This window comes from Carboxylicivirga sp. M1479, assembly GCF_007097485.1.
Lineage (GTDB): Bacteria > Bacteroidota > Bacteroidia > Bacteroidales > Marinilabiliaceae > Carboxylicivirga.
This window is the reverse complement of sequence record NZ_VKDE01000038.1, coordinates 57,672-111,761: the sequence shown is the minus strand read 5'-3', so window position 1 is coordinate 111,761 and position 54,090 is coordinate 57,672. Positions and strand designations below refer to the sequence as shown.

The 54,090-nt window shown below is 38.9% G+C and carries 30 protein-coding genes (1 of these 30 cut by a window edge); 19 read left to right on the top strand and 11 right to left on the bottom strand.

The window, feature by feature from the left end:
* The 4 genes from FNN09_RS18925 to FNN09_RS18910 all read left to right on the top strand — a co-directional run.
* A partial coding sequence (locus tag FNN09_RS18925; RefSeq protein WP_221932540.1) for a T9SS type A sorting domain-containing protein occupies positions 1–2,228 on the top strand: 2,228 nt, incomplete at its 5' end.
* 340 nt (positions 2,229–2,568) lie between these two features.
* The gene (locus tag FNN09_RS18920; RefSeq protein ID WP_143304056.1) at positions 2,569–5,640 is read left to right on the top strand and encodes a TonB-dependent receptor; all 3,072 of its coding nucleotides are present in this window, start codon (positions 2,569–2,571) and stop codon (positions 5,638–5,640) included.
* Positions 5,641–5,661: 21 nt separating this feature from the next.
* Complete coding sequence (locus tag FNN09_RS18915; RefSeq protein ID WP_143304055.1) at positions 5,662–7,044, top strand: RagB/SusD family nutrient uptake outer membrane protein; 1,383 nt, start codon at positions 5,662–5,664, stop codon at positions 7,042–7,044.
* Positions 7,045–7,056: 12 nt separating this feature from the next.
* Positions 7,057–7,959 (top strand): hypothetical protein, encoded by a 903-nt coding sequence (locus FNN09_RS18910; protein WP_143304054.1) that lies wholly within the window; start codon positions 7,057–7,059, stop codon positions 7,957–7,959.
* Positions 7,960–8,121: 162 nt separating this feature from the next.
* Here FNN09_RS18910 and FNN09_RS18905 read toward each other — a convergent pair whose 3' ends face one another.
* A complete protein-coding gene (locus tag FNN09_RS18905) occupies positions 8,122–10,710 on the bottom strand; it encodes a LuxR C-terminal-related transcriptional regulator (protein ID WP_143304053.1) in 2,589 nt (862 codons plus the stop codon).
* Positions 10,711–10,871: 161 nt separating this feature from the next.
* Positions 10,872–11,684, bottom strand: a complete 813-nt coding sequence (locus FNN09_RS18900) for a hypothetical protein (protein ID WP_143304052.1) — start codon at positions 11,682–11,684, stop codon at positions 10,872–10,874.
* Positions 11,685–11,969: 285 nt separating this feature from the next.
* On the opposite strand from FNN09_RS18900, the gene FNN09_RS18895 reads away from it, so the two are divergent.
* Positions 11,970–12,545 carry a DUF4136 domain-containing protein gene (locus FNN09_RS18895; protein ID WP_143304051.1) on the top strand — a complete coding sequence of 192 codons (576 nt, stop codon included), beginning with the start codon at positions 11,970–11,972 and terminating at the stop codon, positions 12,543–12,545.
* Positions 12,546–12,608: 63 nt separating this feature from the next.
* On the opposite strand, the gene FNN09_RS18890 is transcribed toward FNN09_RS18895, so the two are convergent.
* The 5 genes from FNN09_RS18890 to FNN09_RS18870 all read right to left on the bottom strand — a co-directional run bounded on the left by FNN09_RS18890 (position 12,609) and on the right by FNN09_RS18870 (position 20,249).
* Positions 12,609–13,601, bottom strand: coding sequence for a metallophosphoesterase (locus tag FNN09_RS18890; RefSeq protein WP_143304050.1), 993 nt, complete (start codon positions 13,599–13,601; stop codon positions 12,609–12,611).
* A gap of 89 nt (positions 13,602–13,690) precedes the next feature.
* Positions 13,691–16,891 carry a hypothetical protein gene (locus FNN09_RS18885; RefSeq protein WP_143304049.1) on the bottom strand — a complete coding sequence of 1,067 codons (3,201 nt, stop codon included), beginning with the start codon at positions 16,889–16,891 and terminating at the stop codon, positions 13,691–13,693.
* A gap of 41 nt (positions 16,892–16,932) precedes the next feature.
* Complete coding sequence (locus FNN09_RS18880; RefSeq protein WP_143304048.1) at positions 16,933–17,640, bottom strand: hypothetical protein; 708 nt, start codon at positions 17,638–17,640, stop codon at positions 16,933–16,935.
* Between the two features lie 134 nt (positions 17,641–17,774).
* Entirely contained in the window at positions 17,775–19,067 is a 1,293-nt protein-coding gene (locus FNN09_RS18875; protein ID WP_143304047.1) for a carbohydrate porin, read from the bottom strand.
* An 84-nt stretch (positions 19,068–19,151) separates the two neighbouring features.
* Positions 19,152–20,249 (bottom strand): BamA/TamA family outer membrane protein, encoded by a 1,098-nt coding sequence (locus FNN09_RS18870; protein WP_143304046.1) that lies wholly within the window; start codon positions 20,247–20,249, stop codon positions 19,152–19,154.
* 1,314 nt (positions 20,250–21,563) lie between these two features.
* On the opposite strand from FNN09_RS18870, the gene FNN09_RS18865 reads away from it, so the two are divergent.
* The 9 genes from FNN09_RS18865 (at position 21,564) to FNN09_RS18825 (ending at position 34,964) form a co-directional block, all read left to right on the top strand.
* Positions 21,564–22,127, top strand: coding sequence for an RNA polymerase sigma factor (locus FNN09_RS18865; protein WP_143304045.1), 564 nt, complete (start codon positions 21,564–21,566; stop codon positions 22,125–22,127).
* Positions 22,128–22,294: 167 nt separating this feature from the next.
* Complete coding sequence (locus FNN09_RS18860; RefSeq protein WP_143304044.1) at positions 22,295–23,509, top strand: FecR family protein; 1,215 nt, start codon at positions 22,295–22,297, stop codon at positions 23,507–23,509.
* A gap of 130 nt (positions 23,510–23,639) precedes the next feature.
* Positions 23,640–26,882: a SusC/RagA family TonB-linked outer membrane protein gene (locus FNN09_RS18855; protein WP_185969067.1), complete on the top strand. Its 3,243-nt coding sequence runs from the start codon at positions 23,640–23,642 to the stop codon at positions 26,880–26,882.
* Positions 26,883–26,893: 11 nt separating this feature from the next.
* On the top strand, positions 26,894–28,285 hold the full coding sequence (locus FNN09_RS18850; protein ID WP_185969066.1) for a RagB/SusD family nutrient uptake outer membrane protein: 1,392 nt from the start codon (positions 26,894–26,896) through the stop codon (positions 28,283–28,285).
* 44 nt (positions 28,286–28,329) lie between these two features.
* Positions 28,330–29,121 (top strand): DUF4843 domain-containing protein, encoded by a 792-nt coding sequence (locus FNN09_RS18845; protein ID WP_143304041.1) that lies wholly within the window; start codon positions 28,330–28,332, stop codon positions 29,119–29,121.
* 44 nt (positions 29,122–29,165) lie between these two features.
* Positions 29,166–30,683, top strand: coding sequence for a PKD-like family lipoprotein (locus FNN09_RS18840; protein WP_143304040.1), 1,518 nt, complete (start codon positions 29,166–29,168; stop codon positions 30,681–30,683).
* 25 nt (positions 30,684–30,708) lie between these two features.
* Positions 30,709–32,046, top strand: coding sequence for a TlpA disulfide reductase family protein (locus FNN09_RS18835; RefSeq protein WP_143304039.1), 1,338 nt, complete (start codon positions 30,709–30,711; stop codon positions 32,044–32,046).
* A gap of 4 nt (positions 32,047–32,050) precedes the next feature.
* Positions 32,051–33,397 carry a TlpA disulfide reductase family protein gene (locus FNN09_RS18830; protein WP_143304038.1) on the top strand — a complete coding sequence of 449 codons (1,347 nt, stop codon included), beginning with the start codon at positions 32,051–32,053 and terminating at the stop codon, positions 33,395–33,397.
* Between the two features lie 229 nt (positions 33,398–33,626).
* Positions 33,627–34,964 carry a TlpA disulfide reductase family protein gene (locus tag FNN09_RS18825; protein ID WP_143304037.1) on the top strand — a complete coding sequence of 446 codons (1,338 nt, stop codon included), beginning with the start codon at positions 33,627–33,629 and terminating at the stop codon, positions 34,962–34,964.
* Between the two features lie 598 nt (positions 34,965–35,562).
* On the opposite strand, the gene tnpA (FNN09_RS18820) is transcribed toward FNN09_RS18825, so the two are convergent.
* Positions 35,563–36,018 (bottom strand): IS200/IS605 family transposase, encoded by a 456-nt coding sequence (gene tnpA, locus FNN09_RS18820; RefSeq protein ID WP_143304036.1) that lies wholly within the window; start codon positions 36,016–36,018, stop codon positions 35,563–35,565.
* A gap of 951 nt (positions 36,019–36,969) precedes the next feature.
* On the opposite strand from tnpA (FNN09_RS18820), the gene FNN09_RS18815 reads away from it, so the two are divergent.
* Together FNN09_RS18815 and FNN09_RS18810 are read left to right on the top strand one after the other, a co-directional pair.
* Positions 36,970–39,534, top strand: coding sequence for a zinc-dependent metalloprotease (locus FNN09_RS18815; RefSeq protein WP_143304035.1), 2,565 nt, complete (start codon positions 36,970–36,972; stop codon positions 39,532–39,534).
* Positions 39,535–39,595: 61 nt separating this feature from the next.
* A complete protein-coding gene (locus FNN09_RS18810) occupies positions 39,596–42,391 on the top strand; it encodes a T9SS type A sorting domain-containing protein (RefSeq protein ID WP_143304034.1) in 2,796 nt (931 codons plus the stop codon).
* Between the two features lie 1,847 nt (positions 42,392–44,238).
* On the opposite strand, the gene FNN09_RS18805 is transcribed toward FNN09_RS18810, so the two are convergent.
* Together FNN09_RS18805 and FNN09_RS18800 are read right to left on the bottom strand one after the other, a co-directional pair.
* Positions 44,239–44,931: a response regulator transcription factor gene (locus tag FNN09_RS18805; RefSeq protein WP_143304033.1), complete on the bottom strand. Its 693-nt coding sequence runs from the start codon at positions 44,929–44,931 to the stop codon at positions 44,239–44,241.
* 504 nt (positions 44,932–45,435) lie between these two features.
* The gene (locus FNN09_RS18800) at positions 45,436–46,923 is read right to left on the bottom strand and encodes a sensor histidine kinase KdpD (RefSeq protein ID WP_143304032.1); all 1,488 of its coding nucleotides are present in this window, start codon (positions 46,921–46,923) and stop codon (positions 45,436–45,438) included.
* A 210-nt stretch (positions 46,924–47,133) separates the two neighbouring features.
* Between FNN09_RS18800 and FNN09_RS18795 the strand changes: the two genes are divergently transcribed.
* Entirely contained in the window at positions 47,134–49,803 is a 2,670-nt protein-coding gene (locus FNN09_RS18795; RefSeq protein ID WP_143304031.1) for a TonB-dependent receptor, read from the top strand.
* Between the two features lie 1,044 nt (positions 49,804–50,847).
* Here FNN09_RS18795 and tnpA (FNN09_RS18790) read toward each other — a convergent pair.
* The gene (gene tnpA / locus FNN09_RS18790; RefSeq protein WP_143304030.1) at positions 50,848–51,294 is read right to left on the bottom strand and encodes an IS200/IS605 family transposase; all 447 of its coding nucleotides are present in this window, start codon (positions 51,292–51,294) and stop codon (positions 50,848–50,850) included.
* Positions 51,295–52,158: 864 nt separating this feature from the next.
* Between tnpA (FNN09_RS18790) and FNN09_RS18785 the strand changes: the two genes are divergently transcribed.
* Positions 52,159–53,682: a hypothetical protein gene (locus tag FNN09_RS18785; protein ID WP_143304029.1), complete on the top strand. Its 1,524-nt coding sequence runs from the start codon at positions 52,159–52,161 to the stop codon at positions 53,680–53,682.
* 24 nt (positions 53,683–53,706) lie between these two features.
* Positions 53,707–54,090, top strand: partial view of a DUF5723 family protein gene (locus tag FNN09_RS18780; protein ID WP_143304028.1) — the start only. Its footprint extends 996 nt past the window's final position; the window shows 384 of its 1,380 coding nt (coding positions 1–384); the start codon lies at positions 53,707–53,709; the stop codon falls past the right edge of the window.

The following is a 54,090-nucleotide window of genomic DNA, read 5'->3' as shown; positions in this document are numbered from 1 at the left end:
GCGATAATGTTTACTTCTTTATGAAAGGAGAAACAAATTATAATATCGCTCACGTATCGGAAAGTTCAATGACCGATATGTTCTTTACAGGACAGCCAGCATATGAAAAAGGGTTTGTTGCTCATGGTAATAATTCTTATATCGTTGTTGATAATGCTGGGGTTGATAAAATCTACATGTTAGATGGATCGACAGGAACTAAAGCCATTGATATTAATGGCGACGGAGTTGCTGACGGAATTGAAGAATTAACAGTTTCAGGTGATAACTTATATTTCTTTGCAACTGATGCAACTGATGGTCGTGGTTTATATGTACTTGATTTAACAACTGGTTTATTGACTCGTATAGCTGATTCAGTTGATGGTACTAACTTGACAGCAATTAGCAAAATAGCATCAGGAATTGCTTTCGAAGCTATGTTCTCACAAAATTCTGATGCAGATTTATTTGCGGTTGGTTTTCACGCTGTAAACAATACAGTAGGAACATATTTGGTAGGTATGGATGCCACATTTACCGGTAATTCAAATACAGTTTCAGCAATTTATGCAGGAACTAATACGGTTGTTTTCCACTCTAACGGAATATCTTCTGATGTTAGTGTGATGACAGGGTGGCCTACTGTTGCTACTGTGACGGTTACTCCAACAGCTCCACCTGCACATACGATGAGCTTAACCAATGGGGGTAATACCGATGGTGAAGCACAGGTAGTTGTGCCTTATATGGGTAACTTCGTGTATTTGTCTGATGATGGAACAAATGAGGTTTTGAAGTACGCAAAACCAGTACCAATGAGTACTGATTTTACATTAGAAGTGGTTGACGCATCTAATCCTTCATACACAAGCGGAAGTGTTATGGATTTAACAGGTTCAAGTACATCGTGGAATGCTCATTATGTAGTTGGTTCTGACATTATGGAGTTAGCAAGTGGAACAGTATCTACCGTAGCTACATCGCCTGTTGCTATTCGTAATGAAGTATACCGCATGGGAAATGGCACTTATGTTTGGATAGGAGAAGATGATGTTTGGAAAGATAATGACTATGTAAATTGTGGATATATCTACCACAGTAGTGATTTAGGTCCAGTAAAGACAAATTACTTAGCTTCTCGTACTTCTGATTTCGCAGTCGTTGGAAATAAGCTATTTATTAATGGATATTTAGAAACTTTTAATGGGGGGCAATTTCAGGTATCAATGATTGATTTCAGTGCTGCTACGCCTGAATTTACCCAGATAACAAGCTATAATGGTTTTGCATTTATACCATGGGGAAGTAATGCCAATGCATTTGAAGTGGCTGGCGATAATGTTTACTTCTTTATGAAAGGAGAAACAAATTATAATATCGCTCACGTATCGGAAAGTTCAATGACCGATATGTTCTTTACAGGACAGCCAGCATATGAAAAAGGGTTTGTTGCTCATGGTAATAATTCTTATGTCGTTGTTGATAATGCTGGGGTTGATAAAATCTACATGCTAGATGGAGCTACAGGAACTAAAGCTATTGATATTAATGGAGACGCAGTTGCTGACGGAATTGAAGAACTAATCGTTTCAGGTGATAACTTGTACTTCTTTGCAACTGATGCAACTACAGGACGTGGCCTATATGTTTATAACCTAAACAATGGTGCATTGACTCGAATTGTAGATACAACAGATGGTACTATGTTAACTGCTATCAATCGTACGGTTGGAGGTGTTGAATTCAGTGCTATTTTCTCAGAGGACTTGGGAACAACAGTTGCCCTTGTAGGTTACAATGACTCTGAAAACTTAATTGGAATCTATGACTTGAGAATGGATGCTTCTTTCACAGGTAACCATATTGTTTCGGATTTCTATGACGGTACGCATACAGCTATTTTCCATTCTGATATGACTGCTTCGGAAGTTAGCATTATCACGGAGTGGCCAACAGAGGCTGCAGTTGCAGTGCCTCCTTCTGTTCCTACTTCACTTGATGAGGAATTGGGAGATTCAACAGTTGAGTTAACAGTCGGTCCAAACCCGGTATCAGACATCCTACGTATTTCTGGCGAAACAGTAACAAAGGTTGATGTATACAACTTAGCTGGTGCTGTTGTCTTAACCGAAACAGGTAGCAACATTACCTCTGTTAACATGAGTAGTTTAAACAGTGGCTTATACATTGTCAACGTTGTAACAGTTGATGGCACCACTAAAACAGTTAAAATTCAAAAACGCTAACGAGCGATATATAGACTTAGTTGAATGAGTTGAAACAATTCATTAAGTCGGAAACACTTGAAAGGATTACCGGCCAATTGGCCGGTAATCCTTTACAAAAGGAAAGAATCCTTAATTCAATACCCAATACATAGGTTTGCTTATACCCTTTACCGTTAGTAGGTAGTTAAATAAGTACAACAGTCAACAAGTACTGTTAACCTAAATCGAAAGAACAATGCTTCCGCAAGGAAGAATACTATATAACAAACTAAATAGAGTGTGATAAAGTGCAGACCACTTGGTGCTGAAAAGCATGCTGTTTGCCCTTGTCAGTTCAGTTAAAACTAATATTTAATCAATGAAACGATTTCTAAGTTTATTAATGTTTTTGGCGTTTGTTCCTGGCCTTATGCTGATGGCACAAAGCAAAAGCATTAGTGGGGTAGTTACAGAGGCGGCCAATGGTTTAACCATGCCGGGTGTTACTGTAATGGTAAAAGGTACCACAAACGGTACCGTTACCAATATTGATGGGCAGTTTAGCCTGCAGGTTGACGAAGCGGACGAGACCTTGGTGTTTTCATTTGTGGGTATGGCCACTCAGGAAATTCCTATGGTTGGTAAAACCGTATTTAATGTAGCCATGGCCGACGATGCCGTTGCTGTGGAAGAAGTGGTTGTTACCGCTTATGGTAGTAAAGGTAAAGTGGGCTTGAAAGGGGCGATTACTACTGTTTCGGCCAAAGAATTAGAGCAGGTGCCAGTGGCAACCTTTGATCAAATGTTACAAGGTAAAACCACTGGTTTGGCTATCTCATCAGGTTCGGGTCAGCCAGGTGCTTCTGCTAAAGTGCGTATTCGTGGTACCTCGTCTATTACGGGTGGTAGTGCTCCACTATACATTATGGATGGTACACCTATTTCAGCCGGTGATTTTGCCAACCTTAATGCCAACGATTTTGAAAATGTAGTGGTATTAAAAGATGCGGCTGCCACTTCTATTTACGGTTCGCGTGCATCCAATGGTGTCATTTTAATTACCACCAAGCGTGGTCAGGCTGGTGATACACGCATTAACTACCGTTATCAGGCCGGTGTGTCGGTCAAAACACAAGATAACTTTGAGTTGATGAATTCATCGGAGAAGTTATGGTTCGAAGAATATGCTAAAAAAGGAGTAGGTTGGGATTTAAGTCCCTTAAACCCTGTTAATGCTGGTTTAAGTTCAGCACTACTTGGTCAGCACGAAACAGAATTAAACCGCTTACGTGGTATCAATACCAACTGGCAAGATGCTTTTGTACGTAATGGACAAACACAAAGCCACGAAATTAATCTGTCGGGCGGTAATGAGAAGACAAAATTTTACATGGCCTACCAAAATTACACACAGGAAGGTTTAGCTCAGCGCTCTGATTTAATGCGCCACACAGGCCGTTTAAATTTAGATCATGAAGTATCGAAGAAGATACGTGTGGGTGTTTCTACTACTTTTAGTTATGCATCCAACAGCACCATTGAATCGGAAGGCGGTATTGCATTAGCCAACCCATTTGCTGCCATGTATCTGGCTAATACCTATGAGGAGTTATACAAACCAGATGGTTCGTACAACCGTGGGTTTTATAAGTTCCCATCCAATGATGAAAGAAATTTTGCTAATGAAAACGATTACCAGTCATTTGCTCTAACAGGGCCCAATGCTTATGATCGAATTTTAAACATGTCAAGTACTGGCGAAAATACCAAATTTGTAGGTGTGTTTAACGCCGAGTGGGATATACTACCCGGTTTAACTGCTAAAACACAATATGGTATAGATTACCGTCAGGGGCAGGGAGAACGTTATGTTAGTCCTGATGCTTTTGAGTCGGAAAATGCCAGTGATGAGGCTTCTAATCGCGAAGGTTATATTTCAGAAAGCACCAGCCGACGCATTGAAACCACTTTTACCAATACCTTGGATTATAAAAAGTTAATAGCTGATAAGCATATTCTAGGTGTGTTGGTCGGATCGGAATATACCGATCGTTACAACCAGTCATTTGGTTTCACAGGTTATGGCTTAAACTCCAAACTACCTGAATCGATGGCTAGTATCACTCCAGGAACCAGTACCAATAATTTTATTCCAGGTGTTGGGGGAGGAGAGAGTCAACGTCGTTTATTCTCTTTATTCGCCATTTTAAACTATACCCTTAACGATAAATACAGTTTTAGTGGAAGTATTCGTCGTGATGGTTCATCGGCCTTTGGTGAAAACAATCAATTTGCCATGTTGTATTCTGGTGGTTTTATTTGGGACATTAGCCGCGAAGGTTTTATGGAAGGTGTACATTGGGTTAATAACCTGAAGTTACGCGCCAGTTACGGTACAACCGGTAACCAGGGAGTAGGCGATTTTGAATCCTTAACCGTTTGGGGAACGCCGTCATATAATGGTACGCCAGGTATTGGCTTAGCCGGGTCGGGCGATCCTGATATTAAATGGGAAATTGGTCATAAGGCCAACCTTGGTATTGATTACAACCTGTTTAATAATCGTTTAAATGGTTCTGTTGATGTGTATAACAACATTACATCCGACCTATTCTTAGTTCAGAGCCTGTCGTCAACAGCTGGAGTTCCTGGCGATGCCAAGCGTGTGAATGCTGGTGAAATGCGAAATCGTGGTGTTGAATTGTTGGTCAACTATGACATCATCCGCAACAGAAATTTCACATGGAGTGTGAATGGTAATATTTCTTACAACGACAATGAGATATTGGATCTAGGCCAGGTGGATGAGTTTGAAAGTGGTACCTCCATTGTACGCGAAGGACTGCCTTTAAATTCTCATTATATACCTGAGTGGGCAGGAGTTAACCCAGCTACTGGAGACCCAATGTATTATGCCGAGGATGGCAGTGTTACGAGTGATTTTAACAAGGCCGCCTGGGTGGCTAAGTTTGGTACCTCTGAAGCGCCTATCAACGGTGGTTTTGGCAGTGCTTTAAAATATAAAGGCTTTGACCTGAGTGCCAGCTTCACCTATGCTTACGGTTACTCTCGTTTGAACAACGAATCGTTCTTTCAAGAGAACCATAATTTCGCTCAGTACAACATGTCGCGTAAGATGTTGGATATATGGCAAAAGCCAGGTGATATTACCGAGATACAGCGTTTAGGAACGGAGCGACAAATTACCTCCAAAGATATTGAGGATTCATCATTCTTACGTTTGCGTAATGTACAATTGGCGTATCGTGTGCCTACTGAACTTTTAAAGCATTCTGGTTTTATTCAATCAATAAGAGTATATGGTCAGGCTCAAAACCTTTTGACCTGGACTAGCTGGTCGGGATTCGATCCAGAGGATAGCAATAACATTGCTACATACGAATATCCTGCTGCTCGTACCTATTCTATTGGTGTCGATGTTGCATTTTAATCATTGGTAAAAAAAAAAATAATGAAACGAATTTTTAAATATACATGGTTAGTGCTAGTTGTAGCCAGCTTTATGGCTTGCGATAGCAAACTAAACCTTAACCCAAAGGATTCCATCATTGATGAAGATGCCTTTCAGTCAATTGAAGATGTGCAAGATGGAATGATTGGTGTTTACGCTTCCTTAAATGCGCACACGGTGGTGGCTATATCGTCTCGTGCCAGTGATGATTTACGTTTATCGGCACAAAACAGAGGACAAGGTATTGCCATTCATAACTGGGAGTTTACCGCAAGTGTTGGAGAATTTTACAGCATGTGGCGCGATATGTATCATACCATCGATAGAGCCAACCGTATGTTGGAGGTAGCCGCAAAGTTTGATGTGGAAGATCAGAGAATTAAGCAAGTAATGGGAGAGTGTTACTTTATACGTGCCTACTGCCATTTTGAGTTAATGCGTGCTTACACCATGAATTTTGATGCTGCTGATGCAATGGGAGTTCCTTTTATGGCTAATTCAGTGATTTCAAATCCTGTTAGAGATTCTCAGACTGAAGTTTATACAAATGTTAAAGCTGATTTACAAGAGGCTATTGCTTTAATGAACGATGAGTTTACGAGTAATATAGCTACAGAGATAGCTGCCAATGCTTTAATGGCTCGCGTAGCCTTATACGAGCGTAATTATGACGATGCAATTGCTTATGCATCTACAGTTATTGATCAATCGGGCATGCGCCTGGCCAATATTGATGAGGTTGAAAAAATATGGGATGATGCCTTTGCCTTGAACGAGAAGGCAGAAGTGATATTTAAGCTTTCACGCGTAGAAGGTTCACCTGCATTGGGTAATATCTTTTCCGATGCTTCCAATGGTGAGTTATATTTTTCGCCTAGTAACGATTTGCAAAATCAATACACAGCTGATGACGTAAGGGCTGATGTGTATTTTGGTGTTAACAGCCAAAGTAACGAAACAGTAAATAAGCACGATGGTAAAGGAGTAGGGCCAAATATTGTGGATTTAAAAGCATTACGCTTATCGGAGGTGTTCCTTATCAGAGCCGAAGCATATATTATGAAGAATATGCTGACTGAAGGTGCTGAAGATTTAAATAATTTACGCAGTACACGTATTTCAATGCCTACTGCTGCTCCAGATAGCGATCAGGCCACTGCTTTGGCTTTCTTGCAGGAAGAACGTCGTCGTGAGTTGGCCTACGAAGGGCATCGCTACATCGACCTTAAGCGTTGGGGATTGGGCATTAAGCGCTTGCCTGAAGATACAGAACTAGCCTCTGGCATTGAGTTGGAAGCAGGCGATTTTCGTTTTGTATTCCCAATACCACAAAACGAGATGTTTGCCAACGATAACATGGAGCAGAATAAGGGATATAATTAATAGAAGATAGTGATGAAACAAATAATATATAGTTCAATCGCATTCATGCTGTTATTAATGGCAGGTGCATGCTCCGAAGAGGAGAGTCATTTATTTGATGATAAGGATACCTTTTTTGCCTTTAACATCGATAAAGACAAAATTCTGGAAAGTGAAACAGAACCATTAATGGTACCTGTGTACGTGGCTAGTTCAAGCCCATCTGGTCAGGTTAATTTTGTAGTAGATATTGAAGGGATTAATAACCCTGCCATCGAAGGAGTTGATTTTGAGATAGTGAATACCACACAAAGTTTAAATTTCACCGATGAGCTAACAGAGTACATTAGCATACTACCCCTTGATAATGATGTGATGGATGGGTCTAAAACGTTTAGATTAAAGTTAATAAGCGAAGGGGCTAGTTATAACGTTGGTATGACCGATGGAGCTGGTACAGTAGCTGAAATTACCATTGGTGATGACGAACATCCATTGATCGACTTTTTTGGAACATTTGACTTGTACGAAACCACCATTGAACCATTAGTGTATGAGTATACGGTTGAACTCTCTGGTCACGAAGATGCGGATAAAGCTGTTTTAACAGGACTATGGGCAGATGGACAGGATTTAGTATTGCAGTTTAATTACGATGAGGGCACTGTTAAAATCATGCGTGATCAGCAATTGTTCAATGTCTATATTGGCGCATCACCTTATAACCTGGCTGTTTTAGGTTGGGAATGGGCCGATCAATCCGCAGGTATTGTCAACTTGTATCCCGAGGTATTTGGAACTTTCGATCTGGAAACAGGTGTTATTGAGTTTCCTAATGGCTACGCTTTACAAGTAACAGCACCTGCTGAAAGTGCTGGAGCGCTTTGGGCTGGTGGTTTACAAGATTATTGTAAAATGACCAAACAAGCAGAGTAATAATTATACCATAATAAGTTAGTTTCCAAAGTAGACTAAAGGGGGAGTTGCCAAGGGGTAGCTCCCTTTTGTTATTCTAAACGATTCCTTGGTTGCTGAATCGGATATCATTGCTAGGAGCGTTTAAATCTATATTGAATATGCTGTTTTTAAAACTTATCCTTACTTTTTTGCAAAATACAAACGTGCCAGGCTAATTGCCTCGGAACGATTACTAGCACCTAGCTTTTTATAAATATTGGCAATGTGGCGTTTTACCGTTTTGTCAGATATAAAGAGCTTTTCTCCAATTTCTTTGTTGCTAACCTTCGTAAGCAATTGTTCCATTACTTCAATTTCCCGCTTCGTATAGTCTATTTTTTTATTAGGTGGCTCATTCTCACTAAACTGGTGAATAAAAGCATTAGAAATGGCATCCTGATCAAAGGATGCAAACAAACTCTGGAGTTCATCCTTATACTTGACAAAAGGTAAATGTAGTTTTTTCCCTTGCGCAATTTTAACGGCTTTGTTCAATATTAGTAATGCCGATTTATAGTGTTCTAGTTTATATTGGCCTAAGGCTTCGAGCACAAAGGCCTCAACTCGATGGTAGGTATTGTGTTTGAAGTTCGAAAGTGTATTAATGTTCTGTAAGAGGTGAATGCCTTTTTTAATAAGTTGGGGGTAATTTGAACTTATTAATATAGATGCCTGCGTATGTGGTACAGATATGGTATAAATACTTGGGAAATCAAGCCGTGCTTCATTATTTTCGGCCCAGTTCAAGGAGCTTAATTCATTTTTGTGTCGCCAAAGTGCCAAGTGAGTGACGGCCTCTGAATAGTCCTTGTATATTTGATTATCACGATGGTACGCCAGTTCATGGATGTTAAGTAATTGCTGTGTTACGCTGTCATCGTCAGTGTCTTCAAACCCAATAAATAAAAGAGATGTTAAGGCATAAAACTGATAAAATGAGCTTTCACTTGTTTCGATTTCCAAGAGCTCATAAAATACTTCTTTTGCTTTGTCCTGACGATTACTGTATAGAAAAACAATGCCTAAAAAGTGTTTGGCTATTACGAGGGACTGACTGTTCTTATTTTCGTTTGAAAGTTTAAGTAGCGTACGTGCTGCAACAGATAATTCAATTAAATTAGCCTCTAGCCAGTGTACATAGCACAAAGCAATAAACAAATTTATCTGAGCTTCTGATTTTACTTCATTATTAATTTTTAGAGTAAGTAATTCGCAAGCCTTTGAAGCTTTTCCGTTATACTGTAGTGCAATAGCATAATAAAGCCAGTTCATACCAGCAACAAAGGTATTGCTATGTGATATTAAAGTGCTGGCTTCTTGCGAAGAGCGGATGCTTTCCTCAGTATTTAGTTTAAAGTAATAACTTCTAATGGCTTTTAAGGTGTTTAGTTCCCCTCGTAGGTTATTTAAATCCAAACTATTACTGCTTAATAGAGGAATGCACTTTTCCAGTTTTAGTACATTTTTATCAAAGGCATGTATTTGGCCAAAATGATAATTAATCCATGTCTGAGTTAGTAATTGAAGGCAACCGTTTTGATTGGCACGTTTATCAAGTAAGGATAAGACCTTAATCAAGTATCTGAAATTTCCTTGATTGAGAGCTTCTATCCTAAGCCTGTCGAATAAATCATCTTGCTGTTGACCTGCATAAATGTAATACTCAAAAGCTCGTTTATTTTCTCCCGTACTAATGAGAATTGAAGCCACTTTTGAGGTGAAATGATTATTATGAAGCATTTTTAGCTCTTTGCTTCGTACATAATTAATCAGTGGTTGATGTAATTGAATTGTATTGGTGTCATCAATTCGCTCAACCAATCCGCAGTTTATTATTTCATTTGTAAACGTTAAATAGTCAATTTTAACTAGTGCCTCACAATAAGGTAGTAATTGATCAAAGGCATCGTTATTAACCCAGCCTAAGTGCGAGAAAAGCTGGATTAATGCCTTGGTACTGGGTGAACATTGTTTTAAACAAAAGTTAAGGTAGCGATCATAGTATAAATCAATGCTCTTCCAAACATTGCTGTCTTCATTAGTTTCGTTGTTAAGTATATTAATAATTGCGTTTGGCCAACCATAGGTAATAGAACACAGTTCCCTTACATGGTTTTTCAGAGCTGGCTTTTGCTCTTTTAGTAATTGTCTTATTTCCTGATTATTGAACTTAAGTAGTTTGACATCAAATGTATAAACAAGGTTTTTAAGAGCAAGGTTTTCAAACTTATCGCTTATGGGTTTATCAGAGAGCAGTATTAGTTGTAAAGTTTTTGCAGCACCTTTATGTAGATGAAGAATGAAATCAATAAGGACTGTATTCAATATCAAATGAAAATCATCAATAACTAAAGTAAGTGGCAATGGTAAAGCATATAATTCATTGGTAACATCAATGACGATTGATGTATTGGACTCTTTTTGATGAAATTGTATGTTATTACAAAAGCTAGGTACTTGCTTTCTGATAGCGGCGATCATATACCGGATAAACGCATGCAAATTGGCATCAGTTTCCTCGGCATTTAACCAGCAAACAGTTGATGAATTTTCAGCCGCCCACTCAGCAAGGAGTGATGTTTTGGCATAGCCAGATGGGGCTTCGAAAATGAGAAGTTTATGCGGATCAATACCACTTATCTTTTTTAAAAGTTCAGGTCGACTGAGGTAAAAAGAAGGTAGCGAGGGTATTTGTGCTTTGCTTATGTCGAGCTTGTTTGTTTCTTGCATGAATTCAATTCTAATGGATTACTTACAAAACTCTTAGAGTGCGAAATAAATGTACAAGATTTATCAAATCGCTTATGAGCAATTTAAATTAAACTGTAGCATTAGTCATTGAATTATAATGAGTAAGTACGCCATGTTTGCATCGCCACGTTTGACTGGAATTAATCTTTATATTGAAATTGAACACGCGAATAACTGGCTATTTTCCATACTCCATTTTCCTTTCGCCCGGTTACAGTAACTCCTATGTCACTTCTTGATTCATAAATGTCCTGATTAAAGACCTTTATTTTTGAGGCATACATGACATTGAAGAATTTATTGTCCTTAATTTTCAACTCTAAAAATTCAGTATCGTAAAAATCAATGGTATACCCTTTGTGTTTATCTATGTCTTTTAGGTGTAATGCATAATCTTCATGGGTGTAACCTTCAATATGCCCTTTGTTCTCGTGGTCAATTAAAACTTGATTTACCGAAAAGCGAGGTAGAAATAATTTCATCACATCATCTGGTTTTCCTTTTTTAGGTAGGTCTTCTATTTCACGATGAAGGGCCAGTATTATTTCTTTAATTTCATTGTCTTCTTTTGAATTAAAACGTTTTCTCTCTTCTTTTAATTTAGTATTCTGAAGTTTAAGTTGTTCAATAATAATGATTAAGCTATCAGAGTATGTTTCAACATCTTGTATAACAAAAGCACTTGAAGGCGTTAAGCCTTTGCTTGCCGAAATTTTATCACCAATCAAATCGATCTGTTCATTCTGATGCTTTAATGAATCCTCAAGAACTTTATTCTTTTCTGTGAGGGTGTCGAGTTGAGCAATAAGCTCTGAATTAATAGTGTTTAGCTGTTTTAACTGCTCCTTGTGCTTACTATTATCGTTACTCTCATGTTTTGGTGATGCAGTGCATGACAATAGAGAAATAAATGCAAGCATACACATTAAAGGTAAATATCGTTTTACACTCATCTTTCAGTTGGATTTTTCTGGTTATTGTTACGGAGAAACAATCTCTGAAATAATAACAAATAAATGCTAACAGTGTTTATTAAGTTGGAGGCTTCCTACTAAACTATTTTGCAGGTATCTGGTTAGTTGTTTGATAATGTTTAACTTAATGAAGGGCTGAGCTGATATCGCAATCTTGCCTGATTTAGTTTCATCTACTGAAATAGAGAACATTCAATTAGTTAGTGTGTTGTATAATTAGAATCTTATTAAAGAATAGTCCAAATTAACTCTAAAATAACGATTATGAATAGATTATTGACTTTAGTTTTTATTGCCTTCCTAGGCTTTTCATGTAGCTCTATAAAGTATACAAGTGATCAAATGGGAGGTGTTGATTTTGAGCAATACAAAACCTATAAAGTAGTTCAGTTTGTTAATGAAGAAGACTTAGCAAACGAGAAGTACAATGTAAATCAGATGAATGAGCAACGTTTGTTGAGTGCTATTGATAAACAAGCTTCATTACGCGGAATGTCAAAAATTGAAGAACCAGAAATGCTGATTATTTGGGCAGTAGGGATTGATATTCAAAAAAGTTACGAAACGCATACCGATTACATGGGTGGGCCATACATGGGGTATCGAGGTCGTTATCGCTATGGTGGTTATGGAATGGCTAGCAGTTATAGTACTACACAAGAGTATGAAACGGAAATTGGTCAATTAAAAATTGCAGTGGTTGATCCTAAAACGAAAGAGATGTTATGGATGGGATCGGCAGAAGGAGAACGTGGTGGAAAAGTTAAAGATGCCGATAAAAAGATTAATGAAATAGTGAGCAAAATATTTGAAATGTATCCGCTACCGATAACAGAATAATTCGAGATATTGATTATAAAAAAGGCAGGTTTGTAGCATGCAAATCTGCCTTTTTTATGTGCCTTATTTGTTCTCAAATACCAAGGTGTCGCCACCCAAAGGGATGTGAGCCGTTTTATCTAAAATTCCTTCCATTTTAAGATTGGCCAAAGTCACACCATCGTTATCTACAGTAACCCACATAAAATGATCAAAGGAGTGCCCCTGTTCCGGAAATTGATGACCTCCTGTAGTTGCAAGATTAATGTAATCGCGACCGTGGCGTTGTTGATGATTGTATAGATGTGTATGCCCATTAAAAACAGTGTAAGGCATAGCGGATAAAGCCTCTTCTATTTTAGAAAAATTTTGTTCGTTTTCTTTTTCCCAGGCGGGTTTATGAATGAGAACAAAGGTCCATCTGGCATCAGCATTGTCAGCAATTACTTTCAAGAAGTAGTTTGTTTGCTCACTTCCAACCGTTCCGGCTGTGCGTTCTGGAATATTGGCATAATCAGATTTGTTAAAGCCATCCCAGCCATCTGTTTTTAAGTTTGCGATGGCTTCAGTGCGCATGTGCTCTATTTCTTTCATGCGCTCAGGCGTGTTGTCTTCGGTGTCAAAAATTAAGAATAATACATCTTTATACCTAAAGTGATAATATCGAGAACCTAAGCGTTTACTCCAGACGGATCGTGCCATTTCACCTGTTAAGTCGTGGTTGCCACCGGCATAAAAAATAGGAGCAATGGCCTTTGATGCGCGTTGATCGAAATCATCCCATTGTTGGTGCCATTCACTAGGATCTTCATTGGCTCCTTCAATTAGATCTCCCACATTAACAATGAATTCGGGTCTTAATAAATTTAATTGCTCAACAGCCACTTTAAATATTTCAGGACGTTCACCACCTGTTAAGTCAGAAAAAACGGCAAAAGAGAACTTATCAGGGGCATCGTCAAAATTGAGGTGTCTCCAGGGTTTAATTTCTCTGCTCTCTTCGTGCTTGAATATTGGCTCTTGGCAGCTTATTGTTAACAGTGAAATAATTGTTAGGCATAGAATTATTTTCTTCATTGTATTTTTAATGTTCGTTATCAAGACAACTTACATAATGGGGATTTAATAACAAAAGGGACGTCAATGACATCCCTTTTGTTGATTCACTAATTTATGTATTTGTTAAACTTTTTCAACGCTGGATCCATATCAGCTTGATACTTGGCATCGGCAGCCTTCACTTCCTCTAGTAACACTTTGAACTCGTTTTGCATACTTCCAGAAATAGGTCCTTCAGAATGATCTATAATTCCACTCATAAACGACATTTTGAAGAGAATAGTCGCTGGTAAGTTAATCACTTCGGCAAGTGTTCGCCCAGTTGAAACAAATGCTTTTTCGTAATCGCCTGCAATTTTAGCTATTTCATCAGCCTGCTTTTGAGCGCGCTTAATTTTGCTCGCTTTTGCTCCCGATTTTTTATAGGTATCCAATTGCTTTAGTGCCTCATCTCTTGTGTTTAATGCAGCAATAACATTTTCTGTTGATTTAGCTGCTGCATTATACATACCCATCCAAAATTCGAATTTAGCATCGGCTTGTGCCTGAGTGTAATTCTCTTTGGGGCTCATCTTAATCTTAAACGATTGTGTTTCAACAGTGCCATCAACAGTTAGTTTAACCTGGTATTCGCCTGGTGGTACAATTGGTATAATGGCTGTTGGAGGACGCATTGGTACTCGTGGTAACATGTTGATGCGCATGTCCCATACGAATTTATTCATGCCGGTGTTAAAGTCGCCATTTTTACCCGTATTAAGCATCATTTGTTCTTTGCCGTAATTGCGTAATACCTTACCATCCTTGCTTAATATTTCAATGGCAATGTCCTTTGGTTCTTTTTCCAATTTGAAATAGAACGTTGGCCCCAATGGTTTAGGATCACCAGCATCAATAAACTGGCGCTTGCGTTCTCCATTTACTTGCTTAAACGATAACTCATAATAGGTTAATCCTGGGCGCATGTTCTGAACAAAGTAGTTCTTTTTCATGCCAGGATCGCCGCCTGGGACATAATCTAACCACCAATTATAACCGAAACGCGTATGCTCAGGAATAGGGTATAAATGAACTTGTTTAGCATCCACCTTAGCAGATTTTTCACGTAATGGAGTAATATCATCCATAATCCAGAAACCACGTCCATTGGTAGCTATAACTAAATCAACATCTTTTACTTTAATGTCAACAACAGGAACTGCTGGTAGGTTCGCATTTAATTTATCCCATGTTTGTCCGTCGTTTAAAGAGTAGTAGATACCTGTTTCGGTACCTGCAAATAATAAGCCTTTACGCATCTTATCTTCTCTAATGGTTCTTGTAATTTCCGACTGAGGGAACTGTGCTGATAAGTTGATCCACGTTTGTCCGTAATCATTTGTTTTGAAGATGTAGGGCTTGTAATCGTTGTAGGTATTGTAATTAGAGAATACCACATAAGCAGTTGCAGCATCGTGCGGCGATGGCTCTATTTCATAAACCTGTGAGTATTTTGGTAAGGTCTTATCTTTTATGCTGATGTCTTCCCAATCGCCACCTCCATTTTTTGTGATGTAGATTTTGCCATCATCAGAACCTGTCCAAATAACACCTTGCTTAACAGGCGATTCATCCAGGCGTTTGATGGTACTATAAATTTCCTGTCCAAAATATTCCGATAACCACGGTGTACCAGTTATTTTCTGACGGTCTTTTAAGTCATTTGTTAAGTCAGGACTAATCGCTTCCCAGTTTAAACCTTCATCGGTAGATTTAAATACCACATTGCCACCCAAATAAAGGGTTTTAGAATCGTGTGGAGATAAGAAATAGGCTAGATCCCAATTGAAACGGTACTTTAGGTCAGAACCATTCAATCCGAACAAAGGTACAGGCCAAACCGAACGAACTTCATTTTGCCCGGTTGCAATATTGTTCACCGTAAAAGGAGCACCACTGCCCGCAGGTGCACCACCAGAAATATTATAAACGATGTTTAAATCATCAGGGTTAGGGATTACACTGCTGGTTTCGCCATTGCCAATAATGGTGGTTTCGTAGCCTGAAATACCACCCCAGCGAGAGGCACTTGGTACTTTATAGGCCAAAATGTCCTGACCACTTCCATAAACATTATATGGGAAATCATTATCAACATTAACTCTGTAAAACTGCGAATTTTTTTGTGTGTGTTGACTACTCCATGTTTTACCACCTGTCATACTCACCTGGCAGCCACCGTCATTAGTTCCAATCATACGATTTGGATCTTTAGAGCAAATCCAAATATCGTGGAAATCATCTTTAGTACCTGGATCCAATATCCACGTAAGACCACCATCTTTGCTCATAAACATACGGTTGTTAGGGCTCCAAAGTTCATTGGCATCATGTGGACTGGCATAGATGTGGCTGTAATAAAATGGGCGGCCTATAACTTGGAAGTAGTCAGAAACAAACTCCCAGTTTTCACCCAAATCGTTGGAAACATATAGGCCTGGCTTGGTTTCTGAATCAATTAAGGCATATACTTTTTTGGCATCAGCAGCCGACATGGTCATACCAGTACGTCCGCGATCCTTTTTAGGTAAACCATTGTTGTATGTTATTTCTGTCCATGTGTCACCACCATCCGTTGATTTGTACATACCCGATTCTGGTCCTCCGGTTTTGGGTCCCCAGGCCTTACGTTCAAACTCCCACATTACGGCAAATAGCTCATTGGGGTTAGAAGGGTTCATCACCAGGTCAATCACTCCGGCTTGCTCGCTTTTATAAAGTACTTTATCCCACGTTTTCCCACCATCTTTAGTTCGGAAAACACCACGTTCTGCATTAGGACCAAAGGCATCGCCAAAGCCACCAACAAAAACAATGTCAGGATTGGTGGGGTGAACGCGCACCTGCGAAATGTGCTTCACTTCTTTTAGACCAACATGCGTCCAATTTTCTCCACCATCCGTTGTTTTATATATACCATCACCCCAACTTACATTGTTACGCATTTGTGGTTCGCCTAAACCAACGTAGGCAATTTGTGGGTTTGATTCTGAGAATTCCATGGCGCCTATGCTGCCATAGTTAAAATCTTTGTCGCCAACGGGTTCCCAGTAAGTGCCCGCATCTTCTGTTTTCCAAAGCCCATTACTTGCTCCATGATAAAAAGTATTGGGTTCTGTTGGATGACCAATGACCACCGAACCACGATTACCGACAATGGGGCCAATAAAACGCCAGGTCATGGCATCGTAATGATCAGGCCTTTCCTGTGCTGTATTGCTGAGAATTGCCAGACAAAGTAGAGTAAGAAGTACTGAAATCCTTTTCATGTTATTTAATTTATGTTAGAATTAGTTGATTTGTTATGTTGTTAAAAATTAATGTATTTCGCAGGTAAATATTTATAGTTATTATTAAGCCTAATAATAATGGAAAGCATGGGTGTAAATGAATAACTCCAACCATCAGGAGCAATATTGCCAGCTCCAAATAGGGGTGCGAAAGCAAAGGTGTTGTAATCATTAAAAACGTATGTTATAGCAGGTCCTCCTCGTACAAATTCAACACCTGTAAATTGCTCACTCCACCTGTAGAAGGGACCAAAAAGGCCACTTACAATTAATTTTTCGTTGACAATGTAATTATAGGTTAATACTAAACGTAAACCATGTCGGGTGGTACCTGAACCATCCACATCAATTTGATATTTAAGTTGGTTGACGAATTGCCTTTTAAGTTTTTCATTTTGAATGACATTGAATTTTCTGATCGCTCCCAAACCAATCCGGTAATCCATTTTGTCGGGTTTAACAGAAGCTCTGAAGTCGGGGACTAATTCCCAATTCTGGTTGGGAGAAAAGGTGAAAACACCTTCGTAAAACCATTCTTTTAGCGATTGCATATTATTGTTAACCCTCATTTGGAGTTCATGAGAATGTTTAAAACTACTCCTACCTCCTAACACTACTTTATTTCCAACTAATAACCAGTTGTCCCATCGGTCAATTTCGTTCTCCTGTGAATAGCCTAATTGATGTAATCCGCTTAAGAACAATAATAATATGGTGTATTTTGTCATTTTAGTTAGTGTATTTGAGTATAATTGGATGCCAATAATATCTTTTAATAAAAACGATCCTGCTATTGTGTTTCAAATTTTCTCAAATGATGATTACAGATTAGTTTCTTCAGCAATTCAGAATGACTTTGAGCTTAAAGTTTAATTCGTCCTCTAAAACCGATGTAGCTCAATCCATTTTCACTTGGGTTTAATGTAGGATTGATGATGTATTGGTAATCGGCTGTTACTTCGATATGAGCTGTGACATTATATCGGTAAAACAGCTCGATGGTCATTTGATCTTTAGTATCAGGTATGTTAGTTTCGGCCCAACTGAATGAGGTTCCTAACATATCGTAGTGTCTAAAGCGCAAGCCATGACCAAGTTGAACATCGCGTTTGTAAAACGTGTTTTCGCCTCCGCCATCAGAAAAACCAAATTTAATATAGGGAGCATAGCGTTGTGCAATAAACCAGTGCGATGAGAAAGCAATACCCTCGGCAGCTGCAATTTCATTACCACCATATGAGGTGTAATTTGGCGATTTCCAGGCCATTAAAGAAACCCGCTTAAAGAATCGCTCATCATAGCTTGGTACATAACCAATTTCTCCCATGTACATAAAGTCACCATTTTCCCAATTGCGCCCTAAGTCAAAGAAGTCACCGCTCTCAAATAAATCTCCGTAAACATCATTGGCACCAAGCATGGCATATAATTGTTCAGTGGGCCGCCCCATAACTATGGCCCCTAAACCTGGGTTACCCCAGTTACCTGTACCCGTTACCATGGCCCCATAACCCATAAAATGCATCGACGGATTGCTAATGCCATGGAAGTTAAAGTAGTTGGCTAAGTCTATTTTTCCAGCCACAAATCCTAAGCGTTGGTTAGCAAAAAACTGTTGATAATTGAATTCCAGAATTCGCATACTATAATCACTATAGCCGGTGGCTGTTAAACCATAATAGCCCGACTCTTCCAATCCATGAAACATGGGTGATGTTAGGCCACTATAAGCATGCCTGTCACTAAATTTAATAAATAAAGTACCTTTGTTTTTGCCTTTCTTACGATTTATCAAGTTCCATCCAAGTTGAATATTTAAAATGCCACTGGCTGTGTTTTGATTATTTACATCACTTATGACTTTTGAAGAGCGCATGTACACGGATGTATAATCGATACCAAACTGAATGCCTCTTTTGGTAAGTAAACTGTCCTTTAATGCATACCAGTCATTCATTGGTCTTAAGGAGAAGCGATATTGAAAGGTATAAGATTTTTTGTCCAATTCAATTTGTCTACCGATGGAATTACCTCCAATGATCTCATCTTTTTCAATGGTTGCAGAATCCTGCGAACTTACTTGCTGAGCCTTCAGCGTGAAAGACACAAGAAAAATGAAACTAAGTGTTGCAAATACTTGTACTTTATATTTCATATGGGTTTGTTTTTTTTGGATAAACTTATTTCAGGTTATGTGTTTTACTAAATCATAAGAATTAAACAATTTAAGGAATATGGATTAGAAAAGCCATGCATGCCCAACGGTTATGTAGAATGCAAATTCGTCGGGGCTAAAGGCAAAGTCCATACCCATTTTCATACCAAACTTACGAGCTATCAGGTATCGAAATCCTCCTCCGCCCGATAAAACGGTATTACCCGCACTTATCTCGCTATAATCTTGAAAAGCATTGCCATAGCCAGCAAAGCCGATTAAGTGCCAGCGTTTATATAGATTATAGTCTGCCTCAGCTTCCAACGACATAACATTATTGCCTTGGTATTTAAGAAATGGCACACCACGCATTTGTACAAACGGTTTGATATAAAAGGGGATGTCGCCCAGTTTACTATTGGAAACAAATTTGGCTCCTACACTTAGTTTTTTATTAATGGGGTGAAGCCCCATGATACTGGCATTTATCTTTCCGTAGAGTTGATCTCCTCCTAGCCACTTGTCACTATAAGAAGGTGCTATTTGGGCAAGTATTCCAGCTGTAGGAGATAACACATTGTTTCGTGAATCATAAATGAATAGGGCCGTTATCTCGCTAATATTGGTGTTGTATTCGATACCATTAAATTCGGGTATGTCAATAGGAAGCTTAAATGTGTTCTGTGCCGGCGTGTAGTTGTATTGTAAGCCTGTGAAAAAATTACTTTCGCTAATTCGGAATTGTATTTTTTGCATGATAATCCAGCTGCTCATATTCATTTCAACAGGCTTGGGAAGCGGGCCATAGTAATCGATGTTGATATTAACTTTACCAACAAAACCAACATAACGTATTCTATCCTCGCGCCAATAGCCAGCATGTAAGGCTCCTGCCATCCAGGTGCCATTTTGTGTGTAACCACCAAAAGCACCTGAAATGCTAGGTGGGCGTTTTTTATTTTCGTACGAATCATGAAAATACAACAAACCCATAGCACCACCGTAACCCACCGAAGGTTCTGTAATGAGCATTGGAACAGGTAGTAAACCTTTTTTAGTAATTAAAAAATCACTGACATCAAATGACTGATCAAGGCTATCGGTGAAAATGCTCATCTTCTTTTGAGCCGATAGGTGAGGTAAGACGATAAGAAATAGGCAGGCAATGAAAATATTTCTCATGAATACAGAATTAGTGTTCTTTAATTAACTATTATAATGTAAGATTGTTTCAGAAAAATACGGACACATCCTACCGCATAATCTGCCAGTCCTTTGCCTGAAGGGCAATCACCTATAAGCACAGGTTGTTGAGCCATGCGAAACGGCCTGTGTTAGCATATAACATACATCCTAGGGCTGAAAGCCCGACACATGCATATAGTTGACGTATTATTTTATGATTAAACGTGTCGCACTTACAGCGCTAGTCGATACTGTTCTCCCATGCGATAGGCCTTCGACCTATCTNAAAGCCTATTGGCTTATAAAGGTGATGTATCCCAGTCCTTTGCCTGAAGGGCAATCACCTATAAGCACAGGTTGTTGAGCCATGCGAAACGGCCTGTGTTAGCATATAACATACATCCTAGGGCTGAAAGCCCGACACATGCATATAGTTGACGTATTATTTTATGATTAAACGTGTCGCACTTACAGCGCTAGTCGATACTGTTCTCCCATGCGATAGGCCTTCGACCTATCTTATTACGTATCGCTCCTTTGGAGCTGTTTTTAAGAAATAAAGCCTATTGGCTTATAAAGGTGATGTATCCCAGTCCTTTGCCTGAAGGGCAATAGCATATAAGCACAGGTTGTTGAGCCATGCGAAACGGCCTGTGTTAGCATATAACATACATCCTAGGGCTGAAAGCCCGACACATGAATATAGGTGAAGTATTGTTTTATGATTCAACGTGTCGCACTTACAGCGCTAGTCGATACTGCCCTTCCATATGATAGGCCTTCGACCTATCTTATTAAGTATCGCTCCCTTGGAGCTGTTTTTAAGAAATAAAGCCTATTGGCTTATAATGGTGTTGTTTCCCAGTTCTTTGCCTGAAAGGCAAAAATATATAAGCAAGGTTGTTGAGCCATGAAAAACGGCCTGTGCTAATCAATGCAACATCAATCATAAGGCTGAATCCCTGACACATGCCAAACGAGAATATGTTGTTTTGTAATGAAATATTTTGCTTGTAATAAATTGTTTGTTAGAGTATTGTTCTTGCCTGTAAACAAAGTCGATGAACGAGGCTTTTGCTACGCAGAAAAAATAATTGTTAAAATAATGTAATTGTTCTACTTTTGCAATTCTATGAATATTAATAACTAATCACATAAAAATAGGCTTACGGTGGAATGATTCTACCGTTATTACCAACCCAAAAGTGGAATGAATTTTTTGAAGATCAGTTTGTTTCAATGGATAAACAGATATCATTGTCAGATAATGTTTAATGCGATTATTAGGGGCAGTGTAATTAACATTAATTGATGAATCAATATAATGAATCATATATCGTCGGGGAATTACAAAATGGTAATAAGAAAGCTTTCAAGGTTTTTTACCTAAAGTATTATAAGCTATTTCGTTCATTTGCCGATAATTTCGACTTAAGTTCTGATGTTTTGGACGATGTTGTTCAAGAGTCTTTTATAAAATATTGGGAGAGGTGTGAGCAATATGAATCGATTGAAATGATTAAAGGCTTTCTGTATAGTACAGTGAGGAATCAATGTATCAATCAAATAAAGCATAAGCAAGTCAAACTAAAGCATGTTGATACGAAATTAAAAGAAATGAGTACCCATGAATTCTTCTACGACAAATTAATCAAAGAAGAAGTGCATGCAGAGCTCTATGAGCAGATTGAGCTATTAGGTGAAAAAGCAAAACAGGTATTGTATTTAAGTCTTAAGGGATTAAAAAACGAAGAAATTGCCACTCACCTAGAAATTGGGGCAGAAACGGTCAAAACTCATAAAAAAAGAGCCTACAAAATTCTTCGTTCAAGGTTAAAGAGTTTACGACTAATTATAAGTTATTTGTCGGTATAGTGCGTCTGCTTTTCTCGAGAAGATGAAGCTTATAATACTCCGTAATAGGCAATGCTATTTCAAAAATAATTTTCTGTGACTATCTTATAGATATTGCAATTAAGGACTTAAGTATTGATGAAAAAAAGTAAAAATAATTGACATCCAATGTACCCCAAAAATAATGGATGACTGTTTTACTATATGAGATGGAAATGAACAAAGTCATAAAAGCGTTAAAGCTAGGCAAGCTGATTGGTCGAAACCAATCGGGTAAGGCAACTGATAAAGAGCTTGATAGTTTCTCAGATTGGTTAAAAAAATCTGAGGCAAATCAGGTACGATATAACGATATTGTAAAAGAAGACAATATCAAAAACTCATTCGAAAAATATAGTAAATACGATTCGCAAGCTAAATGGGAGTCCATTGAACCAAAGTTAAGCCCTAAAGGTCGTCGCATTCAGCTAAAGACATTTATCAAATATGCCGCTGCTATTGCCTTACCTTTACTTATTACAACTACAGTTTTTTTGTTGAATAAAAATGGTGATAACCGTTCAGAATTAGCGTCAAAAGCTGAAGTTCAGAATACACAAAAAGAAACGGTTCTTTTGACTTTAGCTGATGGTTCTCAAGTGGATGTCAATAATTTGAAGCAGGATTTCATAACAGAAAGTAATGGTGTGAAGATTGAGAATCGTACAGATGATGTGCTGGCCTACAACAATAATGAAGATCCGATAGAGGAAATAATGTACAATACACTGGAGGTGCCAATTGGCGGACGTTATAGTATTGTATTAAGTGATGGTACAAAAGTTTGGTTAAACTCGAAGAGTTCATTGAAATTTCCAGTTCAGTTTGGAAGGGAATCAAGAGAAGTTCATTTGCACGGAGAAGGATATTTTGAAGTAGCTAAAAACGAGAATAGTCCTTTTAAAGTTCATACCTCCAAAGGTCTTGTTGAAGTATTAGGTACCGAGTTTAATGTGTCGGATTATTATGACGATGACTTTAGTGCTGTTACGCTGGTGGAGGGAGCTGTAAGGGTGGCTAATAATAAAGAGGCAGTAATATTGAAGCCTGGTGAACAGTCTTTAATATTTGATGCCAATAAACATATTGTTAGTCAGAAGGTTGATCCTGATTTCTACATCAGTTGGACAATGGGTGTGTTTGAGTTTGATAATCAGAAGCTGGATTACATCCTAAGAAAATTATCCAGGTGGTATGATGTGTCTATTGTTTATGACGAAAAGATCATAAAAGAACTTCGTTTTACCGGAGCAATTGAAAGTGAAGATGATATCGAAGTGATTTTAAATCGTATCGAACATGCTTCAGGAGTCTATTTTGAAATTTTAGGATCTGAAATTCGAGTGAAAAAGGAATTAAAATAAGGAAATAGGGAAATCTATTTCTCATTGAAATAAAAATCTATTGTAAATTATGAAGCTGAGAAAATTGTTAAATTTTTCCTCAAGGTCAAATTCATACAAATTAAAGACTGTTGCATTTTTAGTATGCAGCATGTTTTTTATTTGGAATGCATCTGCCCAGAATTCATTGGAAAAGAAAGTTACTTTAAGCGTCGAAAAAGAATTGCTTAAAAATGTCTTTCAGACTATTAAGGAGCAAACAGGAGTGTATTTTGTGTACAACGATGATTTGTTAAGTGGTACAAAGCCAGTTACAATTAATGTGAAGAATGAAAGCATTAAAGATGTTCTCGAATTAGCCTTACTTGATCAGGCTTTGGTCTATAAGTTTGAAGATGATTACGTGATTATTTCAAAAGAAGAACAGCAGCAACCTGATAAGATAACAATCAAAGGAACTGTTCTGGATCGGGAAACAAACGAAGTGATACCTGGGGTAAATGTTTATGCCTCAGGTACCTTTGGTGGTGGAATAAGCGATTTTGATGGTAATTTTGAGATTTCTGTTTCCGGTAGTGCAAAAACAATTATTTTTTCCTTTATTGGGTATGAAGCGAAAGAAGTTGATATCTCTGAATTTACAAAGAAAAGTGTGACCATCTATCTCGAAACGAAGGATGAAGGTCTTGAAGAGGTAGTGGTCAATGGATTTTTTGAGCAAAGCAAAAGCAGTAATACAGGTTCTGTTACCAGCATAAAAAGCGAAGATTTATTGGAAGTATCCAATACCAATGTGTTTGACGCTTTAGTAACGCTAACTCCGGGCATGTATATGGTGGAACAGCCTGCTATGGGTTCTAATCCCAATCATATTCCAGATTTAGTTATTCGTGGAACAACATCGTTGGCAACCGAAGGTGAACAAGGCTTAAATGCCCCTTTGATTGTGATTGATGGAGTGGAGGCGACAATGCAAATGTTGTACGACATGGATATCAATGATATTGAACGGGCTGATATCTTAAAAGATGCTTCGGCTACCGCCCTGTATGGTGAGCGTGCCGCCAATGGGGTGATTGTTATTCAACGAAAGAAAGTGACGGCCAAAGAGGTGCGCGCTCGTTATAATTTCGTACCGAAAATGCAATTTGCTGATTTAACATCCTTTGATTTTACCAATGCAGCGGAGAAATTAGAGTTTGAGCGATTAGCCGGCCTTTACGAGTCAAGTGATGGCCGTTACGACCAAACTTATTTAAATAAGCTACAAACAGTTCGTAAAGGTGGTGATTATGATTGGATGGCCCAGCCTATTCGTAATGCCTATTCATTTAACCATTCCTTGGCTGTGTCTGGTGGTGGTGAAAAAATGTATTACGGCATCAATGGTAATTTCAGTCAGGGTTATGGTGTGATGAAAGGAGACCACCGTTACAATTACGGTTTGGGCTTTAACTTTAATTATCGCCTAAACGATAAGTTAAGCCTGATTTGGAGAACCAATATTATGCAGACCAACAGTAAGGATTCGCCTTATGGCAATTTCTCGAACTATGTACAAATGAACCCTTATACGCCATTTACCAACGCAAACGATGAATACGAGCCTTACATCTATTTTTATGACAATGGTGAAACCCGGGGGGAAATGATCAACCCTTTGTATGATCCTAAAAATACCAGTTCATTTAGCCAATCAAAAAGTAAAAGTATTCAAAATAACCTGTCAGGCAGGTGGACGGTGAATGATAATTTCTTTGTAACAGGTAATATAAATTATACGGTATCAGATAGCCGTTTCGATGACTTTATTTCTCCAAATTCAGTGGACTATATCGATATTGCCTATGGCGAACCCAAAGGACGATACTCAATCAGTGGTGGTGATTCCAACAACCTTGGAGGGCAGATAGTAGGTAACTATAACTTTCGTTTTGGCTCGCAAGGTACCATTCTGTCAGTGCGCGGTGGAGCTAATCTCAATTCAAAATCTACCAGAGGGTATGGCGTTGTGGGAGTAGGTTTTGCAAAAGATCGTTTGAATGATATTGGTTTCGCCTCTGAATACCCGGAAGGTGGTCAGCCTGTTGGAGAAGATAGTCAGGAAGTGACCATTGGCTGGTTTGGTAACGTCAACTATAGTTTTCGTAATCGTTACTTTCTGGATGTTAACTACCGTGTAAGTGGATCTTCTCAATTTGGTGAAAACAACCGCTACGCGCCTTTCTGGTCTTTAGGTGGTGGTTATAACATTCATAACGAGAATTGGTTTAGAGTGTCCTGGGTCAACCTGCTTCGTTTGCGTGTGTCAATGGGAGTAACGGGTAGTGTTAATTTCCCATCCTATATGTCATTAACAACCTATGAATACAATAACCGGTATAGCTACCACTATAACCTGGGTGCTTTGCCTATCACATTAGGAAATCCGGATTTGACATGGCAGACGACTTACGATTACAATGTAGGTATGAATGCATCCTTGTTTAAAAACCGTTTGGATTTACAATTTAATTACTACCAGCAGCACACAAAAGATATGTTGATTGCCTTAAGTTTACCGCCATCCAATGGTATCCGCAATGCAAGAGCGAACCTGGGAGAGATGATGAACTGGGGCTACGAATACTCACTATCGGGTGTTGTAATTAAGAAAAAAGATATCAACTGGCGCTTAACAGTGAATGGTGGTTACAATGGTAATACGATCACTAAGTTAAGTGATGCCCTGAGAAGTCAGAATGAGAGTGCCAACGCCGGATCATCGGGTAGTGATTCACCAGCAGTCTTATTCAATGAGGGAGAATCCAGTACGGCCATCTATACCGTGATGTCAGCCGGAATAGATCCGGCTACCGGAAAAGAAATTTTTATCACTCGAAATGGAGATTATACTTTTGATTACAATCCTCAGGATAAAGTGGCTTATGGTGATAGCAATCCTTTATTAAGAGGGGCTTTGAATTCTAATTTTAAGTTTAAAGGTTTTACGCTAATGATGTCGACCAGCTATACTTTTGGCGGGGAGATTTACAATGGCACATTAGCCAGTAAAGTGGAATACGTCGATCCAATGCAGAATGTTGATAGGCGTGCCTACAGCGAGCGATGGAAACAACCCGGTGACATAACTGCTTTTAGGGGGATACCGGAGTTCAATAATATAAAATACCATAGTTCCAGGTATGTGCAAACCAAAAATGAAATCTATTTGTCGAGAATCAATGTGGCCTATGATTTTAAACCCGGGTCACTCAGTAAAATTGGTTTTAAGAAACTAAGGGTAGGCTTTGGTTTAAATGATATTGCCCGCTTATCAACGGTTAAGTTTGAACGAGGCACTTCATACCCCTTTGCCAGAAGTTTTGATTTCACCTTTAGTCCAACATTTTAATGTTTAGTATCATGAAAATTAATTTATATATCTTATTAGGGCTTCTGTTGGTATTTGCATCATGCGAGAACTTGCTGGATGTAAGACCGAAATCGGAGATTGTGGCCAACGATTTATTTGAAAATGTTGAAGGATTTGAAGACGCCATGTACGGTATCTATTCACAGCTTGAGGAGCCATTCCTTTATGGTAGTTTTTTACAGGTAGTACCCGATGTTCTGGCTCAATATTATGAAATTGGTGGTGGATATGATAAGTTCATGGTTTATGCTTATGATACCGATGCGGGTGTTCAAGGTCAGATAAATAAGGTATGGTCCGATACATACACCTTGTTGGGACAGGTCAATAGCTTATTGGATAATGCAGATAAAGAGTTTGATGATGTCAATTACGATTTGGTTCGTGGTGAAGCTCTTGGCGTTCGTGCTTTTCTTCATTTCGACTTACTACGTCTTTTTGCTGTTGATATCCGATCCAGTTCTGATTTGAAAAACGAGGCTCTTCCTTATGCAGAAAACTACACCTTAAATCAGATACCGTTTTATTCAGTGGAAGAAGTATATGAAAAGGTAATTGATGATCTATTGGAAGCTGAACGATTGCTTGAGTACGATGCAGAAATATTCGCCGAATATCCTCGTGACGCTTCAAATATGAGTGGAGAAGGCTTTCAGTATGCGCGAGAAACACATTTTAACTTGTATGCAGCTCAGGCCACTCTGGCACGGGTATATTGGATGAAAGGAGAAATGGATCAGGCCTTATTGTATGCCGAAAAAGTCATTAACTCCGGTAAATTTTCATTAGTTAATACAAGTTTGGATATGGAAAATCTAGTGGCTGGTCGCATCAATGGTACTGAAAGCATTTGGGGGGTTTACTCAAAACGCAACAATAGTGCTACTTATTTGGCAGCCAATAGTGTATATGTTCAGTCAACCATTAAGGATAATTACATTGCAGAAGATGTACGTAATGATGCCTGGTTCCAGGATGCTGAAACAAAGGTACAGCTTAAAAAGATGGTGAACAGAGATTTGTCAAACGATGAATTGGATTTACCCGCTTATCCGAATTTAGGAATAAGCATGTTGCGCTACCCCGAGATGTTGTTGATAGCAGCGGAAGCCTTGGTAGAAAGTGATCCTGTTAGGTCACGTACCTATTTTGATACTTTAATTCAAGCGAGAGGACTTACTAAGTTTGCTGATCAGGAACCAGCTTTGGAAGTTACACTTGAGGACATTAAAAAGGAGTTTGCCAAAGAGTTTATTGGTGAAGGACAAAATTGGTTTAGCATGAAAAGGGATAATCGAATCATTGATAGCCCCATTGGTGAAGTGAATGGCGATGCTATCTACACCTTCCCAATTCCGATAGACGAGTTTTACTTCCGCTAAGCAAACGACAGGTAATAAACGTTACAAACATTAATTGTGTAAAAATGATACGAAAAAATATACTTCAACCCATTGTTGCTCTATTCATAATCACCGCGTTTTTATTTACGGCTTGTGAAGAAGATTTACAATTTTACGATGTCAGCCAGACCGATGGGATATACTTCAATACATTGGATGAAGAAACACCAGATAGCTTATACGCATCATTTGGACCCGAGGGCGGAACAGAACTTAGTTTTCCACTTCCCTTGCAGATGTTGGGCACACCAAAATTGGCCGAACGTTCAATAAAATACAGTATCGATACTGAGCGTACAACGGCTGTAGAAGGGATTAATTACACTATTGGGGAGGCCGTGATGAATGCCGGTAGCGTTCAGGCGCAACTGCCCTTGACCTTTATGGTGCCTCCTGGAATGGAAGAGGATGATACCATTTACGACTTGGTGTTGATTTTGGAAGAGAATGAGTATTTCTTACCAATGATGAGCGATACCCTAAAAATTTCTTTTTATGGCTTGGTGGGCCAACCTGATTTCTGGGCTGATAGAATCTTCGGCCCCTATTCACCAGGTTTACTAGGGAAATTCTTTGAAGTGTTCCGTACTATAGAAAACGAGCTGCCAACCATCTATGCAGATATCATTCGTGATTATGGTTATTACATTGATGAGGATAATATAAATGGAGATGGTATATATCCCGGAGAACCCTTTTATGGTTTCTATAAAAAAGTTTTCGTGAATTATGTTTTTCTGGAAATGTATCAATATTTTCAGGATAACCCAACTGAAGGGGTTGATTTTCCACATCCAAACACTTGGGATAATTAAAAGGTATACAGCGCTAATTTGAATCAATGATTAATTATTAAGTTATGACATCAATAAAGTATATCAAACATACACTAAGGTTAATGATGTTCGTGTTAGGCACAACTGTATTGTTTACAGCTTGTTTCAAAGATGATACCACATTAGCTGACAAAGAAATACCATTAATTGAGGTAGATGCCGATAAAACGGAGTTTAATATTGGCATAGGTGATTATGTGACGATTGATCCCCAGGCAACTCAATCATTCGGCGACCAGGAACTTAACTATGAATGGGCCTTGATAGAAGATGAAGAATTAGAGGTTATCAGTGAAGAGCCGGTATTGAATTACCAGTTCATTCGCCTGGGATCTCATCATATCCGCTTAAAGGTGACCAATAACGATGGCGGTATTATCCAGGATTATTCGGTCAATGTAATCACTCCCTACCAAGAAGGCATTATTGTATTAAGTACCAATGAGCAAGGACAGTCTGATTTGTCATTTCTAAAAACACTAACACCAGAAGAGGAAGCAGAAGGAGTGGTACCGTCTTTTGAGACAGGTGTGTTTTCAAGAATTAATACCAATTATACTTTATCCAAAGCGGTCGATATGGATTTTACTGAGGAACGCATTAGCATAAGTACCCAGGATAATGGTAGCATGTGGATGTTGGATAGCCGCACTTTAACCGTTATTTCAGAAGAAGCCTTTATGAATGAGATACCTGGTTTTTCACCGCTTAAAATGGTTGGACGACAAAATATCAGAGAAGGACAGATAGGTTATCGCCAATGGGACGATAATTATGTGCTATCTGCCGATGGTCGTGTTTATGGCTATTCAGCCGGTCTAAATGAGGTATTTGAAAGTGTACGACTCAACAATCAGGTCAACTATTCCATCGTACATGGTTATGAGTACAATATTTACTTTGGTCAAGACAAAGAACCCTACTATAGCAACCGTTTGTATGCTGTCGATATCGAAAATGATATAGTATACTACATGGGCGATGCCGGCTACGTTGGTTATAATAATTCAGGTCCACTTTTTGTTAATGCAAGTATTGACATTATAAATATTTTATGCAAGGAAACGAGTAGCACAGATGGGGCCTTGTATGTGATTGGCAAAGGCAAAGAGGCCAATAGCAATCAGGTTTTTGTCGTTCTCTTGCAACCTAACAATATGTCTCGTGCTACTGGCTACTATACCTATGAACAAGCTGAAGATTTAAGCATTACACAAGCCACAGATTTAAAATATAACTTAAAATATAACCGGGTTTATTATTTCAATGGCAATAGAGTGTACCAATGGTACGCCACGACAAATTCCAACGAGCCTCTGCCAACCATCGATGAATCAATATTAGAACTTGACGCTGGTTTGGAAATCACCAGCATGGAATACAGTGAGGATTATACCTTAATGTACCTGGGCGTTAATAACCCTGCCTTGGGTGAAATGTCGGGTTGTGTGTATGTCTACGATATACAAAGCATGGATTTACTGAATAAATACGAAGGCATCGCCTACAAACCGGTGAGTGTCTATTACAAAACGAAATAAAATAAATCTTGATAGTTTAAATAAAATGAAGAATTCATTAATAAAATTAAATACAGTAGCCATCCTCGCTTTGTTAGTAATGCTAGGAAGTGCATGTGCCCCAAAGCCAACATCTTTTAAAATAATTAAAGACGGTGAAGGTGTCTACTTGCCATTTGTGCAGGTTGGTGGCGAACGCATCAAGGTTGAATTCGATGACAATGGCGAATTTAATCTGGATGTATCGAAACTGGAAATGCCTTTTATTGTGCGATACCATGCCGCGGGCTCAGTTTTTAATGCCTACGTATCAAAGGGTAGTACGCAAGTAATAAATATCTCAAAAGAAGAGGCAGTACATACCGGAGATAATAAGGAGTACGCTGAATACTTAAACAATCGCCAATTAATCAATCCTGAATTACTAAAAACTGATAGTGAAAGCGAAGCGATTGAGAAAGTAAAATCGGCTGTGCAGCAGAATATAAAAGGAGTTAAAGTAGCTAACCTGGATGATGAATTTACTATCGATCAGGAAATTACCTTTACTTATATAGGTGCCTTAAGACATTTAAATTGGGTGAAAACTCTGCCTAATAAAAAAGAATTAAAAGACACGGATGCCAGCCTTCAATTTATCAATGAAATGTTGTCGCAAAAGGGCCCGATGAATGCCACTTTTAAATCTTTTGCAAGTGCTGCATTGGAGTTTTTGGTGTGGAGAGATAAGGATGATACTTACCACTTGCTTGATTTTATGGAGGATGTTATCAATTTGACCATAAACACTGTTCAGCGCGATGGAGCAAAGGATATTATGATGAATTATTATGTCGAAAGGCATATTAAATATAAGGGTGTTAATGGCATGAAACCAATTGTGGAATTGGCCAGAAATAACATGTCCGATGAAAAAGAAATAGAGAAACTATTGGCAGTATACGCCAAGTGGGAGCACTTGGTAGCTGGTAAGCCTGTTTACAATTTCACTTGTAATACAATAGATGGTGAAAAGATGTCTTTGTCTGACTTCAAAGGCAAATACGTATTCATCGACCTTTGGGCTACCTGGTGTGGGCCTTGTGTGGCAGAAATTCCATACATTCAGGAATTTGAAAAAGAGTTCCATGGACAGGACATTGTGTTTGTCAGCATCTCTTCTGACGAGAAGGTGGATAAATGGAAAAAGAAGGTGCTTGACGATCAGCTTAAAGGAGTGCAATTGCATGATGGCGGCGATAAAGAGTTTGCCAAGTTTATGAATGTGACTGGTATTCCGCGTTTTATTCTGATTGGAAAAAATGGCGAGATGTTGGATGCAAAATGTACCAAGCCATCTAATGCCAGTACACGTCCTATGTTAATTGAACTGTTAAAAAATTAAACCAATGAAGAACTTTATCACTTTAATAATTGTCGTACTTCCACTCTTATTTGCTTGCCAAAGAGTAGCGGATGTGCAGATTACCTTAGATGCCAGCGAATGTGGAACAGAGCAGGCCTGTATCGTTTATCAGGGAGATAGTTATGACTTTACAGAAAATGAGCAAGGCCAACTTACTGTGACATTACCTGATGTCAGTCATCCTAATTATGTGAAGGTAAAAGTTAATAAGCGTACGCGTGAACTGTTTATTACGCCAGGTGATGTAATGACGGTTAAACCGAACTTTAATGCAAGTACAACCAAGGAGCCGCATAAAAGGCTTATGGGTGAGGGTGATAATGCTGACATCAATAATTACCTGAATGCACGGCCTAATTACCGTTTTAAGAATTATTATGAATTCTCTGAACAGGAGTTTATAGAGGGTATGGAGGCCTATATTGCCGAGCGTACAGCTGAATTGGAGGCCAAGAATTTTAGCAAAGTATTCACAGTGGTTGAATCACAACGCATTCGCTTTTCCGCCCTTTGGACGTTTTTGGCCTATCATAAATATGCAAAGCATAAGAATCCAGAATTGATCTATACGTCTCATATGGAAGATTATATTCTCGATAACTTACAGTCCAATGAGAAATTTTGTTTTCTGGATGAATACAAAACCATGGCCATTGCTTCTTCCAAAATATTTGCCTTAAACGGACAGGAGATTGATGTTCATAAAAATATTGTTCAAACAGTTGAATATGCCATTGCTCATTTTACGAATGAGAAACTGATTAATGGGATGCTCGATTATTTTGCCAGTGACTATATTCAAAACTATAGCATTAGCAATGGGGCGCAATTGATTGATATCTATAACGAAAATGTGACAGATATTGCCTTAAAGGAGAAGTTTAACGCTTTGGTTAAAGAAAAAACACGTTTAGCCAAAGGACAGCCTTCGCCAGTATTTAATTATGCTGATGTGGATGGTAATATGGTGAGCTTAAGCGATTTTAAAGGTAAAGCAGTATTCATTGACTTATGGGCCACCTGGTGCGGTCCCTGTTGTGCTGAGATACCTTATATCAAAACCTTAGAACACGAGTTTGAAGGAAAAGATATTGTTTTTGTCAGTATCTCACTGGATAAAAATAAAAAGCAGTGGAAAAAGATGTTAGAAAGCCAGAAGATGGGTGGTGTTCAGTTGAATTTCGACGGTAACCGTGATTTTACCGAAGCCTATGATTCTAAATCCATTCCACGATTCATCTTAATCGATGCCGATGGAAATATTGTGGATTCTAATGCCCCACGCCCATCTGATCCTAAGTTAAAAGAAATGATAAAATCATTGATATAATCGAATAGTAGTAATTGTTCTTAGGAATAGCGTTTACATTGTAAGCGTTATTTTTGAAGAAACAAAGCTTTTAAATAATATTTACGGTATGTCGAGCCTCTTCCCTCTGCCATTGCGGCAGGGGGAAGTACCACGCCAAAGGCGTGGGGATTGGGGGGGATAGTCAGCTGAAAGTTTGAAAGTATAACCCTTGACTCAAATTACTTCCATTAAATAGATTACGAAAACTATGAAAACATTAAATACGCTCGTTCTGCTTATTGCACTCATAGGGCTATTCAGTTGCAGCAGTGCCCCAAAAACAACAAAAGTTGAATTGATTGTAGGCGATTTTACAAGCCGCCTGTATGTCGATGTGCTCAATCAACGCTTTGATTTATTCAAGGATTCGACTGGTGTAGCTAAAGTCGAACTGGATGTTATTAAAGAACCCTGTTTTGCATTCGTTAAATTAGGGGGTATCACCAAGGAAATATATATCGAGCCGGGAAATCATATCGTCGTTAATCGAAAGAGTCATCAGGATATTAGTATTGAAGGTGACCAACAGGCAGTTAATGCTTTTTTGAATGAACGCTTCCCGCTTTCTTTTACAGATGAAATGTATCGCTTGCCTTTGCCGGAATTTATGAGGGCTTTGGATGCTGCTTCAGAAAAGTATGCGCAGTTGGTTGATTCAAAACCTGAGTTAGCAGCTAGTGCTGCTATGATAAAGGAAAACAGATATTATGTACAATGGGTTAATGCTATTGTAAAGTATTTTGCTCCTAAGGAACATCTGACAGAAGAAGAGAATGGCAGATTGATGCAGTTTCTTCAGGATCAAAATGCCCAATCATACCGATTTACAAAAGCAGGAGATGCAATAGACAGAAGTATCACCACCTTGTATAAGCAAGACGAGCCCGATTATAAAAACCATAGCTGGGATTATGGTACAGGTGTAAGAATAAAATGGCTTGAGGAAAATATTAAAGATAGTTACATTAAGCAGAATTTTATACATACGGCTGTTGACTTGTACATCACCTATGCCGGTACCGATAAAGGTGGCGAAATTTTTAAAGCCTACAAGGCAACGGTAGATGATAAAACTTTACTGGATAAATTTGATAAGAAGGTAAATGAGTTTAAAAATATAGTCAAAGGGAGTCCGGTGCCTGAACTTAAATTTCAGGATGCCAATGGGCAAACAAGATCACTTGAAGAATTTAAAGGCAAATATGTATACATTGACCTGTGGGCAACCTGGTGTGGCCACTGTATCGAACAATTCCCCTACTTAAAAGAATTGAAGAAGGAATATAAGCATAATAACATCGTCTTCCTGGGAGTCAATAACGATAGAAAGCTTAAGTCTTTTACCAACTATGTTGAGAAACACAAGTTAGAAGGTGAGCAGTGGTATGTAGGACAAGATAAGATCTTTAGTGAGTTCTTCCACATTGCAAGCCAACCGCGCTTTATTCTTCTGGATCAACAAGGAAGAATTTACGATGCGCACATGTTAAGAGCGGATAAAACGGAAGCATTAAAAAGTTATTTAAATAAACTGGATGGCATTTAATACCATTTTGATTATGAAATTAGCACTTGGTATAATGCCGATCGATTAATGACAGTGTTAAACGCAAAGCAAGTTTAACGCTAAGGTCATTAACTAATCGGTATAAATCAAATGCTCCATAATAATGTAATAAACGCAGCTGTACAAGGCTGCGTTTGTTATATGTAACCCTTGATTCGGCTTATTAAATATTCAACTCCGCCGGAGTTGGTTTTATGAATTATTACATATTCTATAAATATATGATGCCGCTGGCATCAATTAGAGCCATTTATTATCCCAACCAGATTAAATATATCTATAGCCTGTTAAAAGCTGTGCTACATGTATTAATTAAATGAATCTAAGCTTATTGCTAATTATCCCGATTTAACAAGATAAATAGATCATCATTGAACCTTTAGAAATGAAACTCAACAAAAGTTCACATGTTGTCAATGCTATAAACACATGTTACCGTTGGTAATAACTAGGGCAATTCATCATTCCAGCGGGATGAAATGTTTATAGCATTAAAATTATCTCCCCTTATCAACTCCATAGGAGTTGAATAATTACAAAATAGCCTTTCGCTGCAACACGAAGGAGTTACATATTCCTACCATCCCAATATATATTGCTCCTTAAATTCAATATCAAATAATTCTAAGAAACTTAAATACTCATTCATAAAAGTTTGTTTTTGATGATGTTCCTTTTGCTTTTGAATATACTTAACTACATTACCTAATTGGGAATGACTGTATGAAAACGCTCCAAATCCTTCTTGCCACCGAAATTTGTATCCACAGAACTTTTGTTCTTCGACAAACCGAGTAGAAGACTTTTTAATCTCCCTGACTAAATCTGATAAACAACAATCGGGCTTCATTCCAATTAATAAATGAATGTGGTCTTCAGCCCCATTTATAGCTATCATCTTCTGGTTCTTATTCTGAACGATTCCTGTAATATATTTATAGAGTTCGGTTTCCCATTTAAGATTAATGGAAGCTTCGCGATTTTGGATTGCAAAAACGATATGAATGTAAATCTGGGTATAAGTATTAGCCATTTAGTTCTTTTTAATGATGTTTCAGAAAAAAGATATGTATTGTGTATTAATTATTCAACTCCTTTGGAGTTGGTTTTATGAATTATTAAATGTTCTATAAACATATGATGCCGCTGGCATCAACTTGGGGAATTTATCATCCTAGCGGGATGAAATATATATAGCGCATTAAATGCAATACCACATATGTTAACTAGATGAGCCTGATGCTATTTTGCTATTACCCCCGATTCAATGAAATCAACACATCATCAATGTGTTTTTAAAAGATAAACGCAAGAGAGAGGTATTTTTATTTGAAAAGGGAAGTGATCATCATCCCAGCTGGATGAAATATCTATCGCACGTTAAAAGCAATGTTGATGTGTTAATTGTTTGATTCTAAGGTTATTTTGGTGATTGTGACGGGTTCACCCATCATAATACATCATCCTTGTGTCCTTAAAAGATCAACGCAAGACAGGTGCATTGTTTAGTCGATGCTATAAATATATGTTACCGCTGGTATAAACTAGGCCAATTCATCATCCCAGCGGGATGAAATATCTATAGCATTTTATAAATTATCTCCCACATCAACTCCAGAGGAGTTGAATCTATTGACCAGTACATTACAACAAAATGCCCAATTGTATACCCTCCATCAATGATATAATCAGATCCTTGTTTATTTGTTTAAACGGATTAGAGGGTATTCACAATCAGGTATAATACCCTCAATTTTTATAATCTCCTAACCATCCAAGATTACATCCATATTTCCAGACAGCTATCTATCACGCATATAACAGGATGTATCTATTGCAATTATTGACTTCACACGTCCATTGACTTATAATTTCTAAAAATAAAAACTAAAAAAATATAAAATAGCTGTACCCCTTAAAACAGTTAAAGCTGTTTGACTATATAGAAGAATACTAAAAACACAAAAAATAAAATAATAAACAGATGGCGAGTAAGATTTTAATAATGCTATTTCTTTCAGTTGGTTTGTTAGCAGCAAGTGCTAATAACAATCTTGACAAAAAAGATAAAAAGTCGAAAGACGATAAGGTTAGTTCATACGAAAAAACCTTAAAGGATGCCGAAAGTTCAGCAGAAGGGCTGATTCAAATGCACAAAGTTGACAAGAAATTCTACTTTGAAGTGACAGAAGATATCTTGGGTAAGGATTTGTTATTCACATCACATATTAATAAAGTCAGTAACGATAAGGTGGCTAGAATAGGTCAGATGACCTTACTGCGTCGCATGCGTTTGGTGAAGGAAGACGATAATATTTTCATGAATGAGATGCAGGTGGATTTCACCACCGACGAATCAAATGCCATAGCAAAAGGCTTTAATAACAACTTCTCTGATGCAACACTGGAGGTATTTCCAATTGTAGCGACAAATGAGAAGGAAAAAACATACCTGATAGACGTATCTAAATTTATGCTGAACACAGCGGCTCCAATGGGCATGCCTAAAAAAGCCTTGTGGAATCAAAAACCAAGTGGTGCGCTGTCGCCAAATGCCAAACTGTCAAAGATTATCGATTACAAATCCTTTGATACCAATATCGCCGTCCAGTGTCGTTTTGGATTTACGGATGCACAGAAGGCACCTGTTGCAGTTATTATGCAGCGTAATATCACCTTATTGCCTGAGGAGCCAATGGAACGTCGTATCTACGACCGACGTATGAACTACTTTTATTCAACCCAGGGTTTATACAGCGATACGGATCAGGAAGGACCATTAAAATACGCCTATGTGAATAAATGGCGCTTAACCGTTAGTGAAAAGGACCAGGCAAAATATAAAAAGGGCGAATTGGTAACGCCTGAACAACAAATTGTTTGGTATGTTGATAATGCCTTTCCTGAAAGCTGGAAGAAATACATCAAACAAGGGATTCTGGATTGGAACATTGCCTTTGAAGCCATGGGTTTTAAAGATGTAATGGTTGTGAAAGATTATCCGAAGAACGATGACAGTTTTAGTCCTTCAAATGTGAAGACCAACTGCTTTAGCTACATTCCTTCTATAGTAGGGAATGCCATGGGCTCAAGCTGGGCCGACCCACGGACAGGTGAAATGCTGGGTGCTCAGGTTTATTTTAGCCATACCATCTTAAAACTCGCTAAAGACATGCGTTTTTCAATGACGGCAGCGGTAGACCCTGAAGCCAGAAAAAAAGAATACAGCACGGAAGTGATGGGTGAGTTGATTCGTAATATTTCAGCCCACGAAATAGGTCACACATTAGGTTTAATGCATAACTTCCGTGGGTCTTATGCTATCCCTACCGATTCTTTACGTTCTGCCTCTTATACCGCCGAAAATGGTATTACGGCTTCCATCATGGACTATACGCGTTATAACTATGTGGCCCAACCAGGGGATAAAGGAATGGCTTTGGTGCCTCCGGTAATGGGTAAATACGATGTGGAATCTATCAAATGGGCTTATCAGCCAATATTTGAAGAAACAACCTGGAAAGAACAGTACCACATCATTAATAAGTGGATAACCAGTAAAAATGATGATCCTTTCTACATCCATGGACCACAGGAGATGAAACAAGTTGGCCTGATAACCGATCCGGCTTCGCAGGATGGCGACCTGGGTAATGATATAGTAAAATCATCGGCCTATGGTGTGGAGAACCTGAAAGTGATCATGGAGAACCTTATTGAGTGGACAGCTGTTGAAAATGAGAATTACAATGCAGTACACGCGCGTTATCGTTCGCTTTGTGCACAATACAATACATTCATCTCGCATGTAACAACATTGATAGGTGGAATTAATCTGTACGACCCGGTTTATGGTGATAATAAAACAGAAACCATTAGCGTAAGCAAAGAAGAGCAAAAAGAAGCATTAGCATTTCTGTATAAGCAGGTACGTGAGATGGATAGCTGGTTGATGCCAAAAGAAATCATCAATCTGAAAAAACCAGGAGGAGAAGATGCTATTCAATGGCAACAACGTCAAATTATTGATAAAACCATCTACATGTGTAACCGTGTGTGGAAAGCCAACCGTTACCAGGAAAACCCATACACAGTAGATGAATACATGAACGACATCTTTGGCTATGTATGGGAGTCAACATTAAAAAATAAGAAGTCGTTAACACAAACCGACAGAACCATGCAGAATTTCTACCTGCGTAGCGTTTTATCGTATGGCAAATTCTCTACTGCTGGAAGTAAAGAAAAGTCTGCCAAATCATTTACCTCTTTAGATAATGAGCGTGCTTGGTTTGGTGATACCAATACATCCACTTGCTCTTGTTCTTCTTGTTCAACAACTATGTTTAGCGATGAAGATCGATATGCCATGTCTATTGGTAGTGTTAGTGATACATTTGATAAAATTGAGGGCAGAACAGTGTATTTGAAAGAACTAAATAAAGCCTACAAACTATTGACTAAGGCTGTTAAAACCCCTAGTATCGATGCTAAAACAAAAGAGCACTATACCTACTTAATTAATTCGATTGAACCATTTGTGAACTAAATAAATAAACCCGGCTGGTAATCACTCAGCCGGGTCATTATATAACTTAAAGAATGAAAAGATGAAAAGAAATTTACTAGTTTTATTAATGGCACTGGCAACTTTTGCTGGTGTAAATGCTCAGACGTATAATTGGGCGCAAGGAAATAAATTAGTTCCAAATGAATGGGCTTTAGGCGTTCCTGCTGATAATACCAAATTTGGTGAAACGGTCGCCATAGAAGGTAATTACGCCGTTATAAGCACAGATAAACAACAGGTTTATGTACTAAAATTTGAGAATGGTGCTTGGTCGACCATTGCTGAGCTTTCAACAAGTGAGAGTACTTCTGCTGAGTTTGGTTCTGCACTAGCAATTAAAGGCAACATTATTGCAGTTGGTGATCCTCAAGCTGTAGGTCAGGGGGGGCAAGCTAAAGCAGGTGCTGTTTTTATTTATAAAATGACTGGTACTGAATGGGAAAATATGACTGATGCAACAGTTGTTTACCAAAACAATTTTGCAAATGGATACTTTGGATATTCTCTTGCATTAACCGATGATGTGTTAGTTGTTGGTGAAAAGCATGCATGGCAATATGGTAATGGTAGTGCGTTTGTATACGAAAAAACACCAGGTTCTGATTGGACATCAGATATAACACCAGTAAGTTTAACAGACGCTACATCTGTAGCAGGTGAGTTTGGCTGTGCTGTGGCCATAGAGGACGATGTCATTGCAGTTGGTTCATGGAGAACAACTTTAGAAGGTGTAACCAGATGTGGTGCCGTATTTGTTTATAAACGCTCAGGGGCAAGTTGGACCACCATGTCAGCCGCAAATCATATTTTAAGTAGTGACACTCCAGATACCTATGATTATCTTGGCATAACTGTTAGTATAGAAAATGGTGTTATTTATGCAACTGCTGATCATTATAAAAAAGATGGTGGTATTGACCCGACAAAAGATCCCACAGTAGATAATGCTGGTGCTGTATTGGTATATGGAACTGACGCAATATACCGCGATCCAACAAGTGTAAATGCTGCTGATAAATATACCTTACAGACTGCTACCTTGCTGTCACCAACCCCTTTAGCTCAAGAATTATTTGGGGCGGTATGCAATGTATCAGGCAACGAGGTTGTTGTCGGATTACCTTCTTTAAATAAAACATATGTTTTTGAGGGACCTGCAGATGGCGTTTGGACGACGTCTCACGAGGCACCTGTTGCTACCCTTACTGTAGATGGTTTAGATGCAGCTGCCAAACACGGTGCTTCTGTTGCCTATGATGGAACTACGATTTTAGTAGGAGCCGCTGAATTTTCTCTTCTAAATCTTGATCAACCAGGGGGACAGATAATAGGAAAAGTATTCTCATACACAAAGCCTGTTGGAAGTTGGGTAACGACTTCAACACCAACCGCGGATGCAATATCTTTAGAAACAGTTAGCAATACAGGTGAGTTTTTTGGCTATGCTGTTGCTATGGATGGTGTATACGCTGTCGTAGGTGCACCTGGAGCACCTGAGACTGTTTATGTTTTAAAGAGAACAGGTGATGAGTGGGCAAAAGTAGCAGACTTAACTCCTAGCGCAAGTGTAGCTGGTAACTTCGGTTTTGGCAATTCTGTTGACATTAAAGGTGACGTAATTGTTGTTGGGGCTCCATCGTTTACGAATGGTACAATTACTGGCGCAGGAGCTGTTTTTGTTTATGAAAAACCATCAGGAGAATGGGCAGATGCTACCGAAAGCCTTATGATAACTTTGGCTAGCCCTGTAAAAAATGACCAGCTTGGCGCAAAAGTAGCTGTATCAAACAATGCGATTGCAGCTTCAGTTCCAGGTTACAATGTAGGTGAAACCTTAACAAGTCAAGGAGCTATTGTGGTATATGAAAAAACACAAGCTATCTGGAGTGAAGGTGCAAGTTTAGTAAATACTTTTTATAGCTCAGACGCAACTGCTAGCGCTGGTTTAGGTACCTTTACCTTAGGAATGGAAGATGATGTGATCGTTGCTGCAGCGCATAATTATGATTTCGGTGGCTTAAGTAATCCAGGGGCTGGTTTTGTATTTACAAAAGCTTCTAATGCATCGTGGTCAACTGCCGCTTCTACAGAAAGTGCTGTGTTAAAATCTGGTTCAGCAGTTGCTAGTGCTTATTTAGGTTATGGTCTTGCGATGGAAGGCGACAAAATCTTGATAGCGGATGCAAAAAATGCAGTGTATTTATTCGAAAAGCAAGGAGATGACTGGACTGGGGATGTAATCTCAAATGTTGTTTTTAAACCTTCTGCATCTAATACACCGGGTGCCTTTGGTAGGTATGCTTTGGCAATTTCATCAGGTATTATTGCTGTTGGGGATTATGCTGAAGCTGTTGATGGTAATTTGCAGTCTGGAACAGTATATATATTTGAAGAACCTGTTCTTGGATGGGCAGCAACGAATAATGAAACTTCAAAATTAGTAACACCAACACCAGGGGCCTATAATAATTTCGGTTATAGTATTGCTTTAGAAGGGGACTATTTGTTAGTTGGTGAAAGATCTGATGATGAAATAGCAACAGGTTCTGGTTCTGTAAGAGCATACATACGCACAGAAGCTACTGCCGTAAGCGATGTTATTAAATCATTGGTAACTGTTTCACCAAACCCATTCTCTACTTCATTAACATTCCGCAATACACAAGATATTGACCGTGCTGTTATTTATAACGTAGCTGGTGCTGTAGTGCGTTCTGTTGAAGTAAGAGGTACAGAAGCTACAGTTTCTACTTCTGACTTACCAGCAGGTATGTATGTTGTTCAGTTCCTAAGTGGTGCTGAAATGGTACAGATAAGTAAAGTAATTAAAAGATAAGTTTTGGTTTGAGTTAGTGCTTTAGTTTGTTGCCGGAAACGCAAATAGTTCGTTATTCAAACTAAAGTTTGGTTAGGTTGTGAGCAAGCGGTACTTCAAAGGAGGTGCCGCTTTTCATTTGACTTGGAATATTTCTCCGACGATTGAATTCTCCCCTTGGGGAGAAACCCGCAGGGAGAGGGGGAATCTAATGCTGCCGTACGAGTTCTTTCGTGTGGTTTATCCGTAAAGCCTAGCGAACAAAATGAATATCTAAAACTTATTTAGAGCAATAGTGATAAGTAAGCCCAAACAGTATGGGTAGTGTTGCCCAAGCAATAGGCGTAGTAGCCCGCAAAAAGCTTGCGTGGTATAGGACAAATAGTATGCGTGCATAAGCGCAAATAGTATGCGTGGTATAGCGTAAGATGCTTGAGTGAAGTTTTTCTCAGAGTTAATAATTAATTACCTCTGTGTTCTCTGTGTCCTCAGCGGTAAATTATTACCTGAAATGGCTTGAAAAATATTGCCTGAAAGGCATTAAGGTAGTAGCACAGGCCACTTGAACGCAGTGAAATAAGGCCTGTGATTTAAAATAGTACACAATCATTAGGGCTGTAGGCCCGACACATAAATTATAGCGATACCGAAGTTAAACCAAAAATAGGCGTAGCAGCATGCAGTAGGTACACGTAGTGGCATAGGTAATTGGTATTAATACACCAGTGTTCATGTTGTTTAGTTATAATGATTAATTACCGCTGTGTTCTCTGTGACCTCAGTGGTAAAATATTACCTGAAAGGGCTTGCACGTATTGCCTGAAAGGCATTAAGGTAGTAGCACAGGCCACTTGAACGCAGTGAAATACGGCCTGTGATATAAAATAGCACACAATTATTAGGGCTGTAGGCCCGACACGTATTGCTGGAATTAGCGTATTACCCCCATCGCTTGCAGCACTTGCCAACATGTGTTTGTTTTTAATGGTATTAGCGTAACTACTTTTTCCCAGGGGTAGAATGATAAGCCGCTTGAAACGAATTGCCTGAAAGGCATTGACATAACAGCACAGGCCACTTGAACGCAGTGAAATACGGGCTGTGATATAAAATAGCACACAATTATTAGGGCTGTAGGCCCGACACATAAATTATAGCGATACCGAAGTTATACCATTTTGATTATGAAATTAGCACTTGGTATAATGCCGATCGATTAATGACAGTGTTAAACGCAAAGCAAGTTTAACGCTAAGGTCATTAACTAATCGGTATTAAACCAAAAATAGGCGTAGCAGCATGCAGTAGGTACACGTAGTGGCATAGGTAATTGGTATTAATACACCAGTGTTCATGTTGTTTAGTTATAATGATTAATTACCGCTGTGTTCTCTGTGAGCTCAGTGGTAAAATATTACCTGAAAGGGCTTGCACGTATTGCCTGAAAGGCATTAAGGTAGTAGCACAGGCCACTTGAACGCAGTGAAATACAGCCTGTGATATAAAATAGCACACAATTATTAGGGCTGTAGGCCCGACACATATTGCTGGAATTAGTGTATTACCCCCAACGCTTGCAGCACTTGCCAATATGTGTTTGTTTTTAATGGTATTAGCGAAACTACGTTTTCCCAGGGGTAGAATTATAAGCCGCTTGAAACCTATTGCCTGAAGGGCATTGACATAACAGCACAGGCCGATGAATAAAATGAATACGGCCTGTGATATAAGCAGTATATAAATCAGGGCTGTAAGCCCGACACATAACCAGAAAGATAAGAGGATTGATAAAATGGAAGAGTAGCACAAAACTTTAAAGTTTTATCAAAAAAGATACGCATCACTATTGAAGAGCTTACCTCGTTCTGCTAGCGTACTAAAAACAGATAGCCTTTCCCTCTCAAAGTCTGAATCTCAATATTATCATCTTCGCTAAAGTAATTACGGAGTTTTTTAATGTACACATCCAGGTTACGTGAGTTAAAGAACGAGTCATCGCCCCATATTTTTAATAATAACTCTTTACGTTCAATGATCTGGCTGCCTTTTCCAGCCATCATTTTTAATAACTCCCCCTCTCGATTTGATAGTTTAATGTTTGCTGTTGGTGTTTGCAATTCAAAGCGTTGAGGGAAATAGGTGTATAAGCCAATCGCTATTTTTTTCTGTTGCGAAGCGCTGTCGGGCGCTGTTAGCTGTTTTAGCAGTAATTGATTCTTAATGCGAATAATGAGTTCTTCAATGCTAAAAGGTTTACGCATGTAATCGGTTCCCCCAGCTTCAAAGCCTTTAACAAGATCTTCTGTCGCCACTTTGGCGCTTAAAAAGATGATGGGCATAAGGGGATATTGCTCTTTTATACGCTCACACAGTTCATAACCATCGGTATTGGGCAGCATAATATCAAGCACACAAATGTGTGGTGTAAAATTACTAAAATGTCCCATCACTTGTGATCCGTCAGTTTCCCATACAACATCAAACCCTTGCAGGCGCAAGGTGTCATTGACAATCTTACCCAAACTGGGTTCATCCTCTACGTATAGTACTTTTGTTTTCATGGTTAATTTAGATTGTCACCGAGGACTAGTGAGTGTATGGTGTTAATTGCTTTCTGATACAAAGATAAGGGTTTTAGTTTAACCCGTGTTCGATGTAAGAGTAGGATGAGTTACTTATGATTCCAATAAATCAGGCCTGAAAGGTCGTGACGTATCAGGATGAGGGTGTCCAAAAACATTGATATTTCTCACCAAGTACTCAAAGCAAGAAAATCGCAAAAAACGCAAAGTCTTAAAAAATAACAATTTATACTTTGCGACCTTTGCGAGGTTCTTAGTGTTCTTTGCGTGAAATTTTATTTTTGGACATCCTCATCATAACATATATTTTGCGCCAAAATCCTGAAAGGTTGACACATGATACATACGTTTGTGTTATTTGTAATGTGCTGGACCTACAGCCCTTATGGTGATGTTGGGGAATGAATGAAGATATCTGGCTTTAAAATGTGATAATGACTAGTTTTTGTTCTTTAGATAAATATTTCTTACATCGAACTCACATTAGTTTACCTCTTTTGGAAATTTCAGAATGAACCGACACCCGCCTTCTTTTAGGTTATTGACTGTGATGGAGCCTTTGTGTTGTTTCATAAGTAAGGCTGCAAAGCTTAATCCTAAACCGTGGCCTTTAATGTTGTGTTTATTGCCTGTAGGCACCCTGAAAAACTTCTCAAATATTTTTTCAGTATACTCTTTTTTAATGCCTGGCCCGTTGTCACTCACTGTAATAAAGGTGCCATCTTTATCTTCTAATAATTGAATGTTAATGCTAACACCTTTGCCTCCGTATTTCAAACTATTATCCACCAGGTTTTTAATAATGCCTTCAAGGTAAACCTTATCCACATAGTTTTTTATTGGTGCTGGGGGTGTGGTACATGTTATAGTGGCATTCTGACCCGCGTATAATATTTGAAGTGACTGGTTCACCTCTGTAATAAAGGTATTCATATCTGTTTCTTCAAGTTTAATTTCTTGGCTTCCGCTTTCGAATACCGAATGGGTGAGCACTCGTTCGGTTAACTGATCCAGTCGTTCCATTTCACGTGATACCATGTTTAGATATTCTTCAGTAGTGGCGGCATCGCCTTGTAAACCGAACTTTTTTAGAGCCTCAAGTGCAACTTTAGCAGTAGCAACTGGAATTTTTAACTCATGCGTTATGTTATTAATAAAATCAGAACGAAGCGTGTTTAATTTCATTTGTTTAACGTATCCACGATAAGTAAAAAATAAGGCAAAACCAGTGAGACATAAGAGAATGAGTGCAAAAAGTAGTTGAGGAGCAATAACACTTAGTAGATAGATATAGTAGTTAGTAAATAAAATCGCTATCTCCCGATGTTTTAACTCCTTGTTGTATCGATCAAGGTAGATGGTCGATTCCTTGGGCATTAATACCTTGTTTTTAGGCAGATGTTCGATGTTAATGTTGCTGTCTTTAATTTTAACACGCGTCGTAAACATCGACTGGAACAGTTTTAGATCAGCTTTTTTTATTTCGTCACTATTACTATCTAGGTATGAGTAATAGTTGGTTCGTATGCCATAGCGGTGATGAAGCTTCAATGTGTTATTTATGATTAAGTCAATGTTTTCATCGGTTTTAGGATAAGGGTATTCTTGTGTTATGTAATTGGTGTAATGCTTTACCTCTTCGGGGTACTTATCTATAAGCTGCACCATGTCTCTTACCAGTGCTCGTTTTTTGTCAGGATGAAAGCCTAAGTGACTCAGGTCTATTTTTTCGGGGTGTAAGGTGTCGGGGTTTAATAGTATGGGACCTATTTGGTTAATAAACATCTGTTTGTTATTGTAATCGTTCACGGTGGAGCGCCAAATCTGTATCAAGTCTTTTTGAAAAACTTGTTTCTCATTGTCGTACTGTGTGCTAAGCCAGTAGCCAACAAAAAGGGTCAGCACCACCTGGCTGGTGACCATTAAAAAAATATAACGCAACCTTTTATTATTCAAATACTTTTTTTGCATGCTATAGTTTTCTTAGTCTTAATAGACTGAACGACAGTGTAAAGAAAAGTAAAAATACTGCAGGAATATATTTCTGTTAACCTTAATTAACCTTGATTGTGCAAGCATTAACCCACATATGGCTTGGTAAATGGTTCTTTTGTACTACAAGCCTTTTGCTACTATTTAAATAAATATAAAGTACCTGGTTGAAAAATCTTAAAAAAGTATATGTACCGATTACTCTTCATACTCTTCGCAATTGCAGCAAGTACCTCTAGTTACTCACAAACAAGTGTTGTAAGTGGTTTGGTCATCGATGCCAAAGAACGTTTACCCTTGCCAGGTGCAACCGTATTGTTAGATGCATTAAACGATTCGCTACCACCCCAAGGTACCATTACATCAATCGATGGTGTTTTTAACTTCAATGTCCCACAAGGCAAGCACATGCTTCAGGTATCATTTATGGGATTCAGAACATTCAAAAAGAATATTACCGTCACTGATTCTGTCTTTCAGGTGACAACCATTATCCTAATTGAAGACCATGAGATGATTGATGAGATACAGGTGGTAAGTAACCTAGCACCGACCTTTCAGCGTGGCGATACGCTCGTATACAACCCCGAAGCCTATAAAGTAAGCCTCGATGCCACTACCAGCGATTTACTACTGAAAATGCCCGGTTTTTATGCCGATGGCGACAAGATGATGGCCATGGGCGATACCATTAAAGAGATATTGGTGGATGGCAAACGCTTTTTTGGCAATAATGTGAAAGAGGCCCTGGAGAACATACCGCCCGACATGATTAAAAAAATTGATGTGTTTCAGTACAAGAGTGACGAAGCCAAATACTCGGGCTTTGAAGACATGAATGGTGGGCAAACCATCAACATCATCACCAAAAATCAAAAGAACTCCATGTTGGTGGGTGAGGTGGCTGCCGGCTACGGTAAAGACGACCGTTACGTGGGTGAGGGAAAGCTTAACCGTTACAGCGAAACCCACCGTTTTAACCTCAATGGACGCCATAACAATGTCAATGCACCGGTGAAGATAAATCGTGGAGGTGGAGGAGGAACCATATCTGGAAACGAGAGAGAACAAACACAGTTGGGTGCTAATTATGGTTATACCGGAGAGCAGGATTTTAACGTGCGTTATAATTTTAACGATAATCAAAGTGAAAACTACAGTAGTAATTCACGTGAGTACGTAGCAGGAGCCTTGGCAGACCAATACAACAGCAACGAGCGACGCAGTAATTCAAGTGTTCAGGGACATAATGCGGGTTTGCAATGGACCAACCATGCCAGTGAAGCTTTTCAGTTGACGGTGTCGGCTAATCTGGGTCAGAACACCAATGAGAACCAAAGTCTCAACTTGTCAGAAACTTATAAGGACGATGTGTTGCTAAATAAAAACACGGGTGTCAATAGTAATCTGGGTGAATCCAATACTTTTGGCGGACAGGTCAATGTCATCCGCCGACTAAATGATAAGGGCAGTGCCCTCTCGGCCAACGCTGGGGTTAATGTATCACAAAGTACTGGACATGGACAACAATGGTCGGAGACCATCAATAATGCAGGAGAGACGGTGCAGGCCATTAACCGACAGTCGGAGAGTAACAATGATGGTAGTACCTTCAAAGCCGGTTTGACCTATAACCATGCCATAGGGGAGTACAGTCAATTGAACATGGGCTATAGCATCAGTCAGCGCCAGGGACAGTCACAGAAACAGAGCTTCGATTACGATGAAGACAGCCAGAGCTATAGTCGCCTGGATAGCTTAACCTCCAGTGATTTTAATAATACAAGTACTTCACAACGTGCTCGTGTAGCTTTTAAAACAGGCGGTGAAAAAACAAAATTATACATGGGATTAGCCCTTTCGCAAAATATGATTCAAAGCGAAGAGGTGTTTCCCGAAGTGGAGCAACTTAAGGAGACCTTCCGCTTTATTGAACCGCAGGTGAAATACTCGTTTAAGCAGAGTAAGAAAATCAATTGGCAGGCCAGTTATGGTATGTCAAGCAGCAACCCATCTTTACGAAGTCTGCAGGATGTGGTGGATGTCAGTAATCCACTCAATATATCCACGGGTAATCCCAACTTGAAATCATCGAGCAGGCACCGGGCCCGTGTGTCCATGCGCCGTTCGAACCCTCAAAAAGGGGTGTTTACCTCAGTGAATTTCACTGCCAGTCTCACCAATGATATGGTGGCCCAGAACAGGGTAGTAGCTCAAAATGATACCCTTGTGCTGGGTGAGTATTTCTTACCTGCTGGTGGGCAGTTTAGCCAGCCTGTTAACCTGGATGGTAATTACCGCCTGGGGCTTGATTTTACAGCAGGCCTGCCCGTGAATAAGCTTAAGTCCAAACTCAATATGCGCTCAGGTGTTAACTATAGCCGCATGCCTAACCTTATTAATGGGGTGGTGGATTATTCCAAGCGCCTGAACCTGAGCCAGAGCTTTACCTTAGGTTCCAATATCAACGAAAAGATTGATTTTACCGTTCGCACTGCCAGCAACTATTCCATGGTGGATAACCGCGGAGGAGCCAGTTCACAATCCAACTATTTTACTCAAAACAGTGGACTTAACCTCTATTATAATTTTTACAAAAAGTTTATCTTCAAAACCAATACCAGCCATAGTTACACGGGTGCATCAGGTAGTCTGGTCAGTAATAATCGATTTTACCTAAATCTGGCCTTGAGCTCCAAGGTATTTAAAAATAACAAAGGCGAAATCATCTTTACCGCCTACGACATGACCAATAACCAGGATGAGTTACGAAGAACTGTGGATGAGTTCTCCATCTCAGAGTCGTACAGTCCAACGCTTAATCAATTTTACATGTTCAGCTTTGTATATCGTATATAATTGGGCTATCGTACGTGTCGCCCCTTCAGGGCTAATTGGTAATTCGTCTAAAAGATAGGCCTCCGACCTATCGTGATATGTTGCGCACCTTCGGCGCTGTTTGTAAGAAATAAAGCCTAGTGGGTTATAAAGGTGATGTTTGTCGTTCCTTTGCCTGAAAGGCAATCACATACAAGCACAGGTTGTTGAGCCATGCGAAACGGCCTGTGCGAGTCAATGCAACACCAATCACAGGGCTGAAAGCCCGACACATACATATATGTGCCGTATTTTTTTATGATGAAATGTGTCGCCCCTTCAGGGCTAATTGGTAATTCGTCTAAAAGATAGGCCTTCGACCTATCCTGATATGTTGCGCACCTTCGGCGCTGTTTATTTGAAATAGTTGTATTCCTCTTTTTGCCTGAAAGGCAATCATATACAAGCACAGGTTGTTGAGCCATGTGAAACGGCCTGTGTGCACCAATGCAACACCAATCCCAGGGCTGAAAGCCCGACACATACATATATGTGCCGTATTTTTTTATGATGAAATGTGTCGCCCCTTCAGGGCTAATTGGTAATTCGTCTAAAAGATAGGCCTTCGACCTATCCTGATATGTTGCGCACCTTCGGCGCTGTTTATTTGAAATAGTTGTATTCCTCTTTTTGCCTGAAAGGAAATCATATACAGGCACAGGTTGTTGAGCCATGCGAAACGGCCTGTGTTAGCATATAACATCAATCCCAGGGCTGAAAGCCCGATACATGAGTAAACGTGACGTATTGTTTTATACTGAGATGTGCCGCTCCTACAGAGCTAGTAGATACTGCCCTCCCATAAGATAGGCCTTCGACCTACCTTGTTACGTATCGCTCCGTTGGAGCTTTCTTTAATAAATAAAGTCTATTTGATTATAAATGTGATGTTTTTTAATTCTTTGCCTGAAGGGCAATCACATATAAGCACAGGTTGTTGAGCCATGTGAAACGGCCTGTGTGCACCAATGCAACATCAATCACAGGGCTGAAAGCCCGACACATGATGATAAATATATTGTGTTATTAATCCCAAATATAGGCCTCGTCAAATTCAACATTGTACTGATTCAAAAATTCTCTTAGCTCATCTTTAAAATATGTTTTTTGATGGTGAACTTTCTGATTCTCTATATACCTTTTCACAATAGTTAATTTGGATGCGCTAACGGAGAAAACACCATAGCCATCTTGCCAATAGAAGTTTGGGCTACCTTTCGTTTTCATCCATGTTGATGAAGAAGACTTTAGTTTTGATACCAATGAAGCCACACTAAGAATACGAGGCAGAGTACATAGGATATGTATGTGATCTGGATTAGCATATGCCGCTTCAACATAAGATTTTAGTTCGGACAAAGTACCCACAATGTAAGCTTGTAAGCCTGAACGAACATCTTCGTGTATCAATGGTTTAATATGTTTGGTTGAGAATACAAGGTGAATATAAACCTTAGACAAAGATTGGGACATAATTATGGTTTAGTTGTTTAAGATGAAAGTTAGGAAATTATAAATAAATTATCATCCGTTGTTTCCTAATCTTTTGCCTGAAAGGCAATCCCATATTAGCGCAGGTCGTTGAATGAAATGAAACGGCCTGTGCTAATCAATGCAAAGTGAATACTAGGGCTGAAGGCCCGACACATGAATACGTGACAGAATCCTTAATGATTAGATGTGCCGCTTCTACAGAGCTAAATATTATTGCTATGTATTTACGATAGGCCTTTGACCTATCTTAATACACATCGCTCCGTTGGAGCTAAATATGTATAATACAATATTATGGATTGCAAGGTGTTAATTATCCAAAATTGCCTGAAAGGCATGAACGTACTAGCACAGGTTGTTGAGCTATGCGAAACGACCTGTGTGCCTCCATGCAACATCAATACTAGGGCTGAAAGCCCGACACATACCTAGCGATGAAACTGATTTGCGAGTTTGACGTTTGTAGGAATATATGTTTATCGCTTTATGGACGTTTAGGTTTTTTAGTTTATCGGATAATGTATGTCAATCCATTGTATCTGCTTTGGTATTGCTTCGTAGCTTCACCGTACCTTCTTCGGTACAACCTCGCTGTTAGCGAGGTTGATGCCTTCTTGGCACCTTTCTGTTACCTACTTGTATCCATGGTGCCACATAGAAAACGAATAAGCTACTCAGCAAAGAATGTTGTTTATTACTTATGCTCTATTCGTTAGTTTATAGGTTTAAATTCTCCCAAACTATAGTGCTTCACTTGTTCCTAAATTAATACCAGAATTGCCCACCTTCCATTAAACTATTTTAGCATCTAACTGTTTTATAAGAACATTCAAATTTGGTCCTATGAAATGGAAAATTCTCATTGTACTATTACCGCTTTTTAGTGCTTGTTCGGGTGATTTATTTAATACCGATACGCTAAAAGATGAAATCCCTATAAACCCAGGTTTTACTATGCCCCTAATGTTTACGGAGGTAACAATGGGCGAACTTTTCAGCGATGAAACCGACTACGTGAGCTACTATACTGATGTTAATGGATTCGAGCGCATCATGCTTTACCAACAGGCTGACTCTGTATCGGTACTGACATTGGACGATTTATTTGATATTGCTGCAGGAGAGTCAACTAGCCCAATTGATTACTCAATGCTTAATGGAGGAGCAGAATTTACTTTCGAAGCATATATTCCGATCACAAGTAATAATGGTACCATAAGTGCTATGGAGGTGAGCTACGATTTATCCATTAGTGGTGAGGACATGGTGGCTCCATTATATTTGAAAATAGAATTGCCTACAGTTAATGCATCCGAAGGAGGCAAGATTATTGAAACTCAAATTAGCAATGATAACCCTTTTAATGAACGATATGAGGATGACTTTTTTGAATTGGTAGATCAGAAGGTTCCAGCCATTTTTACGGTGCGCCTAATGGATGCTTCCCGTGATTATACCTTAGAAATAGGAGCCTTGACTTTTTCTATTAGCAACTTGGATTATGATTACATTAAAGGTACCATGGAGGAAACGACTACCCGTTTTGAGTCGGGTAGTATAGAAATGCAATATGAGGGATTGGATGAAGTGCCTGATGGCATTGAGTTTGCAGAACCAAACATTAATTTAATAGTAACTAATTATACGCCGTTTGAAGGTATTATCGACCCTTATTTCAAAGGTGAGATAGCACCTTTAGATAGTATGGAGCTTGTTTTTCCAGATATTTTAGTGCCACCTGCTCCCGAGGATGTTGCTTATGTGCGCGATACTTTAGTTATTGATAATACTAACTCGAACCTAACTGATTTTCTAAGCTATTTGCCTCCTACCATTGATTACGATGCCGTGTTAACACTTAATCCGGGTTTTGCTTTAAATAATGAGGTTGAACTCACCGATGAGAGCAGTGTTATAATGGGTTATTTAGTAGAAATACCTGCTGAATTCAGGATTGATAGTTACATATCTATAGATACGCTTGATGTAGATGAGAATGAGGTGCTGCAAGACTTGCAAGCGGCTACAATGGTGATTTCTGGAGAAACTAGCTTTCCCTTTGATACTGATGTTTTCGTCGATATTTATGATGAGGATGAGGATCGAATCTTGGATACGATCGAAGCCATTTTTTTAGAAGGGGCTGAAATTAATACTGACGGTATTGCCACCGAAGCAAAAAAGCAAAGTCAGGAAATAATACTTACTCAAGAGCAAATTAACTATTTATCAATTGCGGAGAAATTATTCATGCGCATGCACATAAAAAGTAGCAGTTACGATGTGCCCAATCAGCATGTGGTGATAACAACCGATCAATCGCTTAATATCGCTATTGATATGAAGGGTGTTGTTGATTTAGACTAATACTGACCTTAAAACGAAAAGAATATGTATCGAATTTATATAGCTTACATTTTAATTCTGTTAATAGTTGGTAGTGTTTCTGCGCAGGATAACACACAAATATTTCTTAAGGGAATACCTCAGAATAATATCATGAACCCAGCTTTTCGACCTGTTGATGGCTGGTACATTGCCATGCCTGCTCTGGGCGGCGTGCAAATAAATGGAGAGAATTCTGGATTCTCTTGGAATGATATCATTCGTCCGGATGCGACTAGCGATTCAACTGTAATTGATTTGGATTACGCAGCAGGTCAACTTCAAGATCTTAATACTTTTGCCACAGAAGCTACCCTGCAGGTACTGGGTCTTGGATTTTCGGTAAGAGAGCACACATTTCTGAGTTTTGAAATAAATCATCGTTTAAAA

Coding starts and splice junctions, on each gene's coding strand:
- FNN09_RS18885 (WP_143304049.1), bottom strand. CDS start 16,891: ATGAAAAGGATTTCAGTACTTCTTACTCTACTTTGTCTGGCAATTCTC.
- FNN09_RS18870 (WP_143304046.1), bottom strand. CDS start 20,249: ATGAGAAATATTTTCATTGCCTGCCTATTTCTTATCGTCTTACCTCAC.
- FNN09_RS18825 (WP_143304037.1), top strand. CDS start 33,627: ATGAAAACATTAAATACGCTCGTTCTGCTTATTGCACTCATAGGGCTA.
- tnpA (WP_143304036.1), bottom strand. CDS start 36,018: ATGGCTAATACTTATACCCAGATTTACATTCATATCGTTTTTGCAATC.
- FNN09_RS18850 (WP_185969066.1), top strand. CDS start 26,894: ATGAAAATTAATTTATATATCTTATTAGGGCTTCTGTTGGTATTTGCA.
- FNN09_RS18830 (WP_143304038.1), top strand. CDS start 32,051: ATGAAGAACTTTATCACTTTAATAATTGTCGTACTTCCACTCTTATTT.
- FNN09_RS18865 (WP_143304045.1), top strand. CDS start 21,564: ATGAATCAATATAATGAATCATATATCGTCGGGGAATTACAAAATGGT.
- FNN09_RS18855 (WP_185969067.1), top strand. CDS start 23,640: ATGTTTTTTATTTGGAATGCATCTGCCCAGAATTCATTGGAAAAGAAA.
- FNN09_RS18840 (WP_143304040.1), top strand. CDS start 29,166: ATGACATCAATAAAGTATATCAAACATACACTAAGGTTAATGATGTTC.
- FNN09_RS18810 (WP_143304034.1), top strand. CDS start 39,596: ATGAAAAGAAATTTACTAGTTTTATTAATGGCACTGGCAACTTTTGCT.
- FNN09_RS18920 (WP_143304056.1), top strand. CDS start 2,569: ATGAAACGATTTCTAAGTTTATTAATGTTTTTGGCGTTTGTTCCTGGC.
- FNN09_RS18785 (WP_143304029.1), top strand. CDS start 52,159: ATGAAATGGAAAATTCTCATTGTACTATTACCGCTTTTTAGTGCTTGT.
- FNN09_RS18800 (WP_143304032.1), bottom strand. CDS start 46,923: ATGCAAAAAAAGTATTTGAATAATAAAAGGTTGCGTTATATTTTTTTA.
- FNN09_RS18805 (WP_143304033.1), bottom strand. CDS start 44,931: ATGAAAACAAAAGTACTATACGTAGAGGATGAACCCAGTTTGGGTAAG.
- FNN09_RS18845 (WP_143304041.1), top strand. CDS start 28,330: ATGATACGAAAAAATATACTTCAACCCATTGTTGCTCTATTCATAATC.
- FNN09_RS18795 (WP_143304031.1), top strand. CDS start 47,134: ATGTACCGATTACTCTTCATACTCTTCGCAATTGCAGCAAGTACCTCT.
- FNN09_RS18875 (WP_143304047.1), bottom strand. CDS start 19,067: ATGAAATATAAAGTACAAGTATTTGCAACACTTAGTTTCATTTTTCTT.
- FNN09_RS18905 (WP_143304053.1), bottom strand. CDS start 10,710: ATGCAAGAAACAAACAAGCTCGACATAAGCAAAGCACAAATACCCTCG.
- FNN09_RS18900 (WP_143304052.1), bottom strand. CDS start 11,684: ATGAGTGTAAAACGATATTTACCTTTAATGTGTATGCTTGCATTTATT.
- FNN09_RS18895 (WP_143304051.1), top strand. CDS start 11,970: ATGAATAGATTATTGACTTTAGTTTTTATTGCCTTCCTAGGCTTTTCA.
- FNN09_RS18915 (WP_143304055.1), top strand. CDS start 5,662: ATGAAACGAATTTTTAAATATACATGGTTAGTGCTAGTTGTAGCCAGC.
- FNN09_RS18910 (WP_143304054.1), top strand. CDS start 7,057: ATGAAACAAATAATATATAGTTCAATCGCATTCATGCTGTTATTAATG.
- FNN09_RS18835 (WP_143304039.1), top strand. CDS start 30,709: ATGAAGAATTCATTAATAAAATTAAATACAGTAGCCATCCTCGCTTTG.
- FNN09_RS18815 (WP_143304035.1), top strand. CDS start 36,970: ATGGCGAGTAAGATTTTAATAATGCTATTTCTTTCAGTTGGTTTGTTA.
- FNN09_RS18880 (WP_143304048.1), bottom strand. CDS start 17,640: ATGACAAAATACACCATATTATTATTGTTCTTAAGCGGATTACATCAA.
- tnpA (WP_143304030.1), bottom strand. CDS start 51,294: ATGTCCCAATCTTTGTCTAAGGTTTATATTCACCTTGTATTCTCAACC.
- FNN09_RS18890 (WP_143304050.1), bottom strand. CDS start 13,601: ATGAAGAAAATAATTCTATGCCTAACAATTATTTCACTGTTAACAATA.
- FNN09_RS18860 (WP_143304044.1), top strand. CDS start 22,295: ATGACTGTTTTACTATATGAGATGGAAATGAACAAAGTCATAAAAGCG.